At 72.0% G+C, this 54,968-nt stretch carries 54 protein-coding genes and 2 pseudogenes (2 of these 56 only partly in view); 22 read left to right on the top strand and 34 right to left on the bottom strand.

Annotation, left to right across the window (positions count from 1 at the left end):
- Both SROS_RS26675 and SROS_RS26670 read left to right on the top strand, forming a co-directional pair.
- Positions 1-880: the 3' portion of an NADH:flavin oxidoreductase gene (locus tag SROS_RS26675; protein WP_012892027.1), read on the top strand. 296 nt of this gene lie to the left of the window's left edge; the window shows 880 of its 1,176 coding nt (coding positions 297-1,176); the start codon falls outside the window, past its left edge; its stop codon occupies positions 878-880.
- An 80-nt stretch (positions 881-960) separates the two neighbouring features.
- On the top strand, positions 961-1,410 hold the full coding sequence (locus tag SROS_RS26670) for a hypothetical protein (RefSeq protein ID WP_012892026.1): 450 nt from the start codon (positions 961-963) through the stop codon (positions 1,408-1,410).
- Positions 1,411-1,428: 18 nt separating this feature from the next.
- Here the strand turns inward: SROS_RS26670 and SROS_RS26665 are convergent, their stop codons facing one another.
- From SROS_RS26665 to SROS_RS26630, 8 genes are all read right to left on the bottom strand, one after another.
- Entirely contained in the window at positions 1,429-3,459 is a 2,031-nt protein-coding gene (locus SROS_RS26665; protein ID WP_012892025.1) for a family 10 glycosylhydrolase, read from the bottom strand.
- Between the two features lie 119 nt (positions 3,460-3,578).
- On the bottom strand, positions 3,579-4,157 hold the full coding sequence (locus tag SROS_RS26660) for a DsbA family protein (protein WP_012892024.1): 579 nt from the start codon (positions 4,155-4,157) through the stop codon (positions 3,579-3,581).
- 161 nt (positions 4,158-4,318) lie between these two features.
- Entirely contained in the window at positions 4,319-5,161 is an 843-nt protein-coding gene (locus SROS_RS26655) for a PIG-L deacetylase family protein (protein ID WP_012892023.1), read from the bottom strand.
- 123 nt (positions 5,162-5,284) lie between these two features.
- Entirely contained in the window at positions 5,285-6,493 is a 1,209-nt protein-coding gene (locus tag SROS_RS26650; protein ID WP_012892022.1) for an ROK family transcriptional regulator, read from the bottom strand.
- Between the two features lie 35 nt (positions 6,494-6,528).
- Positions 6,529-7,407 (bottom strand): carbohydrate ABC transporter permease, encoded by an 879-nt coding sequence (locus SROS_RS26645; protein WP_012892021.1) that lies wholly within the window; start codon positions 7,405-7,407, stop codon positions 6,529-6,531.
- A 2-nt stretch (positions 7,408-7,409) separates the two neighbouring features.
- Positions 7,410-8,327, bottom strand: coding sequence for a carbohydrate ABC transporter permease (locus SROS_RS26640; protein ID WP_012892020.1), 918 nt, complete (start codon positions 8,325-8,327; stop codon positions 7,410-7,412).
- A gap of 3 nt (positions 8,328-8,330) precedes the next feature.
- On the bottom strand, positions 8,331-9,788 hold the full coding sequence (ngcE, locus tag SROS_RS26635; RefSeq protein ID WP_012892019.1) for an N-acetylglucosamine/diacetylchitobiose ABC transporter substrate-binding protein: 1,458 nt from the start codon (positions 9,786-9,788) through the stop codon (positions 8,331-8,333).
- A gap of 393 nt (positions 9,789-10,181) precedes the next feature.
- Positions 10,182-11,945 carry a PD-(D/E)XK nuclease family protein gene (locus SROS_RS26630; RefSeq protein WP_012892018.1) on the bottom strand — a complete coding sequence of 588 codons (1,764 nt, stop codon included), beginning with the start codon at positions 11,943-11,945 and terminating at the stop codon, positions 10,182-10,184.
- Between the two features lie 193 nt (positions 11,946-12,138).
- Here SROS_RS26630 and SROS_RS26625 point away from each other — a divergent pair, with 193 nt between their 5' ends.
- Positions 12,139-12,357 carry a hypothetical protein gene (locus tag SROS_RS26625; RefSeq protein WP_148269215.1) on the top strand — a complete coding sequence of 73 codons (219 nt, stop codon included), beginning with the start codon at positions 12,139-12,141 and terminating at the stop codon, positions 12,355-12,357.
- Positions 12,358-12,360: 3 nt separating this feature from the next.
- Entirely contained in the window at positions 12,361-12,705 is a 345-nt protein-coding gene (locus tag SROS_RS26620; RefSeq protein ID WP_012892017.1) for a DUF1036 domain-containing protein, read from the top strand.
- A gap of 444 nt (positions 12,706-13,149) precedes the next feature.
- Here SROS_RS26620 and gdhA read toward each other — a convergent pair whose 3' ends face one another.
- A complete protein-coding gene (gene gdhA / locus SROS_RS26615; protein ID WP_012892016.1) occupies positions 13,150-14,493 on the bottom strand; it encodes an NADP-specific glutamate dehydrogenase in 1,344 nt (447 codons plus the stop codon).
- A gap of 114 nt (positions 14,494-14,607) precedes the next feature.
- Entirely contained in the window at positions 14,608-15,381 is a 774-nt protein-coding gene (locus SROS_RS51845) for an NUDIX hydrolase (RefSeq protein ID WP_012892015.1), read from the bottom strand.
- Positions 15,382-15,736: 355 nt separating this feature from the next.
- Between SROS_RS51845 and tnpA the strand changes: the two genes are divergently transcribed.
- Both tnpA and SROS_RS26600 read left to right on the top strand, forming a co-directional pair.
- On the top strand, positions 15,737-16,180 hold the full coding sequence (gene tnpA / locus SROS_RS26605; RefSeq protein WP_012892014.1) for an IS200/IS605 family transposase: 444 nt from the start codon (positions 15,737-15,739) through the stop codon (positions 16,178-16,180).
- Between the two features lie 101 nt (positions 16,181-16,281).
- Positions 16,282-16,806, top strand: a complete 525-nt coding sequence (locus SROS_RS26600; RefSeq protein ID WP_148269214.1) for a hypothetical protein — start codon at positions 16,282-16,284, stop codon at positions 16,804-16,806.
- 129 nt (positions 16,807-16,935) lie between these two features.
- On the opposite strand, the gene SROS_RS26595 is transcribed toward SROS_RS26600, so the two are convergent.
- Entirely contained in the window at positions 16,936-17,877 is a 942-nt protein-coding gene (locus SROS_RS26595; RefSeq protein WP_012892012.1) for a quinone oxidoreductase family protein, read from the bottom strand.
- 128 nt (positions 17,878-18,005) lie between these two features.
- Here SROS_RS26595 and SROS_RS54540 point away from each other — a divergent pair.
- Both SROS_RS54540 and SROS_RS53230 read left to right on the top strand, forming a co-directional pair.
- Positions 18,006-18,191, top strand: a pseudogene (locus SROS_RS54540) (helix-turn-helix domain-containing protein); the annotation flags it as partial.
- Between the two features lie 104 nt (positions 18,192-18,295).
- Complete coding sequence (locus SROS_RS53230) at positions 18,296-18,442, top strand: hypothetical protein (protein WP_245564283.1); 147 nt, start codon at positions 18,296-18,298, stop codon at positions 18,440-18,442.
- A gap of 5 nt (positions 18,443-18,447) precedes the next feature.
- On the opposite strand, the gene SROS_RS26585 is transcribed toward SROS_RS53230, so the two are convergent.
- A complete protein-coding gene (locus tag SROS_RS26585; RefSeq protein WP_245564282.1) occupies positions 18,448-19,161 on the bottom strand; it encodes a DUF3152 domain-containing protein in 714 nt (237 codons plus the stop codon).
- Positions 19,162-19,390: 229 nt separating this feature from the next.
- On the opposite strand from SROS_RS26585, the gene SROS_RS26580 reads away from it, so the two are divergent.
- On the top strand, positions 19,391-20,458 hold the full coding sequence (locus SROS_RS26580) for a class I SAM-dependent methyltransferase (protein WP_012892010.1): 1,068 nt from the start codon (positions 19,391-19,393) through the stop codon (positions 20,456-20,458).
- Positions 20,459-20,561: 103 nt separating this feature from the next.
- Here SROS_RS26580 and bdeA read toward each other — a convergent pair whose 3' ends face one another.
- Both bdeA and SROS_RS26570 read right to left on the bottom strand, forming a co-directional pair.
- The gene (gene bdeA, locus SROS_RS26575; RefSeq protein WP_012892009.1) at positions 20,562-21,533 is read right to left on the bottom strand and encodes a bis(hydroxyethyl) terephthalate hydrolase; all 972 of its coding nucleotides are present in this window, start codon (positions 21,531-21,533) and stop codon (positions 20,562-20,564) included.
- Positions 21,534-21,768: 235 nt separating this feature from the next.
- Entirely contained in the window at positions 21,769-24,519 is a 2,751-nt protein-coding gene (locus tag SROS_RS26570) for a helix-turn-helix transcriptional regulator (RefSeq protein WP_043653006.1), read from the bottom strand.
- Here SROS_RS26570 and SROS_RS26565 point away from each other — a divergent pair.
- Positions 24,518-24,778: a hypothetical protein gene (locus SROS_RS26565; protein ID WP_012892007.1), complete on the top strand. Its 261-nt coding sequence runs from the start codon at positions 24,518-24,520 to the stop codon at positions 24,776-24,778. The two genes, SROS_RS26570 and SROS_RS26565, sit on opposite strands and share 2 nt — an antisense overlap.
- Here SROS_RS26565 and SROS_RS26560 read toward each other — a convergent pair.
- Entirely contained in the window at positions 24,741-25,304 is a 564-nt protein-coding gene (locus SROS_RS26560; protein ID WP_012892006.1) for an RNA 2'-phosphotransferase, read from the bottom strand. The two genes, SROS_RS26565 and SROS_RS26560, sit on opposite strands and share 38 nt — an antisense overlap.
- Positions 25,305-25,511: 207 nt before the next feature.
- Between SROS_RS26560 and SROS_RS26555 the strand changes: the two genes are divergently transcribed.
- Positions 25,512-26,399, top strand: coding sequence for an NAD(P)/FAD-dependent oxidoreductase (locus SROS_RS26555; RefSeq protein WP_012892005.1), 888 nt, complete (start codon positions 25,512-25,514; stop codon positions 26,397-26,399).
- Positions 26,400-26,418: 19 nt separating this feature from the next.
- On the opposite strand, the gene SROS_RS26550 is transcribed toward SROS_RS26555, so the two are convergent.
- The 11 genes from SROS_RS26550 to SROS_RS26500 form a co-directional block, all read right to left on the bottom strand.
- Complete coding sequence (locus SROS_RS26550; protein ID WP_012892004.1) at positions 26,419-26,862, bottom strand: type II toxin-antitoxin system PemK/MazF family toxin; 444 nt, start codon at positions 26,860-26,862, stop codon at positions 26,419-26,421.
- Positions 26,863-27,016: 154 nt separating this feature from the next.
- Entirely contained in the window at positions 27,017-27,676 is a 660-nt protein-coding gene (locus SROS_RS26545; RefSeq protein WP_012892003.1) for an SDR family oxidoreductase, read from the bottom strand.
- 191 nt (positions 27,677-27,867) lie between these two features.
- Complete coding sequence (locus SROS_RS26540; protein WP_012892002.1) at positions 27,868-28,689, bottom strand: isocitrate lyase/PEP mutase family protein; 822 nt, start codon at positions 28,687-28,689, stop codon at positions 27,868-27,870.
- 457 nt (positions 28,690-29,146) lie between these two features.
- Positions 29,147-29,491 carry an RNA polymerase-binding protein RbpA gene (locus SROS_RS26535; protein WP_012892001.1) on the bottom strand — a complete coding sequence of 115 codons (345 nt, stop codon included), beginning with the start codon at positions 29,489-29,491 and terminating at the stop codon, positions 29,147-29,149.
- 147 nt (positions 29,492-29,638) lie between these two features.
- Positions 29,639-30,994: an MFS transporter gene (locus SROS_RS26530; RefSeq protein ID WP_012892000.1), complete on the bottom strand. Its 1,356-nt coding sequence runs from the start codon at positions 30,992-30,994 to the stop codon at positions 29,639-29,641.
- A gap of 43 nt (positions 30,995-31,037) precedes the next feature.
- Positions 31,038-31,835, bottom strand: a complete 798-nt coding sequence (locus tag SROS_RS26525) for a glycerophosphodiester phosphodiesterase family protein (protein WP_012891999.1) — start codon at positions 31,833-31,835, stop codon at positions 31,038-31,040.
- 80 nt (positions 31,836-31,915) lie between these two features.
- On the bottom strand, positions 31,916-32,476 hold the full coding sequence (locus SROS_RS26520; protein WP_012891998.1) for an RNA methyltransferase: 561 nt from the start codon (positions 32,474-32,476) through the stop codon (positions 31,916-31,918).
- Positions 32,477-32,564: 88 nt separating this feature from the next.
- Positions 32,565-33,176: a class I SAM-dependent methyltransferase gene (locus tag SROS_RS26515; protein ID WP_043656746.1), complete on the bottom strand. Its 612-nt coding sequence runs from the start codon at positions 33,174-33,176 to the stop codon at positions 32,565-32,567.
- Positions 33,177-33,208: 32 nt separating this feature from the next.
- Positions 33,209-34,156, bottom strand: a complete 948-nt coding sequence (locus SROS_RS26510; protein WP_012891996.1) for a VWA domain-containing protein — start codon at positions 34,154-34,156, stop codon at positions 33,209-33,211.
- A complete protein-coding gene (locus tag SROS_RS26505; protein ID WP_012891995.1) occupies positions 34,153-35,169 on the bottom strand; it encodes a DUF58 domain-containing protein in 1,017 nt (338 codons plus the stop codon). Before SROS_RS26505 ends, SROS_RS26510 begins: the two co-directional genes overlap by 4 nt.
- Positions 35,166-36,170, bottom strand: a complete 1,005-nt coding sequence (locus tag SROS_RS26500; RefSeq protein ID WP_012891994.1) for an AAA family ATPase — start codon at positions 36,168-36,170, stop codon at positions 35,166-35,168. The genes SROS_RS26505 and SROS_RS26500 overlap by 4 nt, the downstream gene beginning before the upstream one ends.
- Positions 36,171-36,296: 126 nt before the next feature.
- Here SROS_RS26500 and SROS_RS26495 point away from each other — a divergent pair, with 126 nt between their 5' ends.
- A complete protein-coding gene (locus tag SROS_RS26495; RefSeq protein ID WP_012891993.1) occupies positions 36,297-37,061 on the top strand; it encodes a hypothetical protein in 765 nt (254 codons plus the stop codon).
- Between the two features lie 110 nt (positions 37,062-37,171).
- On the opposite strand, the gene SROS_RS26490 is transcribed toward SROS_RS26495, so the two are convergent.
- On the bottom strand, positions 37,172-37,813 hold the full coding sequence (locus SROS_RS26490) for a response regulator transcription factor (RefSeq protein ID WP_012891992.1): 642 nt from the start codon (positions 37,811-37,813) through the stop codon (positions 37,172-37,174).
- Positions 37,814-37,926: 113 nt separating this feature from the next.
- Here SROS_RS26490 and SROS_RS26485 point away from each other — a divergent pair, with 113 nt between their 5' ends.
- The 4 genes from SROS_RS26485 (at position 37,927) to SROS_RS26470 (ending at position 42,354) form a co-directional block, all read left to right on the top strand.
- The gene (locus SROS_RS26485; protein WP_012891991.1) at positions 37,927-38,319 is read left to right on the top strand and encodes a ChaB family protein; all 393 of its coding nucleotides are present in this window, start codon (positions 37,927-37,929) and stop codon (positions 38,317-38,319) included.
- Positions 38,320-38,611: 292 nt separating this feature from the next.
- Positions 38,612-40,270: a catalase gene (locus SROS_RS26480; protein WP_012891990.1), complete on the top strand. Its 1,659-nt coding sequence runs from the start codon at positions 38,612-38,614 to the stop codon at positions 40,268-40,270.
- Positions 40,271-40,527: 257 nt separating this feature from the next.
- Positions 40,528-41,943: a DUF2254 family protein gene (locus SROS_RS26475; protein ID WP_043653001.1), complete on the top strand. Its 1,416-nt coding sequence runs from the start codon at positions 40,528-40,530 to the stop codon at positions 41,941-41,943.
- A 138-nt stretch (positions 41,944-42,081) separates the two neighbouring features.
- A complete protein-coding gene (locus tag SROS_RS26470) occupies positions 42,082-42,354 on the top strand; it encodes a WhiB family transcriptional regulator (RefSeq protein WP_012891987.1) in 273 nt (90 codons plus the stop codon).
- A gap of 148 nt (positions 42,355-42,502) precedes the next feature.
- On the opposite strand, the gene SROS_RS26465 is transcribed toward SROS_RS26470, so the two are convergent.
- The 3 genes from SROS_RS26465 to SROS_RS26455 all read right to left on the bottom strand — a co-directional run bounded on the left by SROS_RS26465 (position 42,503) and on the right by SROS_RS26455 (position 46,898).
- On the bottom strand, positions 42,503-43,468 hold the full coding sequence (locus tag SROS_RS26465; protein ID WP_012891986.1) for a DUF72 domain-containing protein: 966 nt from the start codon (positions 43,466-43,468) through the stop codon (positions 42,503-42,505).
- 171 nt (positions 43,469-43,639) lie between these two features.
- Complete coding sequence (locus SROS_RS26460; protein ID WP_012891985.1) at positions 43,640-45,712, bottom strand: catalase; 2,073 nt, start codon at positions 45,710-45,712, stop codon at positions 43,640-43,642.
- Positions 45,713-45,848: 136 nt separating this feature from the next.
- Positions 45,849-46,898 (bottom strand): NAD-dependent epimerase/dehydratase family protein, encoded by a 1,050-nt coding sequence (locus SROS_RS26455; RefSeq protein ID WP_012891984.1) that lies wholly within the window; start codon positions 46,896-46,898, stop codon positions 45,849-45,851.
- A 536-nt stretch (positions 46,899-47,434) separates the two neighbouring features.
- Here SROS_RS26455 and SROS_RS51195 point away from each other — a divergent pair.
- Positions 47,435-48,283, top strand: a complete 849-nt coding sequence (locus SROS_RS51195; protein WP_169369389.1) for a hypothetical protein — start codon at positions 47,435-47,437, stop codon at positions 48,281-48,283.
- Between the two features lie 254 nt (positions 48,284-48,537).
- On the opposite strand, the pseudogene SROS_RS26440 reads toward SROS_RS51195, so the two are convergent.
- Positions 48,538-49,515: pseudogene (locus SROS_RS26440) on the bottom strand (RNA polymerase sigma factor); the annotation flags it as partial.
- Between the two features lie 259 nt (positions 49,516-49,774).
- Between SROS_RS26440 and SROS_RS46220 the strand changes: the two are divergent.
- On the top strand, positions 49,775-49,984 hold the full coding sequence (locus SROS_RS46220; RefSeq protein ID WP_052317048.1) for a hypothetical protein: 210 nt from the start codon (positions 49,775-49,777) through the stop codon (positions 49,982-49,984).
- A gap of 44 nt (positions 49,985-50,028) precedes the next feature.
- Here the strand turns inward: SROS_RS46220 and SROS_RS26430 are convergent, their stop codons facing one another.
- Positions 50,029-50,538, bottom strand: a complete 510-nt coding sequence (locus SROS_RS26430; protein WP_012891981.1) for a MarR family winged helix-turn-helix transcriptional regulator — start codon at positions 50,536-50,538, stop codon at positions 50,029-50,031.
- Between the two features lie 95 nt (positions 50,539-50,633).
- On the opposite strand from SROS_RS26430, the gene SROS_RS26425 reads away from it, so the two are divergent.
- The 3 genes from SROS_RS26425 to SROS_RS26415 all read left to right on the top strand — a co-directional run bounded on the left by SROS_RS26425 (position 50,634) and on the right by SROS_RS26415 (position 52,963).
- Positions 50,634-51,299 (top strand): FMN-dependent NADH-azoreductase, encoded by a 666-nt coding sequence (locus SROS_RS26425; RefSeq protein ID WP_012891980.1) that lies wholly within the window; start codon positions 50,634-50,636, stop codon positions 51,297-51,299.
- 62 nt (positions 51,300-51,361) lie between these two features.
- Entirely contained in the window at positions 51,362-52,150 is a 789-nt protein-coding gene (locus tag SROS_RS26420) for an SDR family NAD(P)-dependent oxidoreductase (RefSeq protein ID WP_012891979.1), read from the top strand.
- 183 nt (positions 52,151-52,333) lie between these two features.
- Positions 52,334-52,963: a YdeI/OmpD-associated family protein gene (locus SROS_RS26415; protein ID WP_148269210.1), complete on the top strand. Its 630-nt coding sequence runs from the start codon at positions 52,334-52,336 to the stop codon at positions 52,961-52,963.
- Between the two features lie 70 nt (positions 52,964-53,033).
- On the opposite strand, the gene SROS_RS26410 is transcribed toward SROS_RS26415, so the two are convergent.
- Both SROS_RS26410 and SROS_RS26405 read right to left on the bottom strand, forming a co-directional pair.
- The gene (locus SROS_RS26410) at positions 53,034-54,155 is read right to left on the bottom strand and encodes a DUF1648 domain-containing protein (RefSeq protein ID WP_012891977.1); all 1,122 of its coding nucleotides are present in this window, start codon (positions 54,153-54,155) and stop codon (positions 53,034-53,036) included.
- The gene (locus tag SROS_RS26405) at positions 54,152-54,553 is read right to left on the bottom strand and encodes a GntR family transcriptional regulator (protein ID WP_012891976.1); all 402 of its coding nucleotides are present in this window, start codon (positions 54,551-54,553) and stop codon (positions 54,152-54,154) included. The genes SROS_RS26410 and SROS_RS26405 overlap by 4 nt, the downstream gene beginning before the upstream one ends.
- A gap of 41 nt (positions 54,554-54,594) precedes the next feature.
- On the opposite strand from SROS_RS26405, the gene SROS_RS26400 reads away from it, so the two are divergent.
- Positions 54,595-54,968, top strand: the 5' portion of a protein-coding gene (locus SROS_RS26400; protein ID WP_245564281.1) for an ABC transporter ATP-binding protein. 361 nt of this gene lie beyond the right edge of the window; only the first 374 of its 735 coding nucleotides appear in the window; its start codon is at positions 54,595-54,597; its stop codon lies beyond the right edge, outside the window.

Genomic DNA, 54,968 nt, shown 5'->3' with positions numbered 1-54,968 from the left:
CTCCGCGCAGATCGGTCACGCCGGTCCGGTGGCCAACCCGGCCTCCAACCGGCTCCCCGCGCTGGCACCCACCCGCCGGCTCAACCCGATGAGCATGACCATGACCCGCGCGGCGACGATCCCGGACATCGAACGCGTCGTGCGGGCGCACGCCGACGCGGCGCTCGTCGCGGCGGAGTCCGGCTTCGACGCCGTCGAGATCCACATGGGACACAACTACCTGGCCAGCGCCTTCCTCAGCCCCCGGCTCAACCACCGAGCCGACGCGTACGGCGGGAGCCTGGCCAACCGCGCCCGGATGGCCCGCGAGGTGGCCCGCGCCGTCCGCGACGCCGTCGGCGACCGGATCGCGATCCTGGCCAAGCTCAACATGGACGACGGGGTCCGCGGCGGCCTGGTGATCGAGGAGAGCCTCCAGGTCGCGGCCTGGCTGGAGGAGGACGGCGGCCTCGACGCCATCGAGCTGACCGAGGGCAGCTCGCTGCTCAACCCGATGTACCTGTTCAAGGGGGACGTCCCGCTCAAGGAGTTCGCCGGGGTCTTCCCGCAGCCGCAACGGCTGGGCGTGCGGCTGCTGGGCCGCAGCCTCCTGCGGGCCTACCCCTACCGGGACGCCTACCTCCTCGACGACGCCCGCCGGTTCCGGGCCGCCCTGCGCATGCCGCTGGTCCTGCTCGGCGGCATCACCGACCGCCGGACCATGGACCTGGCCATGCGGGAGGGCTTCGAGTTCGCGGCCATGGGCAGGGCGCTGCTCATGGAACCCGATCTGCCGATCCGGATCAGGCGGGACCGGGCCACCGCGTCCCGGTGCGTCCACTGCAACAAGTGCATGCCGACCATCTACACCGGCACGCGGTGCGCGCTCACCGATCCGTAGGGCTGCAAACCGGGTGCCGCCTGGTCGAATAGCATGTGACCGCACTTGTACGGCATGAGCGAGGGGCGGGATGGGTTTCCATGTTCGACGACAGGACACAGGAGACCCTCCGCCGCCTGCTGGACCTCGCGGAGCACCCCTCGACCCCGCAGCCCGAGCGGGCCCTGGCCGTCACGCGGATCCGGGCGCTCATCATGGTGCCCGAGGGTGACGCGCGCCGCGCCCCGGTGACCCCGGCCATGGACGCCGACATCCTCAAGAAGATCAGGCCGCTGACCAGGCGGGTCGACGAGGACCTGGTCAACGAGGTGCACGGCGACCTCTACGCCTTCAGCACCCGCTACCGGGTGATCGGCGAGGTCGCCGACGAGATGGCCCGCCTGCTCGACCGCTGGAGCGGCGTCGTCCCGGAGAAGCGCCACCGGCACGAGGAGACGGTCCGGATCACGGCCTCGAAGCTCGCCTACCTCCTGGAGCGCCGTGACCTGTTCCGCAAGCCGAAGTGGAGCAACCGCCCGAGGCCGAAGTAGGCGTGCGCCGCCGCGGCGTCAGACCCTGGTGATGCGTACGGCGTCGGCGATGACGTAGCCGGCGGTGGAGACCCAGCGGCTCACCCCGACGACGTTGTAGGCGCCGGCGGAGAGGGTGAACGTGCCGAGGCTGCGCCACTGGCCGCCGCTGACGCGCTGGTCGACGTTGATCACCTGGTTGCCTCCGCCGGCCGCCACGATGAACGGCGTCGCGCTGTTGTAGCCGGAGTTCGCCGGATGCCAGATCTCGATCCGGTAGCTGCCGGCGGCGGGGATCTGCGCCTTGAACCACGCCGGGTCGCTCGCCGCGACGGGCTCGGCGAACCGGTAGTCGGTGCCGTGGAGCTGCGAGGAGAAGCTTGAGGTGCCCCAGCCGGAGCCCGCGGTGAAGCCGGCGTCACGGTTGTCGACGACGACGCTGAACGGACCGGTGGCCGCGACCACCCGGCCCGCGCTCGGCGCGCTTTCGTGGTGCAGCCGGTCCATGGCCGTCACGTAGTAGGTGTAGGTGCCCGCGGTGGCGGTGGTGTCGGTGAAGGACGTCCCGCGGGTCGTCTTGAGCAGGTTGCGGGCGTCGGCGAAGAAACACGGGTCCGCCGCCGGGGAGGAGTCGACCCGGTAGATCGCGTACGAGAGCGGGCTGCTCGATCCGTCGCGCTGCCATGACAGGGAGACCCCGCCGGGGAGGCGGGTCGCCGAGGTGATCGAGGGGCTGGCCGGCGCGGCCGCGCCGCCGCGGGCGGGTATCAGGGCGGGCCTGGAGTAGTGGTCGCCCACCAGGCGGGAGACGGCGCCGATCCGGTCGGCCCGGATGTCCTTGGCGCTGAAGAAGACGTCGCCGACCACCTCCGGGTGCCGCCGGTTGTACTGGAGGTGGTCGGCCAGTTCCCCGGGCCGTTGCCAGGCCGCGTCCTGGCCGGCCGCTCCGGCCCGGTAGGCGGCCTGCCCGATGAGGAGCCGCACGCCGGTGCCCTTGACCACGGAGGCCCACCAGGCGGTGAGCGTCTCGTAGTCGGCGGTGGGATGCCCGATGTGCCAGTAGACCTGCGGCGCGATGTAGTCGACCCAGCCCTGCTTCACCCAGAGCCGGGTGTCGGCGTAGACGGCGTCGTACGACTGCATGCCGGAGGTCTGCGAACCGAGCGGGTCGGTGGCGGCGTTGCGCCAGATGCCGAACGGGCTGACCCCGAACTCGACCCACGACTTGGCCGCGTGGATCCGCTGGCCCAGCTCCTTCACCAGCAGGTTGACGTTGTCGCGCCGCCAGTCGTGGACGTTGCCGAAACCGGCGCCGTACTGGGCGTAGGCGGAGGCGTCCGGGATCGTCTCGCCGCTGACCGGATACGGGTAGAAGTAGTCGTCGAGGTGCACGCCGTCGATGTCGTAACGGGTGACGGCGTCCATGACGGCGTCCTCGATGAAGCCGCGGACCGCGGGGATCCCCGGGTTGTAGTAGAGCTTGCCGCCGTGGGCGAACCGCCAGCCGGGATTCCTCCGGGCCGGGTGCGTGGCCACCAGCCGGGTGGGGTCGTCGTGGTTGGCGACCCGGTAGGGGTTGAACCACGCGTGGAACTCGATGTCGCGGGCGTGCGCCTCGCTCACCATGAACGCCAGCGGGTCGTAGCCGGGGTCGCCCCCCTGGGTGCCCGTCAGCCACTGCGACCACGGCTCATGGGGTGACGGCCAGAACGCGTCGGCCGTCGGCCTGACCTGCACGACGACGGCGTTCATGTTCCGCTGCGCCGCGAGGTCCAGCCAGGCACGGAACTCGGCCTGCTGCGCCTGCACGCTCAGGCCGGTCCTGCTCGGCCAGTCGATGTTGGCCACGCTGGCGATCCACATGGCGCGGAGCCGGTGTTTGGGAGTGGCCGGGTCGGTGGGGCAGGCGGCGGCTCCGCCCGCCGCGCCGGTGGTGGCCGGCGCGGGCGCGACGGCACCCGCCGCGGGGGCGGGGGCGAGGGCGCCGGTGAGAACGAGGCTGAGGGCTACCGCGGCGATGCGACCGATGGCGGCGGACCGCCACGGCCGGCCCGCTCGATACGTCGTCACAGAAGGAAAGCTTCAGTGCTTTCCGGCAAAAGTGCAATAGTCTTCATGTCGGTTGGTATCGGACGCCCGCCCCCGCCCCGGCGGCAGGCGGCCGGCCGGGGCGGGGCCGCGCCCGGGGATCAGCGGACGGCGGCCGCCACGGCGGTGACGATCGTCTGGGGGCTCGCCGGCACGGCGATCCCCTCGACGAGGACGGTGGGGGTGCCGCTCACCCCCCGTTCGACGGCCGTGTCCGTCACGTGGGCGGTCCAGTCGAGATAGATGCCGTTGCGCACGCCCGCGCCGAACGCCGGCTCGGTGAGCCCGGCCATGGCGCCGATCTCGGCCAGCTCGTCGTCGGTGAGCCCCGGTCCCCCCTCGGGGGGCTGGTTGGCGAAGAGCGCGTAGGTGTACTCCATGAATCTCCCGCCGTCGGAGGCGCAGCCCGAGGAGGCGGACGCGCGAGAGGAGTAGCGGGTGGTCGACAGCCCGTCCAGGAAGCCCATCGGGTGGTACACGAGGCTGATCGCCCCCTCTCCCACCAGCCTGTCCAGCGTCGGCCCGGACGCCTGCTCGAACATCTTGCAGAACGGGCACAGGAAGTCGACGTAGACGTCGACGGTGACCGGGCCGGCGCCGACGACGATGCCGTCCTTGTCCGCGGAGGCTCCGGCCGGCGCGTGGAGCGGTGACGCTATCGGGTGTGGTCGGGTGCTCATGAGCTCCTCCTCGCGATGCGGATACGGGGGAGAGTCGCGGGCACGTCTGCCCGAAACATCCCTTTTCTACCCAGAGGCGAGGTGTCGCAGCGCAAAAACGGACAAAACCCGGCCCGCCGTGCGGAGTGCCGGGTTGCCCGCTCCGGGGGCCGGGCTCCGGCTCAGGAGACCCGGGCGGCCAGATCGCCGTCGAAGACGTCGAGGAGCAGACGCAACTCCTCCTCCGGTACGGCACGGCCGTAGTCCGCGAGCTGGAAGGTCTCGGCGTGGCGGACCCGCCGTGCGTGCGCGTCGCCGTACCGTCCGGCCAGAGCCGGGCGCATGCCGTCACCGGCGAGCATGAACTCCTCCCAGTGGGTGAGGACGAAAGCGCGGCGTTCCTCGGTCGCGTCCTCCGCCGGCACCAGGTCGGCGAGTCCCCGCGCGGCGGGGGAGTACTCGAAGAACTGCGAGGCGTGTGCCGCGCAGGCATCCAGCTTCCTGTCGATGACGGGGTCGACGTCGACGGCGACATCGTGCCGGTGGAAGCCGGGAGCGGCGTAGTCCACCATGAGCAGGCAGAGCGGCTGGCGCTCCAGCGCGGGACTGCCGGGCACCACGTTGGGCGTCGTGCAGAAGGCCACCGCGTCGGAGACCAGGCGGCCCGCCGCCCGGTTGTCCGGGTGGCCGGGACCCTCGCCGTGCAGGGCGATGACCACGTCCGCCCGCCACCCGCGGATCAGCTCGATCATCTTCCTGCGCATCGCGACGGAGGGCTCCAGCTCGCCGTCGTGCACGTCCAGGATCTCGTACTCAAGCACGCCGAGTGCCTCGGCCGCGCGCACGGCCTCCTTGGCCCGGTGCCGGGCCAGCGGCACGGGCTCCATCGTGAAATGGCCCGCGTCACCGTTGGTCAGCGACACGAACTTCACCGCGTGGCCCGCGCGGGCCAGCAGCGCCGCGGTCCCACCGGCGTACATCTCCGCCTCGTCCGGATGGGCACCGACGACAAGGACCTTCGACATTCCTGTTCTCCTTCGTGGATACGGATTCATTGATCGGGCTCGGTGGATGTGGTCTCGTCGGCGGCTCCGCGGGCGCGGCCTCGCCCGGCGGGAGCGGCCCGGTAGAGGTGGGCGGCCGGTGCGCTACCGGCCCGCCGTACCGGCCTTGAAAACCTGCTCGCGCGCGATGCCCAGGGCGAACTCGACGGCCCCCGCCCGCACGGCGTTGCCGCTGACCGCGCTGAGCACCAGCGGGGTGCGGGCGAGCGCGGTGGTGGCCAGCCGGACGGCGACCATCCGGCGGAGCTCCTCGCCGCCCGCCGCGCAGAGCGAGCCGCCGAGCACCACCAGATGCGGGTCGAGGACGCCGACCAGCGCGATGACGCCGACGGCCATCCTGGCGGCCAGCGCCTCGAGGAAGCCGGTGCTCCCGTCGGCGACGGCCCGGCTGACGGCGTCCGCCGCGCCGCTCACCGCGCTGTCCGCCGCGGGGCCGCCGGATCCGGTGCCCGCCGCGAGGCCGTGGGCGCGGGCGAGCCGCAGTACGGCCTCCGCGCCGAGGATCGAGTCGAGCGACCCGCCCTCCGGGCCCAGCACCCGTCCCCGCTCGGCGGGGTCGGGGACGACGATGGAGCCGATCTCGCCGCCCCGCCCTGTGGCGCCTCTCAGCAGGGCGCCGTTCAGCACGACGCCCGCGCCGATGCCCCGGCCCAGCCAGAACAGCGCGAAGCTCTCCGCGTCGCGTGCCGAGCCCTTGACCATCTCCTCGACCGCGACGAGGTTCACGTCGTTCTCCATGCGCACGCGGTCGTTGCCGAGCCGCGCGCGCAGGGGCGAGAGGTCGTGCACGTGCTCCCAGCTGGGCAGCTGGATCACCGAGTCCAGCCGGTCGCCGACGACGTCGATGACGCCGGGCATCCCCACGACGATCTGGTCGAGGTCGGTGGTCCGCAGCCCCGCGGCGCGCGCCGCCTCGGCCACCGCGACGGCGAGCGAGCCCATCGGGTCGTGGATGCCCGGGGTGGCCATGCGGTGCTCGCCGACCACCTGCCCCGTCAGGTCGGCGACGGCCACGTCCAGGGCGTCCGGCGTGACGTCGACCCCGGCCACATGGCAGCAGGAGCCGTCCAGCGCCCACATGTGCGCGGCCGGTCCCGCGCTGCCCGGCTTCCGCCCGCCCTTCTTCACCAGGCGGGCGCTCTCCAGGCGGCGCAGGACCTCGGCCGCGGAGGCCTTCGACAGGCCGGTCAGGCTCTCCAGCTCCCCCCGGGTGAGCGGTCCGCTCCGGAGCAGCAGCTCCAGGGTGGCGCGCTCGTTCAGGGTGCGCAGGACGCGCGGGCTTCCGGAAGACATGCTCATCCTCGTCGTCTGGGTGGTCTGGATCATCGCTACTTCAGCGCACCCGAGGTTAGCCCGGACTGGATCTGGCGCTGGAAGACGACGTAGACGACCAGTACCGGGATGATCGACATGCTGAGCGCGGCGAACAGGCCGGGCCAGTCGGCCTCGTATCCGGCGATGGTCGAGATGTCGGCGATGCCCTGGGTGATGACCCATTTGTCCTTGGCGCCGGAGAGCAGCACCAGTGGCAGGAGGTACTGGTTCCACTGGCCGAGCACGTTGAAGATCGCGATGCTGATCAGTCCGGGTCTGGCCATGGGGAGCATGACCTGGAAGAACGTGCGGACGTGTGAGGCCCCGTCGATCATCGCGGCCTCCGCGACCGAGGCGGGCAGCGTCTTGAAGAACGCGGCCAGGAAGAAGATCGTGAACGGCAGCGAGTAGGCGATGTAGACCAGGACCAGGCCGGTGTGGGTGTTCAGCAGCCCCACCTGGTCGACCACGAAGAAGAGCGGGACCAGGGCGAGGAAGACGGGAAAGGCCATGCCGGAGACGAACAGGTAGTAGATCAGCCGGTTGCCCGGAAACCTGTAGCGGGCCAGCACGTAGGCGGCCAGCGAGCCGAAGAACATGGTCCCGAACGTGCCCGCGGCGACGACGACGACAGTGTTGAGCATGTACGTGCCGACGTTCGCCCTGCCCCACGCGCGGGTCCAGTTGTCCCAGCGCAGCTCGGCGGGGAGTTGCAGCGCGTCCCCGAAGATCTCGGTGTTGTTCTTGAACGACGCGAGCAGGGTCCACAGCAGGGGAAGGACGACCAGCAGCGCCCACACGACCAGCGCGACGTGGGACAGGCCGGTGAGCAGCCCGGGGCGCGGGCGTTCCGCCGCGCGTGTGGTGGACGGTGGTTCGGTGGTGGGGGTCACGGTCAGAACTCGATCCTCTCGCGACGGGTGACCCGCAGGGTCAGCGCCGCGAACGTGATGGTCATGAAGAACAGCGCCACGCCCATCGCCGAGGCGTAGCCGAACTTCGAGTAGCTGAAGGCCGTCTTCCAGATCTCCAGGGGAAGCACGGTGGTGGCGCCGTCCGGGCCGCCGCGGTCGACCGAGAGCACCTGCACCAGCGCGAAGCCGTCGAAGGCGGCGATGCCGAGGTAGACCCAGCCGACCTGCACGGTGTCCCAGAGCAGAGGCAGGGTGATGGACAGGAACATCCGCACCCGGCCCGCGCCGTCCAGCGCCGCCGCCTCGAAGACGTCCTTGGGGATCGCGGCCATGCCGGCGGAGAACAGCACGACGTAGAAGCCGACCGCCTGCCAGACCATGACCGCGATGATCGACCAGAAGGCGAGCCTGGGCTCGGTGAGCCAGCCGACGGGCTCCAGGCCGAGACCGGCCAGGGCGCTGTTGAGGACGCCGCTCTCGTCGGGCCGGTAGACCGCCTTGAACAGCACGCCGACGACGGCGACGGCGAGGACCTGGGGGAGGAAGAACACCACCCGGTAGAACCCCGCGCCCCGCACCCCGCGCATCTTCCCGCTCGCGCCGCCTCCGCCCAGGTTGAGCAGGTAGGCGAAGAACAGCGCGAGGGCGATCGTGACCAGGGGGAGCGTGACCAGCAGCACGCCGTGATTGCGCAGAGCCTGCCAGAACACCTGGTCGTCCCAGAGACGGGCGAAGTTCTCCAGCCCGACGAACCCGGGGGTGCGCGACACCCCCCGCCAGTCGGTCAGCGCGATCTGGAACGCCTGGACGTACGGATTGATCACGAAGGCCACGTAGAGGACCACCGGTACCGCGAGGGACCCGGCGACGAAGCCGAACGCGCGCAGCCGCGCCGACATGGGCTAGACGCTCCGAGTCTGCTTGGTGACCGACGGGTCCTTCTTGATCTCGTCGGCCTTCTTCTGCATGTTCGCGCAGAACTGCTCGGGCGTCGCCCGGCCTGCCATGACCGCGTTCGTCTGGGTCTGGGAGTAGTCGAACAGCTCCTTGTACCAGCTCTCGAACCGCGCGTCGGTGATGGTGTTCCTGCCCGCCGCGTCCTGAGCCCTGGCGGCGCTCCGTACGGCGGGAGGGAGGTCGAGGCCCTCGGCGACGCCGTTGACCACGGTGAGGTTCTTGGTTCTCTCGGTGTATCCGCGAGCCCCCTCCCTGGAGAGCATGATCCGCAGGTACTCCAGGCCGCCCGCGAGGTTGCCGCCCTTGGCCGAGACGAAGAACGCCTCGCTCACCCCCACCATGATGGCCTCCGCGGGCATCTTGTCCGTGGCGGTCACGCTCGGCACCGGGGCGATGGCGTATTCGAAGGAGTCGGGCTTGTCCTTGGCCATCTCGTTGTCCAGCCAGGAGCCACAGGGGTAGAAGGCCACCTTGTCCTGCAGATGTTTGACCTGCGTCTGGGTGTGGTCCAGGCCGAAGTAGGACTTGTCGCCGTACCTGGCCTGCAGGTCCGCCCACGCGGTCACGGAGGCCAGGACGGCGGGGCTGGTCCAGGCGCCGTCCGCCAGGTTGTCGATGTCGATGACGACCTGGTTGCCGCCGATCTTCGCCGCGGTGTAGACGAGGTTCCAGACCTGGTAGAACGGCCCGACCTGGCCGGGGTAGGCGAACAGCGTGATGCCCGCCCTCCGTGTCTCCTCGCCGAGTGCGAGGAAGGCGTCCCAGGTCCTGGGCACCGTCCAGCCCTTGTCCGCGAAGAGCTTGGCGTTGTACCACAGGGCACGGTGGGCGACGGTGTAGTTGAGGACGTGCGGGACGCCGTCGATCAGCGAGTTCTCGTGGGCGCCGCCGACCAGCGTGTCGCGCACCTTCTTCCCCGGGTCGTCGACCGACGGCGCGTCGAAGAGCATGCTCAGATCGGCGAGGTGACCCTCCGCGGTCAGCGCCGCCATGTCGAGCGCCTCCGGGCCGGAGTTGTTCACCACGTCCGGCACGTCACCGCTGACGAAGCGCGGGCGCAGCTGGGTGCCGATCTTCTGCGTGGGGACGTGCTTGATCTCCGCCCGCGGATACGTCTTGCGGTACAGCGGCTGGTGGAGCCCGGTCGCGTAGCCGTCGCCGTTGCCGCCGTTGAAGATCACCACCTCGAGCGGCTTCCCGGGGTCGACGCCGAACGGGTTGGCCGCCGAGGTCGCGGCGGGCGTGGCCGCGGCCGGAGCCGACCCCGCGCCACTCCCGCTTCCGGCCGTCGCGCAGGCGCTGAGCAGGCCCGCGCCCGGACCTGCGGCCAGGGCGGTCAGGCCGATCCGGCGCAGGAGCTGCCGCCGGTTCATCTCTCCCGGCATACCAGTGGATTGGGACATCAGGCCCTCCAGGGGGGAATTGCGATGGGTAACTGGATGTCGCTCCCCAGATGACGGCCTCTCGGCCGGTGTGCGGCGGCGAACCCGTTCAGCGGTCATTTCCGGGGCCGCACGGGTGACGCGGTCGCCGGGATGACACGTGGAGCTATCCGTCTGGATACTTTCTAGACGGATAGCGGGGATCCTAGGGACCTCCTCGGCCCGGCGTCAATGGCCGGAGGACCGCACGGTGCTCGGAAGGGGCGTTTCACCTCGCTGAATACCGCCTCCGCGGCCGCCCCGCGTCAGTGGCCGGAGGGGCGTACGGTGGCTCGGGAGGGGTGTTTCACCTCGCCGGAGAGCGCCTCCGCGGCCGCCCGGCGTTCTGAGCCGGGCGGCTGGAAGGGCGGGCCGCTAGAAGGGCGGCTCGTCGTCGAGTTCGGGGGCGGCGATCGCCTCGGCCACCGCCTCGGCGTGGCTGCTCGGGCGGCCGGAGGACTCCAGGATCTCGCCGGTGGCGGGGTCGATCACCAGGCCGTCCAGGACGAGCGGCGCGCCGTCGCCGGAACGGGAGGCGTCCGGGCACCAGCGGGTCACCGGGCAGACGCGGCACCACGGACCGGGGGTCGCGCGGAAGGCGACGTCCCGATGCCACGCGCGGGTGCGGCCGGACACGACGGCCCGCGCGGTCGCGACCACCACCGGATCCGCGGCGTCGAACGTGACGACCTCGCCCGAAACGGGGGTGAGCTGCTCCAGCTCGACCGACCCGGAGGGGTCCCCGAACGCGCCGTCCGCGATCAGGCAGACGGCCAGGGCGAGCTGCGGGACCATCTCCAGCGCGTTCTCGGCGGTGATGCCGCGCTCCGCGGCGGAGGTCTTCTGCTCCCGGTAGACCAGGCGCCCGCCCACCCGGCGGAGCAGGTCGGGATTGGCGACGACCAGGACGTCGGCGTCGGGATCGTAGGCGGCCACCCTGGGCTCCGGGACGACGTGGGTGACCTCGCCGCCGAGCAGCGGGCACACCCGCAGGTGCTGGAGCAGGTACGGCCGGGCCCGGCGGTATTCGTCCCGGCTCATCGGCGGCCCGTCCCAGGTGAGGTCGCCGGTCTCGGGATCGGGGAGATCCTCCGGCGCGCACGGCCTCGCGCCGGGGCGGCCGTGGGCGGCCTCCAGCCACTGGTGCACGATCAGCCCGCGCCGAACCGCCGTGCTCTCGGCCTCCTCGGCGGGCAGCCGGAGGTCGCGCATGTGCGCCTGGGCCGGGCAGATCTGGTACTGCCGGGCCGTCGTGATCGACCAGGTGCGCCGGTGGGTCCCCCGGTCGGGCAGGCCCAGCAGCCCCGGTGTCCGCGGGAGGGCGCCGCACGAGGCACGCAGCTTGCAGTCGGCGCAGTCGCCGCCGGGTGTCCTGTGGCCGCCGGCCAGCAGCCCGGCCGCCACGGGTCTCACGGAGGAGAGGTAGGCGTGGCGCACCTGCTGGGGCGCGGTGTCCACGAGCACCGCCGCGGCGCCGTCGGTGAGGCCCACCTCGACCACCCGCACCCGCCGGGGGCTCGCGCCGGGCTCGCGGACCGGGACGGGAACGGTCCGGTAGAGGTCCTGCGTGCCTCCCACGGCCCGGTCGCCGGCCGCGGCGACGTAGGCCATCGCCAGCGTGGCGGGCCCGTCGGCCCGGCCCAGCGGGCGCCGCAGCCGCATCCGGCGGAACTCGACCACGGCGCCGTCCGGCGAGCCGTACCAGCGGCCCCACGCGGTCAGGGCCCGCATCTCCGCCGGAGAGCCGCTCCGCTGGACGATCCGGGGGTGGCGTTCCGGGCGGAGCCCGCCCCCCTCCGCGGCCAGGCTGTCGGCCGTCTCCAGATAGGTGTGGCAGGCATGCCGGATCCAGCGCGCGGCTCCGGGATGCACCGGGTCGCGGTTGTCCTCCAGGGCCTGCGTGACCGCCGCGGCCACGTCGGCGCCGTCGAACTCGACGGCGTCCAGCACCCGCATGACCAGGCCGAGCGGGAAGTCCTCCCAGGGGGCGAAGCGGCGGCGTTCGAAGACCTGCGACCGCACGTCCGGCCGGGCCTTGGCCGCGGCGAAGTCACGGCAGTCGCCCTCGCGGCGGTCGAGCATGCTCGCAGACAGGCGGACGACGGCCGGATTCCCGACGAGCTCGGGCGGGAGGGTCATGCCGTCTCCTGAATGCGTCGCATGAACGCCACCTTAGGTAATGAGACCGACGCTTTTCGCCGGGCCGGCGGCCGGATGCGGACTCGTGACAATGCGGCCGACCTCCATCGCACTGCCTTTACAGCACTCTTTACAGCCTTTGACTATTACTGTAAGTTCTGGGGCAGTCACTCAACGCGTTCAAGGAATGGAGTTGAGCCACATGCCGGACAACGGCACCGAGCGTCTGCCCGATCCACGGGTGGGGTTCGCGGACACGACAGAGGCCGACACGGGGGAGGTGAACGCGCGCGCGGGGACGGCGGACCGGATCGCTGTCGCCGCGGGGGCCGACGATCACCTGCCGCCCCTGGCCGACCAGCCGGTCGACGCCAGACCGCTGGCCCAGCGCTTCACGGAACCGGAGGAGTAGACCATGGAGCTGCACTTCCGTAACCGCTACACCTCCAGGGTGTGGGTCGCGATCATGTTCTACAGTCCCGACGGCTGCCGGGACTACGGCCAGTGGGGCACCCGGGGCTGGTGGGCCATCGACCCGGGAGGGGAGGCGCACGTACTCAACACCAGCAACCGCTACGCCGCCTTCTACGCCGAGGCCGCCAACGGAGCGGTCTGGACCGGCCCCTACGGCCCGATGTACGTCTACCAGAACGCCTTCGACTCCTGCCTCAACATCGGCAGCACCGCCGCCAGGGCCGTCGGCACGCGCCTGGTCGACATGAACGGCTACTCCCGCTACTACGTCAACCTCACCTCCTGACGCCGGCGTCCTCGCGCGCGGTCTCCCTCACCGCCTGACGCGGACGCCTCCGCACCCACTCTCTCGCACCACCTGACGCGGACGTCCCCCACGGGTGATTCCCCCGCCGCCTGGCCGGGATGGTCCGCACGCGGTCGCCCCGCCGCCGTCAGCCGCGCGTCCCCGATCCCCGCCCCCGATCAGGTCCCTCTGCGCAGGCCGACCGCCCAGTATCCGACCACTCACTATCTGACCACTCGGTATCTGACCACTCGGTATCCAACCCCGGTGTGACCGCCCGGCACGTCGCGCGCGGTCCGTCCAGCGCCGGCCCGCGCCCCGGGGCCGGCGCCCGGCGGGGCCGGTGGCCTCCCGGCCGGTGACAGCCGTACGGCGGACCGGAAGGTCGCGCGGACCGGAAGGCTGCGCGGAGGGGCTTTGACGGCCCCTCCACCCGGGGCGTCCTCAGATCAGGCCGAGCGAGAGCATCGCGTCGGCCACCCGCTTGAATCCGTCGATGTTGGCGCCGGCCACGTAGTTGCCCGGCAGGCCGTACTCGTCGGCACTCTGCAGGCAGCGGCCGTGGATGTCGCGCATGATGGTCTGCAGGCGCTGCTCGGAGAATTCGAAGGTCCACGAGTCGCGGCTGGCGTTCTGCTGCATCTCCAGCGCGCTGGTGGCCACGCCGCCCGCGTTGGCCGCCTTGCCCGGCCCGAAGGACACGCCGGCCTCCTGGAACACCCGGATGCCCTCGGGCGTGGTGGGCATGTTGGCGCCCTCGCCGACGGCGACGCAGCCGTTGCGGACGAGGAGTTCGGCGTCGTGACCGGTGATCTCGTTCTGGGTGGCCGAGGGCATCGCCACCTCGCACGGCACCTCCCAGAGGCTCCGGCCGGAGACGAAGGCCGCGCCCGCGCCGCGGCGCTCGGCGTAGACGCCCAGCCGGTGGCGCTCGACCTGCTTGACCTGCTTGAGCAGGTCGAGGTCGATGCCCTTCTCGTCGAGGACATAGCCCGAGGAGTCGGAGCAGGCGACCACCACGCCGCCCAGCTGCTGCACCTTCTCGATGGCGTAGACGGCGACGTTGCCCGACCCGGACACCACGACCCGCCTGCCGTCGAACGACGTGCCGCGGGCCTTCAGCATCTCGTCGACGAAGAACGCGCAGCCGTACCCGGTGGCCTCGGTCCGCACCTGAGCGCCGCCGTAGCTGAGGCCCTTTCCGGTGATCACTCCGGATTCGTAGCGGTTGGTGATGCGCTTGTACTGGCCGAACAGGTAGCCGACCTCGCGCTGCCCGACGCCGATGTCACCGGCCGGAACGTCGGTGTACTCGCCGATGTGACGGTAGAGCTCGGTCATGAAGCTCTGGCAGAAGCGCATGACCTCCCGGTCGGAGCGCCCCTTCGGGTCGAAGTCCGAGCCGCCCTTGCCGCCGCCGATCGGCAGGCCGGTCAGGCCGTTCTTGAAGATCTGCTCGAAGCCGAGGAACTTGACGATGCCGAGATAGACCGAGGGGTGGAAGCGCAGGCCGCCCTTGTAGGGGCCGAGGGCGCTGTTGAACTCCACCCGGAAGCCCCGGTTGATGTGCACCTCACCCAGGTCGTCCTCCCAGGGCACCCGGAAGATGATCTGCCGCTCGGGCTCGCAGATCCGCTCGATAATCTTGAATTCGGCGTATTCCGGATGCTTGCCGAGAACCGGCCCGATGCTTTCGAGCACCTCGCGGACGGCCTGATGGAACTCGATCTCCCCGGGGTTGCGGCGCAGAACGTTGTCATAGATCGACGACAGTCTCTCGTGCAACATCGGATGTCCCCTCGTTCTCGGGATTGGTGCCCTGCCTAACCATAGGGGGTGGGGATATGTGAGCTCTCCAGGTGGGCCGCCCGTGCCGGGACGAGAGGCTGCGCGCGCCGGTGATCAGTCCCACTTGTGCAGGGCGAAGGTCCGGCCTGCCGCGATGGCGCGCAGGGCCGCCGCCGGGTAGCCGACGGTGTCCTCGGGCAGCGCCTCCAGCGGATGCCAGGCGATCTCGCTGCACCTGTCGGGTTCGGCGTTGTACGGCTCGCCGCTCCAGCGCTCGGCGGCGAAGAAGAGCCCGACCCGCTCGGGGGCCCGGTGCATGGCGTGGACGAAGGTGAGGTCGTCCGGCTGGATGACGGCTCCCACCTCCTCGCGGGCCTCGCGGGCCGCGGCGGCGACCACCGACTCGCCCTCCTCCAGGTGGCCGCTGGGCAGGTGCCACAGGCCGTCGGCGTATCCGGTGCCGGCCCGGCGGGCCAGGAGCACGGTGCCGTCGCGGACGAAGACGATGTGGACGTCGACGATGGCGCGGAAGCGCGCCTTCTTCACCTGGTGGGGGAGGGAGGCCCCGCGCCGGTCGAGCGCCTGGGCCCACTTGGCGGCGACGGCCGCCACCTGGACCAGCTCGGTCCGCAGGGCGTCGGGGTCGTCCTCGGCGAAGGCCTCGAGCACCTCCTCCCGCAGGATGTGCCGCCAGGTGAGCCGGCCCTCCCGAGCCGCCTCGGCGACGTCGGTCTTGGCCTTCTCGGCGGCCGCCGCCCGCTCCTGGCCGGTGCCGTCGGGGAGGTCCTGGATGCCCCACATGGCGTCCTGGGCCGCCCGCTCGGCGGAGACGTCGGCGAGCACCTTCGCCAGCGAGCCGGGCACCCCGTAGTCACCGTCGTATGTCATGGGAAAAGTTCCTCTCGTCGGTTCCGCATGCCGTACGTTGACACCCTCGCCGTCCCGGAGGACGGTGGTTCCCGTCCGCCGCGCGTGCGGCTTCGGGCGTCACCGTTTCTTCGCGCGGTGCCAGGACGGGCCCTGCCCGTGCTCCACACCCGCCATGCCCGCTCCAGGCTCTTTTCCCGCCTCGACGGACCGCTCGGGCGACCCGCCGTCCGAGAACCTACGGCCGATCGCTCTCGCGGGCCCCTGCAGCACGCGCCGCCCGCCCCCGAACAGTCTGACCGGCGGTCGGCGCCGGTCCGGCGGGTGGAGGCGGAAGTTGTGACGGGGCCGCTTCCTCTGATTTTATCATTGGTCTATGACCGAAGATGAAGACATCAGGACTGGTAGGCATTGTGTTTTCGTCCTGCATGCCCATTTGGTCTTTCTGACGAAATATCAGCGCGATGTGTTCGCCGACAGGCATCTGGAGCGCATGGAAGAGATCATGCGGGACGTGTGCGCCGACTTCGGAGCCGAGCTTCGCGAGTTCGACGGCGCCGGCAGCCACGTCCACCTGCTGGTGAGCTTCCCGCCGAAGGTCGCCCTGTCCAAGCTCGTCAACAGCCTCAAGGGCGTTTCCTCCCGGCGGATGCGCCAGGAATTCCCCGAGCTCGCCGCGCACTACTACCGGGCCAGCCGTCTCTGGTCGGGCTCCTACTTCGCCGGGAGCCTCGCCGGAGCCCCCGTCGCGGAGCTCCGCGAGTACGTCGAGCGGCAGAACCGGCCCGCTCGGGGCGCGCCCCAGAGGGTGTCCCTGTGAGAGGCCCGCGTCGTGCCCGTATCCGGGGGAGGTCGTAGTCCCGGGTGGCCCGGAGCGCGGGCGGAGGTCATTTGTCGGAGCTGATGGGTAACGTGCCGTTCATGAGCGACGCGCAGCACAGCCCGATCGAGGGCGAGCAGTGGCGGCCGGGCGACATCGTGCTGGACGCCGACGGCGGCCTGTTCACCCGCGCCGGCGTGGAGGACCAGGCCGGGGGCCGGCCGTGGGGCTACCCCGGCGACCGGGCGCGCCTTGTCACCGGGGAGACCAGCCTGCCGAAGGGCGGTCTTCCGGAGACCGCGCCGGCCCGGCCGCTGACGCTCCTCGTCCGCGACGGCCAGCCCGTCCTGCCGGCCGTCCCCGACGACGCCTCCAGCGTGACCGGCACCGGGGCCCTCGACGCGGCGACCTCCACGGGCGTGGGCGGCCTGTTCCTCGCCGCGACCGCCTTCGACCCCGACGGCGCCGGCGACTCGCGGGCGGCCAAGCTCCGCGCCGGCCTGCTCGACAGCGTCGTCATAGTCGACAGCCCCCAGGTTCTGGGGGAGATGTTCGGCGGCGCCGCCGACGGCCTGCTCGTGGAGCTGGCGAACTGGCACGAGCGCAGCATGGGGGAGACCGCCTGAGGCCGCGGCCGCGCGGCGCGGACATCCGCTGTCCGGGACGCCTCCGGCCGGAGGCCCCTGAGGCCGCCCGCCGCGGACCCGGCGGGCCCCACGGGGCCGGCTGGTGCCCGGTGACCCGCAGAACGGAGGCTAGGGGCGCAGGATGATCTTGCCCGTGGTACGGCGGGCGAGCATGTCCTCGTGGGCCCGCCGGGCGTCCGACAGCGCGTACTCGCCGCCGACGAGCGGGCGCAGCCGGCCGGAGGCGGTGAGGCCGAGCAGTTCCTTCAGCGGCACCTTGTAGCCGCCGGGCAGCCGGATGGCGGGCCGCACCCAGAAACCGGCCACGGAGAAGTTGAGCTCCGTGAGCCGGTCCACGTCGATCGGGGACGGGCCCCGGCCGGAGGCGAAACCGTAGCTGACCAGGCGGCCGAACTCGGCCACCGCGCCGAGCGCGGCGTCGAACACCGGGCCGCCGACCGCGTCCAGGACGACGTCGGCGCGGTGGCCCAGGTTGGCCTCGATCACCCGCTCGGCGTAGCCCTCCGCCCGGCCGTCCACGGCCGCGTCCGCGCCCAGGCTCAGTGCCAGGGCCCGCTTGTCCTCACTGGACGCCGTGGCGATCACCCGGCCCGCCCCGGACTCCCTGGCGAGCTGGACGGCGAGGTGCCCCACGCCACCCGCCGCCGAGTTCACCACGACGCTCTCCCCGGGCAGCACGCGCGCCGCCGAACGGATCAGGTGCCACGCGGTCAGGCCCTGGACCAGCAGGGCGAGCGCCACGCCCGCGCCGATCCCCTCCGGCAGCTCCACGGCGTCCTCGCCGTCGACGACCGCCCTGGACGCGTAGCCGCGCTGGGCCAGGCCCATGACGCGGCGGCCGTCGGCCGTGCGCCCGACGACCTCGCCGCCGGGGACGAACGGCAGCTCCGGCGGGAGGTAGGCCCCGGCGACCCGCGCGGTGTCGGCGAAGTTCACCCCCGCCGCCTCGACCTCGACGAGGAGGTGGCCCGGGGCCGGCTCCGGATCGGGCAGCTCCACCTCGGTCAGGACCTCGGGTCCGCCGGTGCGGGTGATCTGGATGGCGCGCATGGGATGTGTCCCCTGTTCTGTCGGTCTGCTGTGCCCGTCAGCCTAGGAAGGCGCGGAACGGGTAATCAGGGGCCGGCGTCGATGGGGATCACATTTTCCATGAACGGTGTTCATATAACGTCTGTCCTGTGACGAAGGAGGATCTGACGGCGAGCGAGCTGCGCGTTCTGGTCGCCGTGGACCGGGACCGCGCCTTCTCGGCCGCCGCGGCTCGGCTCGGCCTCACCCGGTCGGCGGTCTCCCACGCCGTCCGCACCGCCGAGCGCAAGGTCGGCGCGGTGCTGTTCCAGCGCGGGCGCAACGGCGCCCGGCCCACGGCCGCGGGGCTGGCGGCGGTCGGGCACGCCCGGCGGGTCCTGCGCCTCATGGACGTCATGAGGGCCGGGCCGACCTCGGCATCGCCACGCTCCCCTCCCGGGTGGACGGCCTGGTCGGCAGGGACCTGTTCGCCGAGCCGTACGTGCTCGCCTATCCGGCGGGACACCCCGACCCGCGCGGCCTGCCGATGATCGACTGGCACGAGAACTGCTCGGCGGAGACCAAGCGGTTCGCCGCCGTGGGCTGAACCCCTCAGCGCCGGGGCGACGGCCAGGCGTTGGGGCGGCAGCCGTACAGCGACTTGGTCTGCTGGAGCATCACGGGGGCCCGCCTGCCCGGTCCCGGGCAGGGCTCGTGGCCGTGGCCGAGGCCGTGGCCGACCTCGTGGTTGATGACGTACTCCCGGTAGGAGGCGACGTCGCGGCCGTAACCGCGCACGCCCGTGTTCCACCGCACCGCGTTGATGACCGCGCGCCCGTCGTTCCAGCACGAAAGCGTGCCGAAGGTGATCAGTGGATGGCACCGCCGGTCCGTCATCGCGGGGCTGGACAGCGACACCCTGATCTTCACCGGGCCGCGCTCCACCCGCTGGAACCGGAACCCCCAGCTCCGCCGGTCGTTGAGGATCCGGTGCACCTCGTCGGCGAACTCGCGCGCCTCGAACGGCAGGCCGCGCTCGACCTCGACCAGATACCGGATCACCTTGCCCTTGCGGCCCGCGGGGGGCCGGGCGCCGCCGGAGACGACCGTGTAACGGCCACCCGCCGACTTCGGCACCGCCATCTTCTGCGGTTGCCGCCGCCCGTTGGCGAGCAGGAACGACTGCTCGGGGTCGGGCGCCTCCGTCGGTTCCGGCGGCGGGGTGGGGGTCACCGAGACCTCGGGCAGGAGGGCCGTGGGCGGTGCGGGCCTGTCGGGGAGGGATACGGGTCCATCGGGGACCGGTGCGAGGTGACCGCTCAGCAAGGCGCTGCCTCCGACCAGGAGCGAAGCTGAAATACTCAGGGCAAGAACCCACACAACGGATTTAAGGTCACAACGCTTTACGTTCCTGAACATAGGCCGTAAACCTTATTACCTCCATCGCTGTCGTCGATCAGGTCGGGGAGGGCGTGATCGAGCAGTGGCGTGACGGCGGATCGGCAGCCGACCCTCCGTCGCCGGTGCCGGACGGCGGCGACCGAACGGAGACGCCATGACGACGCAGACCACGCAGACGTCACAGACCACGGAGGAGTTCGCCGAGCGGCTGCTCCGGTCCGCGCTGGGCGCATTCGAGGTGCTCTCGGTGCACCTGGGGGACCGGCTGGGCTGGTACCGGGCACTCGCCGGGCACGGACCGGCCACCGCCGCCGAGCTGACCGCCCGCGCCGGCGGCCACGAGCGATACGCCCGGGAGTGGCTGGAGCAGCAGGCCGCCTGCGGCATCCTGACGGCCGGCGAGGACGGCCGCTTCACCCTGCCGGCAGGCGCCGCGGAGGTGCTGACCGACGAGTCCAGCCTCGCCTACCTCGCGCCACTGGCCCGGATGATCGCCGGAGCCGCCACGCAGACGCCCGCCCTGCTGGAGGCCTACCGCGACGGCGGCGGCGTGGGCTGGGCCGCCTTCGGGACGGACGTGCGGGAATCCCAGGCCGAGATGAACCGGCCCTGGTTCGAGCGGGCGCTGCCGGACGCCCTCGCCGGGGTGCCCGACCTCGACGCGCTGCTGCGCCGTCCCGGCGCCCGCGTCGCCGACGTCGGCTGCGGCGGCGGCTGGTCCACCATCGCCCTGGCCAGGGCCTACCCGCAGGCGGTAGTGGAGGGGATCGACATCGACGGCCCCTCGGTCGAGCTGGCCGTGCGCAACGCGGCCCGGGCCGGAGCCGACGTCGCCTTCCGGCACGGCGACGCGCACGCGCTCGCCGGGAACGCCTACGACGCGGTCTTCGCCTTCGAGTGCATCCACGACATGCCCCAGCCGGTGGACACGCTCACCCGGATACGGCGGGCGCTCAGGCCGGGGGGGACGGTCGTCGTCATGGACGAAGCCACCGCCGTCTCCTTCACCGCGCCCGCCGACGACACCGAGCGGCTGCTGTACGGCTTCAGCCTGCTCATCTGCCTGCCCGACGGCATGTCCCACCAGCCCTCCGCCGGCACCGGCACCGTGATGCGCCCCGCCACCCTGCGCCGCTACGCGGTCGAGGCGGGCTTCCGCGCCGTCGAGGTCCTGCCGATCAGCGACTTCGGGTTCTGGCGCTTCTACCGGCTGCTGCCGTGACCGTCCGCGCCGGGGAGCCGTCCCCGGAGCGTGCCGGCGGCGGGGGCGCCAGGCACCCCGCCGCCGGCGTCCCCGCCGTACGGGGATCCGCTGACCAGGCCGGCTACGAGTGGGGACAGGTGTCCTGGTACTCCGAGATGTTCCTGTCGCTCCGGGGAGCCGGGCACAGGAACTGCTCATAGCGGGTGTCGTCGTCGATGAACCTCTTCAGCCAGGAGATGCTGTATTTGGCGATCGTGGTGTTGGAGGTGTTGGGCGCGAAGTGGCCGGCGCCGTCGAGCTCCAGGTAGGCCTTGTCCAGCGAGGACGGCAGGCTGTTGTAGAACGGCTTCGAGTGCGAGGCCACCGGGGCGATCGTGTCGTTCTCGGCGCCGACGACCAGGGTCGGGACCTGCACCCCCGGCCAGCTCTTCGTGAGGTTCCACCCGGTGAGCGGGATCGCCGCCTGCAGCTGCGGCCTGTCGTCCGCCGCCTCCAGCGTGCCGCCGCCGCCCATGGAGTGACCCATCACGCCGAGCCGGCCGGCGTCGATCCGGCGCGCCGCCGAACTTTCCTCGACCAGGTAGTCCAGCGCGGCCAGGAGCTGGCGGCCCCGGCTGGCGGGCTGGTCGCTCCGCGTGATGGTGTCGATGTTGAAGACGACGAAGCCCTGGGAGGCGATCCGGGGCGCGAGCCAGGCCATGCTGGACTTGTCCGCGGTGTAGCCGGGGGCGATGGCGACGGCCCCGAACGTTCCCGCGCTGGTGCTGGTCGGGTAGTAGATCGTTCCTCCGCCGAAGCCGTTCACGCGCAGTGACGAGACGTCGGTCTCCGCGATGGCGAACGGGCCCCGGACGGCCTCGATGCTGGAGACGGTGGGGTTGGGGCCGCGCTCGTACGGGTTCGCCGCGACCTGCGCGGCGGGGGCCGTGAAGGGCGTGGCGTGGGCGGCGGGGGCGAGGGCGCCGCCCGCCAGGACCAGTGCGAGGGTCAGCTTGGCGGCCGTCCCCGCACTGCGGGCCGGCCCGGACGCGGCAGCGCCGCGGCCGGACACGTGCGGTTGCGGACGGAGGGGGGTGGGGTTGTCTGACTGCACGTCGCTGTACTCCCTGTTCGGAGGGGGACCAGGCCGGCGGCGGTCCGCGCCGGAGACCGGCGGGTACGGGAGGCGAGCGGTCACGACCTCCGGGCGGTCCCTGCTTGACTGCCGACAGTCGTAATTGTCAGATCGCCCTGTCATTCGCGCATCGGTGAAATCACCCGTCACCGATCGGCCCGGAGGCGCCCCTTCGGACCGGGGCGGGTGGCGCGGGGGGGAGGCGCGCCGCCGGTCAGGACAGCAGCCGGACCAGCTCCACCCGGGAACGGATGTCGAGCTTGGCGAAGATGTTCCTGAGGTGGTGCTCGACGGTGCGCGGGCTCAGGTAGAGCCGGGCCGCCACCTCCCGGTTGGTGGCGCCGTCGGCGACGATCCGCGCGATCTGGAACTGCTGCGCCGTCAGCTTCTCCGCGGCCTTGTGGCCGCGTGACCGGACGGCCTCCCCTGCCCCGCGCAGCTCCGCGCGCGCCTGCTCGGTCCAGAGCCGCGCCCCGGATCGCTCGAACGTCTCCAGCGCGCTGTGCAGATGCTCCCTGGCCGCGCCGGGACGCCGGTTACGGCGCAGCACGCTGCCGAACAGCAGCTGGGTGCGTGCCGTCTCGAACTCGCACAATCCCTGGTGGTGCAGGTCCAGCGCGTCGCGGAACCGCTCCTCGGCCTCCCCGGGGGCGGCCAGGAGCGCGTGGCAGCGCGCCGCCAGCGCCAGCCGGTCGGGGCTGCGGGTGCTGCCCGCCCAGCGGTCGAGCACCCGCAACGCCGCCCGCGCCTGCTCGTGCTCGCCCGTCCGCACGGCGGCCTCGACGAGATGAGGGGTCGCCATGACGCGCACGACGAGGTGGCCGTTCGTGCCGTCCGGCCGGGCCGTCGCCCGTAGCCGCTTCGCCGCGCCCGCGTGGCGTCCCGCGGCGAGATCCAGGTGGGCCAGCGCCCAGTTGCCGAGCGCTCCGGCGACGCCCAGGCCGTGGGCGCCCGCCAGCTCGATGGCGCCGCCGGCCCTGATCCGGCACGTCTCCTCGTCACCCTCGACCGCCGAGGTGAGGGCGAGCCAGGCCAGGTGCTGGCCCGCGCTGTTGGGCTGGCCGGACTCCTGGGCCAGCCGGAGGCCCTCGACCGCGTTGGCGGTGACCGAGGCGTAGCGGCCCATCCAGATCTCGGTCTGGATCATGAATTCCAGCACCTGCGGCACCGCGGAGACGGCTCCCCGGACGCGTGCGGCCTCCACGGCCCGGGTCGACAGCCTGAGCGCCTGGACGTCGTCGCCGAGCAGCAGGCTGGCGACGCCCGCCCAGACCAGCACCGACGGGTTGCCCACCGAGGGGGCGAGCTCCAGGACCCGGCGGAGCGGATCCGCCGCCTCCCGGTGCCGGCCGCGGAAGGTCGCCGCGATGCCCGCCAGATACTCGAACATCAGCTGGGTGGCCGCCGGATCGTCCGGACGGCGTAGCGCGGCGGCCTGCCGGGCTATGGCCAGGAACCGGGAGCTGTCCCCGGCCAGATAGCTGGCCTCACTCGCGCGCAGGAGCGCGCGGACGGCCCGCCCGCGGTCCCGGTCGAGCAGCCAACCGGCCGCCGAAAGGAGCTCGTCACGGGCGCTGCCCGTCTTCCCGCTGCGCAGCTCCAGGCTGCCCCGGATCAACTCGGCCTGGCCCCGCGTCTCCTCCGACACCGTCAGGGAGCACAGGCGGGTGAGCAGCGACCTGGCGCGCTGCGGGAGCCCCGCGTGCCATGCCCGGTGGGCGGCGGCGGCCAGGCGGGCGGCCTTGACGTCGCCGCGGGCCGTGAGCTCGGCGGCCCGTTCGAAGGCGAGCCAGGGCGCCGGGTAACCTCCGCGGGAGCCCGTGGAGCCCGCGGAGGCCGCCGCGGCCAGCTCGTCGGCCAGCCGGTCACCGGGGCCGTCCAGCGAGACGGCCCGGTGCCATGCCCGCCGCAGCCGCTGGTGATCATGGTCGAGAACGCTCGCGAGCAGGCGGTGCGCCGCCCGCCTGCGGGCGGCTGAGGCCTCGGCGTAGACCACCGACCGCATCGCCGGGTCCCGGAAGTCATGGCGGTCTCCGGCCGCGCTGACGAGGATGCCCGCGCGCTCGGCCGGTTCGAGCAGGGTGAGGGCGCAGGCCGGTTCGGCGGCCCGGACCAGCGCGGCCATGTCCAGGTCCGGGTCGGCCGCCAGCAGCAGGAGCAGGTTCCCGGTCTCCGCGGGCAACCGGGCCAGCCGATCCGCGTACGCACGCCACAGCCGCCCGCCCGGCGGAAGCGTGTCGGGCGGAGCGGCGGCGCCGGCCATCTGGGCCGCGCTGAGCGATCCGACGAGCTCGCCGAGGGCGAGGGGATTGCCCCGGGCGACCTCGATCAGCGACGCCCGCAGCTCCGCGCCGAGCCCCTCCGGCGCCAGATCGTCGGCCAGCAGCCGGCACGCGTCCTCGTCGAGACTTCCCAGCCGGAGCTCCGGGATGCCCTCCGGGGCGGTGCCGCCGGCGCGCGCCCCGAAGAGCAGCACGATCTGCTCCCCGGCCAGGCGCCTGGCCGCGAAGAAGAGCGCCTCGCGGCTGGGCGCGTCAAGATGGTGGACGTCGTCGACGCAGGCCAGCACCGGCCTCCCCACGGCCGCCAGGAGGTTGAGAACCGAGGCGGGCAGCGCCAGCCCGCCGCCGGCCGCCCCCAGTTCCAGCGCCCGCGTGAGCACCTCCGCCTGCGCTCCGGGCAGCGCGGGCAGCCGGTCCATGACCGGGCGGAGCAGGCCGTGCAGTCCGGCGCAGGGCAGCGCGGACTCCGCCTCGACGCCGCGGGTCCTGAGCACGACGAACCCCTCCGCCTGGTCCACCGCGAAGTCGAGCATCGCGCTCTTGCCCGTTCCCGGCGCGCCCAGCAGGACCATGGCGCCCCCCGACCGGCCGCGGGCGTCGTCGACCAGCCGTCGCAGGATGTCCTGTTCCGCGTCACGGCCGCGTAGCGCCGGTGACCGGACGACGGGGGAGACGGAAGGCATGCCTCAGTGTTACGCGGACATGTCGTGGCTGAAAAGGCCGGGCGCGGTGCTCGTCCGCGGCGGCTCCGTGGCCTGCGCCGTCGTCCGCCCGGCCGCCGCGGGACCGGTGATTTCACCGATGCGCACCCCCGGGACCGCCGGGGAGGCGGCCGCCGGGACCGTTGAGGCCGCGGTGGAGGGACTGCCGGTCGGGCCGGAGCCCGCCCCGGTGCCGGAGCCGGTCACCGCCCTGGCGCAGGTGGTCTGTCGCCCGGCGTGATGTAGGCGGGCGGGACGTGGGCGACGAGCCAGACCCCGTTGGCACTGATCCGGAACTCGTGGCCCGCCCGGTGCATGTCCCCCGCGCGCACCACCAGGACGACCGGCCTGCCACGCCGCGCCCCCACACGTGTCGCCGTCTCACGGTCGGGGGACAGATGCACGGCGTGCCGGCTCATCGGCCGCAGCCCCTCCTCCCGGATGGCCGCGACCCGGCTGCCCACGGTGCCGTGGAAGAGGAACGCCGGCGGCTCGGCCACCGGAAGGTCCAGGTCGACGGCGACGGAGTGTCCCTGGTTGGCGCGGATCCGGTCGCCGTCGACGGCGAAGCGCTGCTTGTCGTTGCGGGCGACCACCTGGGCGAGCTCGTCGCGGGTGATCACGACGCCGTGCCGCGCGGCGGCCGCCAGCACGGCGTCGATCTCCGTCCAGCCCTGCGGATCGAGGGTCAGCCCGATGCGTCCGGGCTGGTGGCGCAGGTGCCTGGAGAGAAATTTGGAGACGTGGATGAGCCTTCTTCCGTCCATGGAACTCCAGCATGCTGGCTTGATCGGCTGTTTTCCACCCGGTATCCGGCGAGCGCGGTACGGCTCGCCGCGACTGGCGTGTCCGTCAGCGGGAATCCTCCTGGCATGCCGTGTTGTCTCCGGGATACGGCTTTCCGGATACCCATGGATCGCACTTGCGGCCGGTGATCACCCTGAACGGCCGGTCACCAGCGGAAGGAGGCCGCCATGCAGCATTTCGACGTGGCGATCATCGGTGGCGGGCCGGCCGGGCTGACGGCGGCGATGGCGCTCAGCCGGTCCCTGCGCCGGGTGGTGGTCCTGGACTCCGTGCGGCCGCCCCGCAACGTCTTCTCCAAGGAGGTGCACGGCATCGTCGGCCTCGACGGGGTGAGCCCCGGCGAATACCGCCGCCGCGCCTGGGACGACCTGAAGAAGTACGGCATGGCCGAGCTGCACGAGCTCACCGGCACCGACGTGACCCCCGATCCCGAGGGCGGGTTCACCGTCACCGCCGAGGACGGCCGTCCGAGGTGGGCCCGGCGGGTGCTGCTCACCGCGGGCATGCTCGACGTCCATCCCGGGATCGAGGGGTTCGGCGAGTGCTGGGGCAAGACGGTCATCCACTGCCCGTTCTGCCTGGGCTGGGAGAACCGAGGCCGTACCTGGGGCGTGGTGACCGGCGACCCGGAGTTCGCCGCGACCGTCGTCGCCGGGTTCTCCGCCTGGAGCGACGACGTGATCGTCCTGACAGACGGCGCCGCGGCGGCGGGCGAATGGGGTGGGGAGGTCGTCGAGGGGAAGATCCGCAGGCTGCACCACGCCGGCGGAGACCTGCGCGCGGTCGAACTGGCCGACGGCACGGTCGTCGACCGGCAGACCCTGCTCTGGCAGCTCGACCAGCGGCCCGTGCCGCTGGTCGCCCACCTCGCCGAACGCCTGGGCCTGGGGCTGGACGAGGACGGCCACGTGGAGGTCGACGGCTCCTTCCACACCAGCGTGCCCGGCGTCTACGCCGCCGGAGACCTCATCACCGAGGCGCAGGCCGCGATCGAGTCGGCCGCCGGCGGGTCCGGCGCGGCCTTCCAGATCATCGCCGACACCGGGAAGCCGTAGCGGGGCCGCCCTTGGCCCGCTACCCGTCGGCGGCCCAGCCGTGAACGCCTCTCAGGACGGTGGCGACGCGGGCGAACCGCTCGCGGTCCAGGACCGAGCCCTCACGCCGGATGTCGTCCTCGTCGAGCTCGAAGATCCGGTCCAATCGCAGGTAGGAGACCCGGTTGTCCCGGTCCCAGCGCCCGGGGCCGATCTCCAGCCACTCGCGGGGGTCACCGTCACCGCCGCGGCTGGACAGCATCATCGCCAGCAGCCTCCGCCCGTGACGGCCGACCACCAACAGAGGCCGGTCCTTGCCCCGGTCCGGATCCTCCTCGTAGGGGACCCAGGCCCAGACGATCTCGCCGGGATCGGCGAGCCCGTCCAGGTCGGGGGAGTAGTCGATGGTCGCCGCCCGGGCCACGCCGTAGACCTCCCGGACCGCGCCACGGGCCGGTCGCGGGTCCTCACCAAGATCGCGCATCAGGGTATTTTATTGGACACCCGCCGCGCGGACGGCTGCGCCCCTCTCCCCGCCGGCGCCCGCCCGGGGAGGGGGGCGGCCCCTCACGTCCCGGTCCGCTCCTCGCCGTTCCGGGCGCCGTGACGAGCGGGAGGCATCCGCCTGTGACCCGCGCTCATGAGCCCAGGGACCGGACAGCCGTCTCGATGGGGATGTCGCCGCTGATGAGCTCCAGGGTGCGGTGGTGGCCCGCGGAGGTGTCCAGCAGCGCGGTGATCACCGCGGCGACGTCGTCGCGAGGCACCTGACCCGGAGGCACCGGCGGATCGGAGAGAGTGACCAGAGCCGTTCCGGGAGCGTCGGTCAGAGCTCCGGGGCGGAGTATCGTCCAGTCCAGGTCGCGGCCGCGCAGGTCGTCCTCCGCCTCGGTCTTGGCCGTGATGTAGGCCGCCCAGACCTCGTCGCCGCCCGGCTCCGGCGGCTTGCCTGCACCCATGGACGAGATCTGGACGAACCGGCGGACCCCGGCGCGCTCGGCCGCGTCGGCCAGCAGGACCGAGGCCCCGCGGTCGACGGTGACCTTGCGGGCCGCGCCGCTGTTCGGCCCCGCCCCGGCGGCGAACACCACCGCGTCGGCCCCGTCCAGATGAGCGGCCACCTCCTCCACCGAGGCCTGCTCCAGATCGCACAGGACGGCCCGAGCTCCGGTGACCCGGATGTCCGGCTCGTGCTCGGGCCTGCGGATCAGCCCGACCGGCTCGTCGCCACGTCCGGCGAGCAGCCGCTCCAGCCGCAGAGCGATCTTCCCGTGTCCACCCGCGATGACTATTCGCATGTCAGTCCCCCTCGGATGATCCTCGCACGGGCCTGCGGCCCGCGTCCCGGAGGGACACGGCCCGGCGTCGCCCGGCTCGCACCGGCCGGGAGGCGGGACGCCCTTTCCGGTGCGGGCGTTTCCCTCAGCCGCAGCCGCGCCGCCCCGTCCTTGCGGCCTGGAGGGGGCGGGGAGCGGTGCCGCGGCGCGCCTCAGCGGGTGGGGTCCTCCGGCGGGTACGGGCTCCGACCGGCCCGGATCGCCGCGGCCATCCGGGCCGTGTGGGCCTGGGCGGCCCGGTGCAGGCCGGGGCCGAAGCTCACGCGGGCCACTCCGATCGCGGCCAGTTCCCCGAGTGACGGAGTGCCGGGCCGGAACAGGATGTTGATCGGGCCGTCGATCTCCTCGGCCAGCGCCCGGATCTCGCCGGCCCCGGTGGCGAAGATCGGGTACACGCAGTCGGCGCCGGCCCGCAAGTAGCGGCGGCCGCGCCGGGCGGCCTCGGCGAGCCTCTCGGCGGGGGTCCCCTCGCCGTGCAGGTAGGTGTCGACCCGCGCGTTGATCACCAGGTCGATACCCGCCTCGGCGGTGGCGGCGCGGACCGCCGCCAGGAAGGCGGCCTGCTCGTCGGCGTCGATCATCTCACCCGTACGGGGGTCGGAGTCCTCCAGGTTGCAGCCGACCGCGCCGGTGGCGGCGAGCCGCTCCACCAGCTCCGCCGGCTCCAGCCCGTAGCCGCGCTCCAGGTCGGCGGTGACGGGGACGCCGGCCACCCGGACGATCCGGCCGACCGCGGCCAGCATCTCCTCGACCGGCGCGGCCTGTCCGTCGTCGTAGCCGAGCGCGGCGGCGACCGCGGCGCTGCCGGTGGCGAGCGCGGGGAACCCGGCCGCCTCGATGGTGCGGGCCGAGGCGGCGTCCCAGATGTTGGGCAGCACCAGGGGGGTGCCCGGCACGTGCAGTGCCCGGAGCGCCGCCGCTCGCTGCGCGGCTGTCGGGTCCGTCGTGTCACCGGTGCCGGTCTCCGTCGTCATGGCACGACTCTAGAGGGCCGGTGGACCGGCTTTAAGGTCCAACAAGGGGTTGATCCGCTGGGCCACATTTTCCGGGGTTGCGTCCACGGACGTGGTGTACGGGTTCCGCCGGTGGCGGACGAGGGTAGCGGCGCCCGTTCACCTCCGCTCCGGCTCAGGGAGCGTCCATCTGTGCGGTGCCGTACGGGGTGGAAGGTCAAAGGCGCAGCGAGGGTGACTCCACCCACCCTCGCTGCGCCTTTGACCTTCCACCCCGACGTAGCCGCGCCGTTCGACGGCGATCAACCCCGACGCCACGCCCGGCCCCGGCCTCACCGTCGGCCCCGGCCCCGGCAGCGGAGACTTGTACACCACGCCACTGGACGTGGCCCCTCCCGGGAGTCCGACGGCCCTCACACGCCCTCGAACGGAGGAGACCCCCGGCCCCCTGTCGGGGGCCGGGGGTCTCCCGAGCCGGTCAGGCGCTCTTGCGGCGCTGGGCGCGTAGGATCGCCAAGCGCTCGTTGAGCACTTCCTCCAGGTCTTCGATCGTGCGGCGCTCCAGCAGCATGTCCCAGTGTGTCCGCGGGGGCTTGGCCTTCTTGGCCTCCGGCAGCTCGCCGTCGACCCGGATGGCGGTCGCGCCGCACATACGACACTCCCAGGTCGCCGGGATCTCGGCCTCAGCGGCGAGCGGAACGTCGAATCGATGGCCCTTCGGGCAGGTGTAGGACACCTCCTGGCGCGGGGCCAGATCGGTGTTGCGGTCGTTCTCGTAGCTGGTCGCCCCGAGTCGGGTACCGCGTAGCGCACGCTCGCCCATGTCTGAATGCCTCCTGAGGGCCCCGTCGTGAGGGGTTCGTCTCCCACGGCGTACAACGCTTGATACCGTGTGTGGATTCCCACACATGGGGTGATCCAATCGCGCCTTCTTGACCCGGTCTGCGATAGGGCCCTTTCGGAGACGTTCTCAGACGCGGTCCGGCACCTCGTTTCCGGCGGCCCGGATGGCTCTGGGCAGGTTGACGGCGGCCAGCAGGACGAAGCCGATCACGAAGAAGATCATCAGTGAGATGATGCCGAGGCGGTAGCTGTCGGTCAGCTGGAGCGCCAGGGCGAGGGTGAAGGAGCCGAGGAACGTCGAGCCCTTGTCGCTGATCTCGTACAGGCTGTAATATTCCGCCTCCTTGCCCGCCGGGATCACGTGCGAGTACAGCGAGCGCGACAGGGCCTGGGTGCCGCCCATCACGATCGCGATGGCGAAGCCGAGCGCGAAGAACGCCGGTGCCGAGCCCTTGGGCAGGAAGTAGGCCACCCCCACCACGGCCGTCCAGCCGACCAGCGCGCCCATCACGACGCGTTTGGCCCCGTAGGAGGCGGCGAGGCGGCCCAGCAGCAGGGCGCCGCCGAAGGCGACGAACTGCACCATCAGGATCGCCCCGATCTGCACGCTCTGGTCCAGTTCGAGCTCCTTGTCGGCGTAGGTGGCCGAGAAGGAGATGACGGTCTGCACGCCGTCGTTGTAGATCAGGTAGGCGACCAGGAACCCCAGCGTCAGCGGGTAGCGGCGCAGCTCCACGATCGTACGGCCGAGCTGCCGGAAGGACCCGGCGACGGCCTGCCCGGTGCTCTCGGAGACCGAGGCGAGCGTGCGCCGGTTGCGCAGCCGCAGCAGCGGGATGATCGTGAACCCGGCCCACCACAGACCGGCCGAGGACAGGGCGATGCGCACGGCCTGGCCCTCGGTGACGCCGAAGGACTCGTGGCCCAGGAAGAGAGCCAGGTTGACGGCCAGCAGCAGGCCGCCGCCGAGATAGCCGAAACCCCAGCCCTGGGCGGAGACCTTGTCGCGCTCGTCCGGCGTGGAGATCTCCGGCAGGAACGAGTTGTAGATGACGAACGCGGACGCGAACGCGGTGCTGGCTGTCACGAACAGCGCGCCGCCCAGCAGGTAGCGCCCGTCGGACAGGAACCAGAAGCACATCGTGGCCCCGGCGCCCAGATAGGCGAACAGGCCCATGAGCTCCTTCTTGCGGCCGGTGTGGTCGGCCAGGGCTCCGGCGATGGGCATCAGGATGATCTGCAGGATGGCCGCGGTGCCCACCACGAAGGAGTAGTAGGCGCTGGGCCGTACGTCGAACCAGAGCACGTCCACATACGGGCGGCCCTGGGCGGCGGTCTCGGCGATCGTCGTCAGATACGGGCCGAGGAAGACCGTCAGGACCGTGGTGGGGAAGGCGGAGTTCGCCCAGTCGTAGAAGTACCAGCCGCGCTGCTCGCGCCGGCGGGCCTGGGGGGAGTCCTCGACGACCTGTTCGACGGCCATGGGCGATCCTCGGTTCGCTGGGGGGATTTCTCGGGGGTGGGGCTCACGCGGCGAGCCGGCCGGGGTGCCACTGGCCGCGTGCCTCCAGAACCTCGCGGAGGCCGGAGATGTTGTCGGTCATCACGCCGTCCACGCCGAGGTCGAGCACGCGCTCCATCACCCGGGTGTCGTTGACGGTCCACACGTGGATCTGCATGCCGAGGGCGTGTGCCGTACGGACCAGGGAGGCCGTGGTGACGCGCAGGCCGCGGAAGCCCAGCGGCACCTGCGCGCACGGCACCCCGGCGCGGGCCAGGCGGGTGAGCAGGCGGCCGTAGCCGGAGGTGGCCGCGGCGGCCCGCAGGGCCGCGACGCCGCGCGGCCCGAGCGAGGAGCAGACCTCACGGCCGATCGCGGCGCGGGCGCGGGTCAGCCGCTCGTCGGAGAAGGAGGTGAGGCAGATCCTGTCGTAGGAGTTGGTCCGCCTGACCGCCTCGGCCAGCGGCGCGATGGCCGAGGCCTCCTTGACGTCGATGTTGAAGCGCGCCTGCGGCCAGGAGCCCAGCAGGTCGTCCATGAGCGGGATCTCCTCCACACCGCCGATCCGCGCCTCGCGCACCACCCGGTAGGGCAGGTCGGCGATCCGGCCGCGCCGGTCGGTCACCCGGTCGAGGGTGTGGTCGTGGAAGGCCAGCAGCACCCCGTCGGCGGTGGCGTGCGCATCGGTCTCCAGGTAGGTGTAGCCGAGCTCCACGGCGCGCGCGAACGCGGCATGGGTGTTCTCCCGGCCCTCGGCCGCCCCGCCCCGGTGGGCGAAGGCGAGCGGGCCGGGATGATCGAGGAAGGGATAACGGCGCTGCACGTGCAGGAGTATGCCCGGTATGAGCGCGGCTCGTCATCGCGGGCGGGTGAACGTTTGGGTCACGGGAGCCCGCGAGGCGCTCATTCGCCGTCCGGGGCCTCCTTGCCGGACCATTCCCGGCGGCGGGCCTCGGCCAGCGCTATCGCGGTCGCGACCGCGACGTTGAACGAGCCCACCCGGCCGACCTGCGGGATGTAGCAGACGCCGTCGGCGGCCTCCAGCAGCGCCGGTGAGCAGCCGTGGTCCTCGCTGCCCACGACCAGGCACACGTCGCCGCCGAGCTCCGCCGCGTGCAGCGGCGCCGCGTCTCCGGTCAGCTCCACCGCGACGACGGTGAACCCGTCCGCCTTGGCGGCCCGTACGGCCTCCACCGCGGGGACCGGCTCCTCCCAGGCCACCAGCCGGTCGGTGCCCAGGGCGGTCTTCTGCGCCTTGGGGTTGGTCGGGGGAGTGGCGTTGCCCGCCAGCCAGATCCGCTCCACCCCGAAGGCGGCGGCCGTGCGGAAGATGGAACCGATGTTGAACGGACCGGTCACCGACTCCACGATCAGGGCGAGCCGGCCCTCGGTGTTCCGGCGCCAGGTGCGGTTGAGGCGCTTGACGTCGGTCGGCCGCAGCTGCCTGCGCGGGTTTGCAATCATCGTTCGTTCACCGTTTCTCGTCCGTTCCGCGGGAGGCCCGTGCCTCGCCCGCCGTTCTTCTGGCTGCGCCCGGCCCGCCGGGCAGGGGTCACCGGTCCGGTTCGCCGGGCCGGGCCTGGACCTGGAGGACCCGGTAGGAGGACCGGGAGGCCGTGCGGGTCGTGGGCCAGCCCTGCTCGTTCAGCCAGCGCTGCAGGGAGTCGGACCCCAGGTGCTTCTGCACCACCAGGTAGGCGACGCCGTCCGGGGTGAGCCGGGACAGCCAGCGGGTCAGCATCTCGTGCAGCGCGGCCTTGCCGATGCGGATCGCCGGGTTGGACCAGATGGTCCGGTAGCGGATCTCCGGCGGGACCTCGTCGACGTGCACTGACCTTACTTTGTCAAGGGCGGCGGCCCGCGCGTTCCTGGCGCACAGCTCGACCGAGCGGCGGTTGACGTCGACCGCCCAGACCGTGGCCCCGGGAGCGCGCGAGGCCATCGTCAGCGCGATCGGCCCGTATCCGCAGCCCAGGTCCAGCAGGTCGCCCTCGGCCGGGGGAGGGGGCACCGTCTCCAGCAGGATCCGGGTGCCCTGGTCGACCCGCTCGGGGGAGAAGACCCCGCTGTCGGTCTCCAGTTTCAGGTGAAGGTCGGGGAGCACGAGCGTGACCGAGCCGGGACGGCTGGCGGTCTCGGGACGCTCCTCGAAGTAATGTGCCACGTCGTAGAACGTTACCAATGGGCGGGACCGGCTCAGGGCAGCCGCGACCCCAGCAGCAGGCCGGCCACGGCGACCAGCAGGCCGGTCAGCAGCGCCGCCACCACGAACCACTGGCTGATCTCCTGGTGGACCGTCCGGTAGCCGAGCGAGGTGCCGATCTGCTCGTAGACCTCCCGGAGCTGGCTGCCCGACTCCGCCTCGTAGGCCCGGCCCGAGGTGCCCTCCGACAGGGTCTGCAGGGTGGCCTTGTTCACCGGTACGTTCACGTCGCGGCCGTCGATCGAGACGGTGCCCTCCTGGGTGCCGTAGGCGATCGTGGAGATCGGTACGCGCGCGCTCATCGCCGCGTCGACGGCCTCGGCGACCGACCGGCCGGAGGTGTTGTCCCCGTCGGACAGCAGCACGATCGCGGCGGGCGGCGGATCGGTGACCGCCTGCTGGTCGAAGGAGCGGACGGCGTCGAGGGAGTTGAACACCGCCTCGCCGATGGCGGTGCCCGCCCGGGTGGTCAGGTTGCCCAACGAGGCGGACACCGCCTGGTGGTCGGTGGTCGGGGAGACCACGACCGAGGCGGAGCGGGCGAAGGCGACCACGCCGACGTTGAAGCGTTCCGGCAGGTCCTCGACGAACTTCTGGGCGGCCTCCTTGGCGGCGGTGATCCGGTTGGGCTGGACGTCGGCGGCCTCCATCGACAGCGAGATGTCCAGCGCGATGATGATGGTCGCGCGGTCACGGGGGACCCGGACCGAGTCGGCCGGCCGGGCCGCCCCGATGATCAGCAGGCTCATCATCAGCAGGAACAGGGCCGGGGCCACGTGCCGGCGCCAGCCGGGCCCCGAGGGGGCCACCAGCGCCAGCAGCGGCAGGTTGGTGAAGCGCACCGCGTAGCGCCGCCGGGCGAACTGGGCGGCCACGTAGCCCGCCACGACCAGGGCGAGCGCGGCGAACAGCCACAGCAGGGCCGGAGAGAGGAAGGTCACCGCGTCACTCCTGGGGTCGGGTGCCGGTGCGTCAGGTGTGCCATGCGCCGCTGCCGCAGCACGAACTGGGCGATGTCGAAGATCCAGTCGCGGTCGGTGCGCAGCACCAGGTGCGCCACCCCGCACCGGCGCATCGCCATGGCGGTCGTGGCCCGCTGCGCCGCGGCCGCCTCGGCGTAGGCCGCGCGCACCTTGGAGGTGAGCTGGATCCGGCGGCTCCGCCCGGTCTCCGGGTCGGTCAGGTTGACCAGCCCCACCGGCGGCAGCTCCAGCTCACGCGGGTCGATCACCTCGATGGCCAGCACCTGGTGGCGGGCGGCCAGGCGGCGGATCGGCCGCTCCCAGGGCAGCTCCAGGCCGGGGTCGAGGCTGGGCTCGGCGTCCAGGAAGTCGGAGACGATCACGCGCAGGCCCCGCCGCCGCCTGGCCGAGGCGAGCACCTCGATCGCCTCGGCCAGGTCGGGGGCACCGGCGACGGGACGGCCCCGAGGGGCCTCCATCAGCGAGTGCAGCAGGCCGTACAGGGCCGGACGGCCGCCCCTGGCGGGCATCCGGTGGACGTACTCGTCGTGCAGCACGTACGTGCCGAAGCGGTTGCCGATCCGGCCGGTCAGGAAGCCGACCGCGCCCAGCGCGGCCACCACCAGGTCCCGCTTCTCCATCTGGGCGGTGCCGAAGTCCATGCTGGGCGACAGGTCGGCCAGCGCCCAGGTCTCCAGCTCCCGGTCGGCGATCAGGTCCCGCACGTGCGGGACGGTCGTGCGGGCGGTCACCGCCCAGTCCATCCGGCGGATGTCGTCCTCGCCGGGGACGTAGACCCGGCTGTCGCCGAACTCGCTGCCGGGGCCGGGCAGAAGACCCTGGTACGAGCCGTGCAGCAGCCCGTCCAGCCGGCGGACGATGGTCAGCTCCAGCCGGCGCAGCGCCTGCTCGGCCGTGGCCACCGGCACGCCTCCGCGGCCGGTCGCCGGGGGGCCCGCTCCCACGCCGCCCGGGGCGGCACGGCGGCTCATCGGGGGCCCTGGTTCCACACCACCAGGGGCGGCGGCACGACGGCCAGGATCTGCCGGACCACGTCCTCGGGGTCGATCCCGTCGGCCAGCGCGTCGAAGGTGAGCATCAGCCGATGGGACATCACGTCCACGGCCACGTCGCGGATGTCGTCGGGGAGCAGGTAGTCGCGGCCCCGCAGCAGGGCCAGGCCGCGTCCGGCGGCGACCAGGCCGAGCGTGGCGCGGGGGCTGACCCCGATCTCGATGTTCTCCTCCAGCTCGGTCATGCCGTACTCGCCGGGGGAGCGGGTGGCCATCACCAGCCGGACCACGTAGTCGGCGACGAGCTGGTGGACCGAGACCTGATCGGCCATGGCCTGCAGCGCGGTCAGCCGCGCGGGGTCGAGCACCGTCCTGGGAGCGGGAGGGGTCACGCTCATCCGGTGCAGGATCTCCAGCTCCTCGTGGGCGCTGGGATGGGTGACGCGGATCTTGAAGAGGAACCGGTCGCGCTGGACCTCCGGGAGCGGGTAGACGCCCTCGGACTCGATCGGGTTCTGGGTGGCCAGCACGATGAACGGCCTGGGCAGCGGATGGGTCTTGCCGGCCAGGGAGACCTGCCGCTCGGCCATGACCTCCAGCAGCGCGGACTGCACCTTCGCCGGGGCGCGGTTGATCTCGTCGGCGAGCAGGAAGTTGACGAACACCGGGCCGAGCTCGACGTCGAACGCCTCGCGGGAGGGATGGTAGACCCGGGTGCCCACGATGTCGCTGGGGACCAGGTCGGGGGTGAACTGGATGCGGGCGAAGGCGCCCCCCACCACGGTGGCCAGCGTGGAGGCGGCGAGGGTCTTGGCGACACCCGGCACGCCCTCAAGCAGGCAGTGGCCCCGGGCGAGGAGCGCCACGAGCAGCCGTTCCACCATGTGCTCCTGGCCCACGATGACCCGCCGGACCTCGGCCAGGGCCTCACGCAGCAGTCCGGTGTCGGTCTCGCTCGGCAGTTCTTCGGCGACGGTCATGTTGATATTCCACCAAACGAAATGCGGGGCCGCACAACCGGCCGACTGCGTATTTCCAGTTAGTACCCACCCGCGTTTCGTGTCAGCACCCACACGGACGCCGCGCGATCGTCGCCATGTGCTTTCATGGCAGGCGTGGCCAGTCCGCTCCAGTACGGTGACCCGCCCCATCTGGGGCCCTTCGTTCTGCAGGCCCGCCTGCGGGTGGGGCCCGCGGGGCTGGTCTACCTCGGGCAGGGCTCCGACGGCCGGGCGGTTTCGGTCGCGGTGCTGACCAAGGGCGCCGCGCTCGACCCGGCGGCCCGCGACCGGTTCGTCACCGGGATCCAGGAGGCGGCGGCCAGCCGTTCGGGTGTGCGGGGCTGGATGGCCAGGGCGACGCGCGGCCGGACCGCGGTGGCCGACACGGCACCCCAGGTGCTGGCCATGGACGGCGGGAGCGCGCCGTGGGTGGCCACGCCGTACGAGCCGGACCGGGCGGGGGCCGAGCGCTTCCTGGAGCCGGTGCTGGTGCGCGGCACGCTCATCGGCGAGCAGCACGGCCCGGACTTCGCGCCGCACTGGGTCAGTGACCGCTCGCCCGCCCTGCCCGCCCCGCCCAAAGGGGCGCCGCCGCCCGTCGAGACCCGCCGATCGGTGATCATCGCCGGGGTCGTGCTGACCGTGCTGCTGGTGACGCTGGCCGTGATGGCCTGGCTGCTGCTCCGCCGCGACGAGGAGGTCCAGCCGCCGCCCAAGCCGTTGCCGCCGACGATGTTCGTGCCGACCCCGCCCCCGGTCCCGGCGTCGCCGGAGCCGGGGGAGCCCACCACGTCGCCGTCTCCCGGGCGGAGCGGCACGGGGACTCCCGGTCCGAGGCCGGGCGAGGAGGACGACGGCTCGCCCATCTAGGGCGGGGTCTCGGGGGAGGAGGCCGGGGCAGGGGAGGGCGCTCTCGCCGTGGGGTGGAGGCACCTCGGCGACGCGGTCCCGGGAATCAGGGGCTCCGAGGCGTGCCCGTCTCAGCCCGGGGAGACGAAGCCCGATTCGTAGGCGGTGATGACGGCCCGGGTGCGGTCGCGCGCCTCCAGCTTGGCCAGCACGTTGCCCACGTGGGTCTTCACCGTCTCCATGCTGATGACCAGCTCGCCGGCGATCTCCCCGTTGGACAGGCCGCGGGTCATCAGGCGCAGCACGTCGGCCTCGCGCGAGGTCAGCCGGTCGATGCCGGGGACGGCCCGGACGGCCTCGCGCCGCGCGGCCAGGGCGCGGATGGCGGCGGGGAAGAGCAGGGAGTCGCCGGCGGCCACCGTCCGGATCGCCTGGACCAGCTCGGCGGGGCGGGTGCGCTTGAGCAGGAAGCCGCTCGCCCCGGCCCGGAGCGCCTCGTAGACGTAGTCGTCGTTCTCGAAGGTGGTGACCACCACGACCTTGGGCGGCTCGGGCAGCGAGGCCAGCCGGCGGGTGGCCTGGATGCCGTCCACGGCCGGCATCCGCACATCCATCAGCACCACGTCCGGCCGGTGCTCGCGCACCACCGGCACGACGGCCGCGCCGTCCGCGGCCTCGCCCACCACGGTGAGATCGGGCTCGGAGTCGATGATGATCCTCAGGCCCGCACGGATCAGGTCCTCGTCGTCGGCGATCACCACGCGCAGCGTCATGACCACGACCCTACAGAGGACCGGGGAGGGCCGTGAGCGGTGCCGGAGCGCCGTGACATGAATCGTGACCGCATGGGCATGGGCCTGGGAGAAGCGAGAGAGGTGATCTGAAGATGCCGGCACGACAAGAGCTCCCGTCGACCCTGCAGCGCTCCTCCAAGAAGGCGCGGGACACCTGGATCAAGGCCCATGACTCCGCGGTGAAGACCTACGGCGAGGGGCAGCGGGCCCACCGCACGGCCTTCGCCGCGCTGAAGCACTCCTTCGAGAAGGTCGGCGACCACTGGGAGCCGAAGGCCGGGAAGGGGCCCTCCGACGCTCAGGCGGCCAGGAGCACCCCGAAGCGGGGCAAGACGGCCGAGGGGGTCGACGCCAACGCGTCCAAGCAGCACCTGTACGACGTGGCCAGGCGGCTGGGCGTCGAGGGGCGGTCCACTATGACCAAGGACCAGCTCGTCGAGGCCCTCAAGAAGGCCAACCGGAGGGCCACGGCCAGGGCCCGCTGACCCGTGGTCTGCCAGGTCCCGCCGACCCGCGGCCCCGCGGCCCCGCGGCCCCGCGGTCCCGCTGACCCGTCAGGTCCCGCCGACCCGCGGCCCTGCTGACCCGTGACCCGTCAGGTCCCGCCGACCCGCGGCCCGTCCGGGCGCGGGCAGGAGGCCGTTCATGTGACCTTCCCTCTTGCGGAGATTCTTTTCCTTTAGTGCTATAAGCCGCCTTTTGTCGGATATGGAACCCCCGTGTGCCGACAGGATTCGGTACGCCGGAAATGATCGCCGCAAGGAGGGAAGCGTCATCATGACGGACGTGTCGAGCAGGGGACAGCAGCCGGGTGACGAGCGGCCGGTGCTGACCAACCGGCAGGGGCACCAGGTCTACGACAACCAGAACCAGCGTACGGTCGGCGCGCGAGGCCCGGCCACGCTGGAGAACTACCAGTTCCTGGAGAAGATCAGCCACTTCGACCGGGAGCGGATCCCCGAGCGGGTGGTGCACGCCCGCGGGGCGACGTCCTACGGGTACTTCGAGGCCTACGGCAAGCTGGGTGACGAGCCGATCGCCCGCTACACCAGGGCGAAGCTGTTCCAGGAGGCGGGCAAGCGGACCGACCTGGCCATACGCTTCTCGACCGTGATCGGCGGCAGGGACTCCTCCGAGGCGGCGCGCGACCCCCGCGGGTTCGCGGTGAAGTTCTACACCGAGGACGGCAACTGGGACCTCGTCGGCAACAACCTGGCCGTCTTCTTCATCAGGGACGCCATCAAGTTCCCCGACGTGATCCACGCGCTCAAGCCCGACCCGGTGACCTTCCGGCAGGAGCCCAACCGGATCTTCGACTTCATGTCGCAGACGCCGGAGAGCATGCACATGCTGGTCAACCTGTTCAGCCCGCGCGGCATCCCCGCCGACTACCGCCACATGCAGGGATTCGGCGTCAACACCTACAAGTGGGTGAACCAGGAGGGTGAGACGCACCTGGTGAAATACCACTGGATGCCCAAGCAGGGCGTGCGGAGCATGACCGCCGCCGACGCGGCCGCCGTACAGGGCCAGGAGCTGGGGCACGCCACCAAGGACCTGCGTGAGGCGATCGACCGCGGGGAGTTCCCCGAGTGGGAGCTCCTGGTGCAGATCATGACGGACGAGGAGCACCCCGAGCTGGACTTCGACCCGCTGGACGACACCAAGGTGTGGCCGGAGAACGAGTTCCCCGCGCTGCCGGTCGGCCGGATGGTCCTGGACCGGAACGTGGCCAACAACTTCGCCGAGAACGAGCAGATCTCCTTCGGCACCGGCGTCCTGGTCGACGGGCTCGACTTCTCCGACGACAAGATGCTGGTGGGCCGGACGTTCTCCTACAGCGACACCCAGCGCCACCGGGTGGGGCCCAACTACCTGCAGCTCCCGGTCAACCAGGCCAAGCACGCCGAGGTGCGCACCAACCAGCGCGACGGCCAGATGACCTACCACGTCGACGACCAGGGGGAGAGCCCGCACATCAACTACGAGCCGTCCCTGATCGGGGGGCTGCGCGAGGGGCACTACCCCACCCACGACGAGCAGGGGCCGGTCCTCTCCGGGCGCCTGACCCGCAAGCGCATCCCGAGGACCGACGACTACACCCAGGCCGGCCAGCGCTACCTGCTGATGGAGCAGTGGGAACGCGACGACCTCGTGCTCAACCTCGTCACCCTCCTGTCCCAGGCCGAGCGCCCCGTCCAGGAGCGCATGGTCTGGCACTTCCTGATGGCCGAGGACGAGCTCGGGCTGCGGGTCGGGGAGGGGCTCGGGATCGGCCCGGAGGACGTCGCCCACCTCGAACCGCTGGCGAGCCAGGAGCTGGACGACAAGGAGCGTGAGCGGCTGTCCAACCTGGGGAAGAACGGGCCGCGCGACGTGACCGGCCTGAAGATGACCCACTGCGTCCCCGACGAGCGGGCGCAGCCGGCCGCGTGACGGCTGGCCGCCCTCCAGGAGGGTTCCGGGGACGCGGCGAAGGCGCCGCGTCCCCGTCGCCCGCATCCGCGCCGGCCTCGGGGGCGCCGCGCCGCGGATGATCGGGGAGGCGGGCCTCACGACGGTGGCCGGCGCCGCGCCCGGGCGGCAGGAGGACGGCGGAACGGCGCCGCGCCCCGGCGGCGGGATGATCGTTTGCTCCGCAGACTCCGGGGTAATGGTCTGCGATGTCTGAAATATCCGATCTTCAGCGCCTTGTGCCTGCCCAGCAGGATCTCCGGATCCGCTGGCGGCTGTCCGCGGCGGAGTTCCTGTTCACGCCGTTGCTCATGGTGCTCGGATCCGTGGGGCTGGCGGTGGGCGCCATCTTCGCCGACGTCTCCTCCTCGGAGTGGTCCGACGGCGTCAGGACGGTCTTCCTGCGGCTGTTCCCGCACGACAACCTGATCAAGATGCTGAGCGTGATCGCCACGGGCCTGGTGACGGTGACCACCCTCACCCTGTCGGCGCTGCTGGTGGCGATCTCCCACACCGCGACGTCGGTCGCGCCGGTGGTGTTCGACCAGTTCCTGCGGCGCAGGGCCAACCAGGCCTATTTCGGATACGTCGCCGGCTGTGCCACCTACACCTACCTCGTGATGGCCGTCTCGCGGCCCGAGTGGGCCGGGGTGGGGGCGCTCCTGGCGGTGGCGCTGGCCGCCGGAGCGCTCGTCCTGCTGGTGTTCATGGGATATCTCATGATCGACCAGATGCGCCCCACCTCCGTGGTCCGCTCGATCCAGGAGCTGGCCTACCAGGCCCGGATGCGCCAGATGCCCCTGCTGGCCCGTTGCCGCGCGAGGACGCTGCTGGAGGAGGAGCCGACCTCGGTGACCACCCGCGCCACGGGATACGTGATCGACATCAGCACGGCCCGCCTGGAGTCGCTGCTGGCCGATACCGGGGACAGGGTCGAGGTCGCCTTCCAGGTGCGGATCGGCGACCTGCTCGCCTACGGCGACACCGTCGCCCGGATCCGCGGCGGGAGCCCCGAGGAGCGCGGCAGGATCGCCGGCAAGGTCCTCACCTGCGTCACGATCGACCGGGCCCGCAACGCCGACGTCGACCCCGACCACGCCATCGAGCAGCTCGGCAACGTCGCCTGGGCGGCCACCTCCACCCGGCAGAACCCCGACGTGGCGCTGGCCGCGGTCGGCGCCCTGCGCGACCTGTCCGCCCGCTGGGCCGCCGCGGGCGTCCCCGACGCCGCGGTGTACGGCAGGCCGCTGCCGGTGGTCTACGACGACGCCGTGCAGCGGCGCATCGTGGCCGCGCTGATCGACCTGGTGGTCGTCAGCGCCTCCTCGCGGCAGCACCAGACGTGCGCCGTGGCCCTGTCGACGCTGGCGGACATCCTGCCCCAGCTGCCGGAGCGCGACAAGGACGTCGCGGTGAAGAGCCTGCGGCGGGCGCTGCCCGCGACGCTCTCCCACGTGGCGAGCGTGGAGATGGGGCGCGGCCTGGCCAAGCTGCGCGCCGCGCTCGACGCGATCGGCCACGAGGACATGGCCGGCCAGGTCCGTGACATGGGGCCCCGGCTGGTCAGGGAGAGCGGGCTGAACGAGGAGGACGACCTGATCGACCACCTCGACGAGACCGAGATCACCGGCCCGCGGTCCTTCCGGTTCCGCTGAGGCCGGGAGCACCGTGAAAACCGAGGTCAAGGCCCTGTGATTTTTCATCCGAAAAGGTATGAATGGGTTTTCTGCGGGCACCCGATCCAGAAGTTGAGCCGCCCACCGTCAGCTTCTCCACGTTCATTGGACCCGCCTATGTCTATCCAGGGCACCGTCATTCCCATCATCCACTGGTCCCGCCGCTCCTCCTGCCTCACCGAGGACCCCGAGCTCTTCTTCCCCGTGTCCTCCGAGGGGCCCGGCCGAGAACAGTACGAGCAGGCCAAATCCGTCTGCCGCCGCTGCCCCGTACGGCTGCGCTGCCTGGACTACGCCCTGAACACCCACCAGATGTACGGCGTGTGGGGTGGCACCACCCCCGACGAGCGCAGAGCCGCCATGGCGGCGTCCAGGCGCAGGGCGCGGTGACCGCCGGGCGGGGGGCAGGCGAACACCGGGAGGCGACGTCACCGGCCCGCGACGCGCCCCTGCCGGACGGATCCATCCCGCGGGGCCGTCCCCGCCGGCAGGGGCTCCGCCGCCAGGGGGTCGTCCCGTGGACCGGGCGCCCGTCCCGTCAATCGGGAGGCCGCTCCGCCTCCGGGTCGCCGAGGAGGACGGCGAGCCGTTCGGCGTTGCGCTGCGAGTTGTCCCCGCAGCAGTTGTTCAGGAGCACGTGGGTCGTCGAGGCCCGGCCGGCGAGTTCGCGGATCCTGACCGCCCACCGCCTGAGCTCGGCCTCCGAGTACAGATAGGCGAAGCGTTCCTCGATCTTCTTGCTGGTCCACTTGTCGGAGTGGCCGTGCAGGCGGACCACGGCGAGGTCGGAGGTCGCGGCCAGGATCGGCGGGATCGACGACGGGTGCCCCTGCGGCATGTCGACGCAGACGTAGGGGATGTCGTGCGAGGCGAGGAAGTCGAGGGTCTCGGCGCGGCTCTCCTCCGCCATCCAGGTGTGGTTGCGGAACTCGACGCAGACGCGCATGGGCCTGCAGCGTCGCGCGCATTCGAGGATGTAGCGCCGGTTGGCCCGCCCGATCGGGAACCACGGCGGGAACTGGAAGAGCACCACCCCCAGCTTCCCCGCCTCGTGCAACGGCCTGAGCGCGCCGAGGAACCGCTGCCAGACCTCCTCGGCGATCTCCGTACCGACGTCGCGCAGGTAGACCGTCCGCTTCGGCGTGCCGAGCCTGTCCCGCAGGTCCTTGTAGAGGGACTCCGGCCGGGTGGGGTGGTCGGTCAGCAGGGAGAAGGCCTTGATGTTGAAGGTGAAGTCCCGCGGGGTGCGGTCACGCCAGGCCTCCACGGTGCGCTGCGCCGGCGGGTGGTAGTAGGTGGCGTCCACCTCCACGATCGGGAACCGCGACGCGTAGTAGGCCAGGCGGGCGGCCGGGGTGGACACGTCGTCGGGATACCAGCCCGAGTCCAGCAGGGACCTGTCCGTCCACGAGGCCGTGCCGACGAGGATCCTTTTCGCTCCCGGCCGTTCCTCCGTGCCCCCGGCCGTCCGGGTGACCCCCTCCAGTGAGAGCTGCGTTGTCATGCCCGCCTCCTGCCCTGCCCCGGCGCCTCCTCACCTGGGTGACGGGGCGCCGGGAGCGGCGGTGAGGGGACGCCGGCCGGGATCGGGCCCCACCGGCCGGGTCCACCGCTCACGCCGGCCTGGACCGGCTCCCATCCGCTCGCGTCGACCGTGAGCACCGGCTCCCACCGCTCACGCCGGTATCCGCTTGCTGTCGCGTGCGGGATGGCGGTGCGCGGCGGCCGCCGCGGCGAAGGCCGAGGTGAAGCCCTCCAGGTCCCCCTCCGCGCCGGTGACGACCCCCGGCTCCGGCGGGGATCCGATCCGCGCGGCCTCCAGCAGCTCCGCCCCGGCGCCCAGCGCGCCGATGGCCTTGCCGTGCTTGAACGCCTCGGAGACGAAGTGCACGGCGTCGCCGTCCTCGCTCAGCGCCCGCACGCTCGCCTCCCCGCCGGGCACCACCACGGCGTCGTAGAGCACCGAGGCCACGGTGTTCAGCGCGCGGGTCACCGGGACCTGCTCGCCGCCCGCGCCCCGTACGGCGCCGTCCCGCGCCGCCAGCACCTCGCACACCGCTCCCTCGGTGGTGAGGGCCGTCCGCACGCCCTCCACCTGGGCGGCGTCGACGCCGTCGGCGGCGAGAATGGCGATCTTCCTGGTCGCGACGGTCTGCACCGGGTCGTGGTCCTGGCTGAGGGCCGGGGAGCCGTGGCCGTGGTTGGGGACGGCGGCCCCGGCGGGCGGCTCCACGCCGACGCCCTCGGCGACCATGACGGCCAGGTCGTGGTCGACCTGGTTGAGGTTGCGGACCACCCCCTCGCGGATGTGGAGGTGGACCACCTTGCCGAGTTCGAAGCGGAAGGCCGCGACGATGTGCTCCTTCTCCCAGCCGGCCATGCTGTTCCAGAACAGGGTGGCCTGGCTGTAGTGGTCGCCGAAGCTCTCGCTGCGCTTGCGGATCTTGTTGCCGTCCACCCGCTCCTGGTAGTGCGTGTAGGCGCCCTCACCGCCGACCGCGGGGCAGCCGCCGCCCAGGGAGTTGGGGTGGTAGCTCGCCTGTCCCTGCGGGATGGTCATCTGGTGGTAGCCGTCGCGATGGTGGTTGCGCACCTCGGCCACCGGCCGGTTGATCGGGATCTGCGGGAAGTTGGGCCCGCCGAGCCTGATCAGCTGGGTGTCCAGATAGGAGAACAGCCGGGCCTGCAGCAGCGGGTCGTTGGTGAAGTCGATGCCGGGCACGACGTTGCCGAGATGGAAGGCGATCTGCTCGGTCTCGGCGAAGAAGTTGTCGGGGTTGCGGTCGAGCACCAGGCGCCCGACCGGCCGCACCGGCACCTGCTCCTCCGGGATGATCTTCGTGGCGTCCAGGAGGTCGAAGTCGAAGGCGTGCTCGTCCTCCTCGGGCACGAGCTGGACGCCGAGCTCCCACTCGGGGAAGTCGCCGCTCTCGATCGCCTCCCACAGGTCCCTGCGGTTGAAGTCGGGGTCCTTGCCGGCGATCTTCTGGGTCTCGTCCCAGACGAGCGAGTGGATGCCGAGCTTGGGCCTCCAGTGGAACTTCACGAAGGTGCCCCGGCCCTCGGCGTTGACGAGGCGGAAGGTGTGCACCCCGAAGCCCTGCATCATCCGGTAGCTGCGGGGCAGTGCCCGGTCCGACATCAGCCACATCATCATGTGGGTGGTCTCGGGCTGGAGCTGCACGAAGTCCCACAGCGTGTCGTGCGCCGAGGAGGCCTGCGGGATCTCGTTGTGCGGCTCGGGCTTCACCGCGTGCACGAAGTCGGGGAACTTGATGCCGTCCTGGATGAAGAAGACCGGCATGTTGTTGCCCACCAGGTCGAAGTTGCCCTCCGGGGTGTAGAACTTGACGGCGAAGCCGCGCACGTCGCGCACGGTGTCGGCGGAGCCGCGCGATCCGGCCACCGTGGAGAAGCGGGTGAAGACCGGCGTCCGCAGCCCCGGCGTGGTGAGGAACCGCGCCGCCGTGAAGGCCGCCAGCGAGTCGTCGTGGACCTCGAAGTAGCCGTGGGCTCCCGCGCCGCGGGCGTGCACCACCCGTTCGGGGATCCGCTCGTGATCGAAGTGGGTGATCTTCTCCCGGAAGTGGAAGTCCTCCATCAGCGTCGGACCCCGCTCGCCCACCTTGAGCGAGTTGTCGGTGTCGTCCACCCGGATGCCCTGATCGGTGGTCAGGGCGGTGTCCTGGAAGCCGACCCGGGCCTCGTCGAGCTGCCGGTCCTTGTCCGTGCGGTTGTCGGCGGTCATGGGTCCTCCTGTTGGTCGTCGGGCCGGAGATGCCTCGACGCAGGACGGCTATACCCGGCCCGTATCGGCACAACGGGATGGCGGAGATGTCTTCCCCGCTCTTTACGGTCGTTTTCCCTGCCGCGTCTTCCGGTTCCTACGGCCGGCCTCCGACCCCGCTCGCCAGCTCACCGGCCCGCGCGGGACCGCCGGCGCCGGGCGACAGGGGCGGGGTGTCCATGCCCGCGGAGGTGCGCAGGCCCTCCAGCAGCTCCTTCAGGGCGTCGACCGCCGTACGGCGCGGCTGCCAGCCGAGCTCGGTACGGGCACGGGTGACATCCATGATCGGCAGCTTGAGCACCAGGTCGACCAGGCCGGGCGCGGCGGGGATCAGACGCATGTGCCAGGCCAGGGCGGCGGCACTCCTGAGCATCCAGCCGGAGACGGGCACCAGGCGGGCGCCGAGCAGCTCGGCCAGTACGGACGGTTCGATCACGGGATCGGCGGCGATGTTGAAGGCGCCCGACACCGGCCGGGTGACCGCCAGGCGGTAGGCCTCGCCGACGTCCTCGGCGTGGACCGCCTGGAACTTGAGCCCGGGGGTGTCGGGGACGATGGGGATCATGCTCGGCCGTACCAGCCGCTGGGGCACGAACGGGCCCCCGAACAGCCGGCGCTGCTCGGTCGCCGCCTCCCGCTTGAAGATGAAGCCCGGCCGCAGCCGCACGACCCGGGTGTCGGGGTGGTCCCGCTCGAACACGTCGAGCACGCGTTCCACGTACGCCTTCTCCCGGCCGTAGGCGGCCCCCGGCCAGCCGTGGGTGGGCCAGTCCTCGGTGACCGGCCGGTCCTTCGGGCCGGGGGAGTAGGCGCCCACCGACGAGGCGTGGACCACCACGGGGACGTTGTGCCGCGCGGCGGCCTCGAAGACCCGCGTGCTGCCCAGGACGTTGGTCCGCCAGGTCGTCACCGGGTCGCGCGTGGGCTGGAACAGCCACGCCAGGTGCACCACCGCGTCGGCGCCGGCGAGATACGGCTCCAGGTCGCCGGTGCCGACGTCCACGGCGTGCCAGGTGGTCCTGTCCGGCCGCCAGTCCGGCAGCCGCCGGGCCAGGCCCACGACGGAGGTGATGTTCTGGTCGGACACGAGGGCGGACACCACGCTCGTGCCCACGTTCCCGGTCGCCCCGACGACTACTACGCGCATGTGTACCGCCTGCCCGCGGGGAGAGGGCCGAACCGCCGTCGGCCATGGCTTTGCCGTACGGTGCCGGAGATCTGCTGCTGTCCTGAGCTTTCGGGCGATGACCGGCGGTCTGCGCGGCAGGCGGAGAGGGCGGCGATGCGGGCCCTCGCGGGGCGGGCCTCCGCCGTGGCGGCCCCCGCTGCCCGCTCCGGCCGGCGGCCGGCGGTCGCCGCCCGACGTCCGGATGCCCGGATGCCGGCCTCCGGGCGGCTGGCGGTGGGCTCCGTCCCGGCCTCCCGGCCGGGACCGTACCGCCCGCACCGGATTTTCTCCCGGCGTGGATCACCGGGGTGAGCTGGTGGAAGGCGGCGGCACGCAAGGGCGGGCCGCCGGGCGGCCGCATGGGCCGTGCGGAAGGGGGCAGGCTTCGGATGCCCGTTGGAAGATCGTTGCGACGGAGCCGTCGTGATCATCATCCGCGGCGGGGCGGGTGAGCGACAAGCTCGTACCGTCTCAGGCCGGCGGGCGTTCAATCGGGACACCTCAGACGGGAGGACATGGTGACACCAACCAACCGTGACAAGCCGAACGAACAGGAGCCGATCGGAGCGGGCGGACCACGCCGGGGCGTTCAGCGGCCGCTGACCGTCGCCGCGGCCGTGGTGCTGCTGACGTCGGGTGGCATCGGGATGGCCGCGGCGTCGGCGGCGACGCCCGCGCCACCACCGGCGGCGACGCCCACCCCGACGCAGACGATCAGCGAGACGCCCACGGTGACCCCTACGGCGACCCCCACCGAGACACCGACCGAGACCCCCACCCCGACCGAGACCCCCGCCCCGACCCCCACGGCGCTGCCCACCGTGCATCCCCTGGAGCTCACCGGCGCGGTGCACGGCGAGTTCCTGGCGGGGACGGAGGACCCGTGCGTGTTCGTCACGGTGTTCGCCCAGACGGGTGAGGCGACCGCCGTGACCGAAGGAACGATCACCGTGCGGAGTCGCGACGGCTTCGAGCAGGCGTACACGATCACCGACGACACCCGCGTCGTCGCGGGCAAGCGCGGCAACAGCGAGGTCAGGCAGGGGGACTGGGTGGCCCTGACCTCGACGCGCGAGGGAACGACGGCCACGGCCGCCTATGTCTACGACCTGTCGCGGCAGGGCAAGAAGAACCGGCGCGGCAACGACTGGTGGCACCACCGGCAGTGGTGGCCCGGCACGGTCAAGTGGCGGCCCCCCACGCCCTGCCCCACACCGCCGCAGACCCCGACCCCGACCCCGACGGTGACCGAGACGCCCACCGTGCCACCCACCCCGACCCCGACGGAGACGCCGGCCCCGACCCCGTCCGTGACGGAAACCGTCACCCCGACCCCGACCCCAACTCCGACTCCGACCCCCTGAGCCTCTGGGCCTTTCCTCTGATCGAGGGTCGGTGCGGAACGGCCCGGCACGGCATCCCCGTGTCCGGGCCGTTTCGCGCCCCCCGGCGTGCTCCGGGTCGCTGAATCGCCCGGGCCACCGGTCATCCGCAGGAGAGCGGGCCGCCGGCCACCGGCCGGCCGGTCGTCAGAGCCCGGAGGAGACGGTCGTCGCGTCGGCGGGCAGGACCGGGACCGGCCAGGAGTCGTCTGCCCGCCGGCCGGCCCAGGAGGCTGTCATCCCAGGTAGTCGCGTAGCGCCCGGGCGCGGGCCGGGTGGCGCAGCTTGGACATGGTCTTGGACTCGATCTGGCGGATCCGCTCCCGGGTGACGCCGAACACCTTGCCGATCTCGTCCAGGGTCTTGGGCTGTCCGTCGGCCAGCCCGAACCGCAGGCGCATCACCCCGGCCTCGCGCTCGGACAACGCCTCCAGCACCGCGTGCAACTGCCGCTGCAGCAGGATGAAGGTCACCGCCTCCTCCGGCAGGATCGCCTCGGAGTCCTCGATCACGTCACCGAACTCGGCATCGCCCTCGGCGCCCAGGGGGGTGTGCAGGGAGATCGGCTCACGCCCGTACTTCTGGACCTCGGTGATCTTCTCCACCGTCATGTCCAGCTCGACGGCGAGCTCCTGCGGGCTGGGCTCGCGGCCGAGGGTGACCATCATCTGCCGCTGCACCCGGGCCACCTTGTTGATCACCTCGACCATGTGCACCGGAATCCGGATGGTGCGCCCCTGGTCGGCCAGCGCGCGGGTGACGGCCTGCTTGATCCACCAGGTGGCGTAGGTGGAGAACTTGAACCCCTTGGTGTAGTCGAACTTCTCGGCCGCGCGGATCAGGCCGAGGTTGCCCTCCTGGATCAGGTCGGCGAAGGCCATGCCGCGGCCGGTGTGGCGCTTGGCGATCGAGACGACCAGCCGGAGGTTGGCCTCCAGCAGGTGGTTCTTGGCGCGCAGGCCGTCCTCGGCCAGCCACTCCAGCTCCGCCCGCACGACCGTGGACGGCGCCTGGGCCTGCGTGCCGAGGCATTCGGCGGCGAACAGCCCGGCCTCGATGCGCCGGGCGAGCTCCACTTCCTGCTCGGCGGAGAGCAGCGCGACCTTGCCGATCCGCCGGAGGTAGTCCTTGACCGCATCGGAGCTGGCGGCCGCGGCCGCGGCACCGGAGGAGCGGTCGTCCTCGTCGTGGTCGGACAGGATCAGCACGTCGTCATCGATGGTGGTCGTCACAGTGGCGGCACCTTTCCCGGGGCGAAACCTGTGCCGATCACGGTACGTCCCCGGGGGGCGTGCTATGGTCGCCGCCGCCTTCGGGGCGCTCCCCGCCCTGGCGGAGCGGTTTCCCGAACTGCGCCCCACGCTCCAGGAGCTGGAGCGCGATCAACCACATCGTGGCCGGGATCCTGCAGCGGCTGGGAGAGCTGCTCGGCGGCCTCGGGGCCGGAACGGATCCGGCCCCGAGGCGCGGCGTGTGCGAGCCGAGCTGGACGGCCTGGCCGCCCTGCTGGAATCGCACTCCGTCTACGAGGAGAAGCAGATCGTCGCGGCCCTCAACGCGCTGAGCGTCCCGGGCTGGGACGCTTCGAGGCCCGACTCCCTGCTGACCGGCGCCGACGCCGTACCCGACCCGGGCGTCCCCGCCGGCGGAAGGCGCCGGCCCATGCCCCCGGGCCGCGGCTGAGGGCCTCCGGCGCGGCCGTGCCGAGACTGGAGGCGTCGCCGCCCTCAGGCTTGGTGCGGGGGGCAGGCGGTTCCGGGTGACTGCCCGTCCTCGACCCTCAGGATGGGAGCGCCGGCGAGATGCCGTAGCGCGTCCCTCAGCGCGGTCCGTGCCGGGACGTCGAGGTCGGCCAGCAGCCGCTCCTCGACCGCCTCGATGTCACCGCGTGCGGCCTTGAGCGCGCGGCTCCCCCGGGGGGTGACCTCGATGATGCGGGCTCTGCGGTCGGCGGGGTCCGGCCGGCGGAGAACCAGGCCGGCGCCCTCCAGCTCGTCGAGGATGAGGACCAGTTTGCTCTTGTCGACCGACACGGCCTGGGCGAGGGCGAGCTGGGTGCGGGCGGGCGCCTCGACGATCGCCATCAGCACCGTGTAGCCCCAGAGGTTCATGCCGTGCTCCCGCACCACCGCGGCCTCCGCCGTGGAGAGGCCCTGCTTCAGCCGGGCGAACAGCCAGTGCAGGTCCTCGTGCAACCAGCTGCCAGGCGGGTCGGCGGACGCGGGAGAGGTGGCCATGGCCGCATGATAGCAAGCAAAAATCTTCTTGATTTAAAACCATCTTGGTCTATATTGATTTCGAAATCAGATCATCTGGAATGAGAGGTGGTTCCGTGACGCATCTGCTGCATCTGGACGCCAGTGCGCGGAGCGGCTCGTTCTCCCGCAAGCTCGGCGAGAGCTTCGCCGCCGAGTGGAGAGCGGCCAATCCCGAAGGGACCTACACCTACCGCGACCTGGTCGCGGAACCCGTGCCGCCCGTCGACGAAGCCCGTGTCCGGCTCGCCACCCAGTCCTCCCTGAAGGGGGTGCGCGGCATCGAGGCCATGGACGAGGCGGCCGCCGCCACCTCCGAACTGGCCGCGGCCTGGGCGGCCACCCGCCCGCTGGTGGAGCAACTGCTCGCGGCGGACGTCCTGCTCGTCGGCGCCCCCATGTACAACTTCTCGGTGCCCGCCGCCCTCAAGGCATGGATCGACCGCGTGGCCCTGCCGTGGTTGCCGCTCGGGGGAAAGTCGGCCGTGATATTGAGCGCGCGCGGCGGCGCCTACGGACCGGGCACCCCCCGGGAGCCCTTCGACTTCCAGGAGCCTTACCTGCGCGCCTTCTTCTCCTCGCTCGGATTGGACGACGTGGAGTTCGTCCACACCGAGCTCACCCACGCCGGGGTCATGCCCTTCCTCGTCCAGTTCCGCGAGACGCACGAGGCGTCCCAGGCCGCGGCGCTCGACGCGGTGCACACCCTGGCCACCCGTGTGCGTGCCAGGACGCCTTCTTGAGCCCGGCCTTCATCCCGCACCGGCCGTACCCGATCAGCGAAGTCGAGAGGACAACCCGCACAATGGACACCGAACTCAGAGACCGTGTGGTCCTGGTCACCGGCGCGTCGACCGGGATCGGAGCCGCGACCGCCCGCGCCTACGGGCGGGAGGGCGCCCGGGTGGCGATCACCTACCGGAACAATCCGGACAAGGCGGAGAAGGTCGCCGCGGACGTCGAAGCCGCAGGCGGGCAGGCGCACGTCGTCCGGCTCGACCTCGAAGACCTGCCGACCATCGGCCGGGCCGCCGCGACCGTCGTCGAACGCTGGGGCGGCATCGACGTCCTCGTCGCCAACGCCGTCCGCTGGGGCGGTGACGGCCCGCCGGATCCCGGCGTCCGGTTCGAGGACGTACCGCTGCGGGAATGGGAGGCGATGATCAACGCCAACCTGGTCGGAACCGCGGCGTCGGTCCGCGCGGTCCTGCCCGGCATGCGCGCCAGGGGCTGGGGCCGCATCGTGCTGGTCTCCTCAAGTGTCGCGGAGGAGGGCCTGCCCGGGCCGGGCCCCTACGGGACCGCCAAATCGGGCCTGTACGGGCTCGCCCGCAGCCTCGCCTGGAACGGTGGCCGGGACGGGATCCTGGTCAACGTCGTGGCCCCCGGCCTCACCCTGACCGACAGCCGCCCCGGCATTCCGAGGCCCGTCACCGACGCCCTCGCCGCCGCCACGCCCAGCCGCAGGCTCTCGAACTCCGACGATGTGGCCAGGATCATCGTCTTCCTGGGCTCGGGGGCCAACGGCAACCTCACCGGTGAGGTGATCCGGGACGGTTCCGCCGCCGCACGCGCCCCGCACCTCGCCGGGTAGCGGGTCGTGGGACGCGACCACCTGAACCGGGTGGGGCGCCTCTGAGCTCGGTCGCCCCGGCGGCTACGCCGTGGGCGGCGTGCTCCGCCGGGGCGGCCGTTCTCCGAGAACGCCGGGCATTTCTCCGAGAACACCGGGCATTGAGGAACCGTACCTTCCACAAGGGCCCGTAATGTTCTCTCCATGACAGGCGAACCCTCATCGATGCACGGCGGGCCGGACTCGGCGATCCGCGTGGAAGCGGCCGACGGCATGGAGATCATCACCTTCGACGACGCCGATCAGTGGGAGTCCTGGCTGGACGGCCATCACGAGGTGTGTGCCGGGGCGTGGTTGAAGATCGCCAAGAAGAACTCGGGCAGGACGTCGGTGACATGCCCGGAAGCGCTCGATGTCGCACTGTGCTACGGCTGGATCGACAGCCAGCGCAGATCCTGCGACGAGACGCACTTCCTGCAGAAGTATTCGCGCCGCCGGCCGGGGAGCTTGTGGTCGAAGGTGAACGTCGACAAGGTCGAGGCGCTCGTCGCCGCCGGGCGCATGCGGGAGCCCGGTCTGGCGGAGGTCCTGTCCGCCAAGGCGGACGGAAGATGGGACGCGGCGTACGAATCGCAGAAGAACGCCACCGTCCCGCCCGATCTCGCGGACGCACTGGAGCGGAACGGGCAGGCGAAGGGCTCCTTCGAGCTGCTCAACAGAACGGACCGCTACATCGTGATCTTGCGTCTTGCGCAGACGCGGACCCCCGATGGCCGGGCCGCCCGCCTCCAGAAAATGATCGCCATGCTGGAGGCGGGCGAGAGGATCCGCTGACAGCGCGCTTGCGGCGGATCGCGCGCCCCGCGGACGACCGGCACGGGGCCGGCTCCAGGGCCGGCGGATCTCAGCGGGCGGGCAGCGGGATGGCCCCGGCGGCGGCGAGCAGGGCGACGACGAGCACGACCGCCAGGACCGCCCAGGTGAGGGGATGGCCGAGGTTCATCGTCCAGCTGGCGCCGCCTGCCCGCTGGTGCACGTAGAGGGCGGGATCGGCGCGGTTGGCGTAGACGAACCCGCCGAGGTGCCAGTGCCGGTCGTCGTCGCGTTGCACGAGCTCGGAGTCTTCGGCCTCCTCGCCGGGCTCCAGGGGGAGCCGGTGCCCGGCCTGGCCCACGCGGAGCTCGAAGGCGACCCAGGCCACCAGGGCGGCGCCCAGGGGCAGGTAGGCGACGGCGGTCACGGTCATCGAAGGCCGCAGGATCTCCCAGACCTGCAGGGCGATGAGGAACACGCTCAGGTTCGCGCACGCGGCGGTCGCGAAGGCGAGCCTGATCACTCCCTTCAGGTAAGCGCGGTAACGGCGGGCGGACCCGGCGGGTCGGGCGGCGTCGAGCTCCGGGCGGGCACGCGTCAGCCCGGCGGCCAGCAGCGGCATGAGCAAGGTGAGGACGGCCTGGACCAGGACGGGGGCGAAGGCGGCCGCCGGGGTGGTGCTCACGCGCTGTGCGATGTCCACGCCCATCCCGCGCTGGGTGGGCAGGGTCGCCGGCAGCCCGCCGTACCGTGTGATCCCCGTGACCGCGCCGGCGACCAGGACGAGGGCGGCGGGAGCGAGCCAGAGCCACGGCACGCGCACGGGATCGGTGCGTAGAGAGGTGTCCGTGGTGACGCCCTGCCGGCTTCCGGCGTACCAGTTCCCACGGCTCTTGGCCGTCCGCACCGCGCGGTGTGCCAGGTAGTAGGCGACCGCGTCGGCCAGTACCAGAACCGCCGGGACGAGGGCCGGCGTCCGTTCGGGCCCGCCGAGCATGAGCAGCGGAGGCGAGACGAGCGCGGCGAGCGCGCCCAGGCCCAGGACGCGGCGCGTGTAGGCGCGACGCTGCTCGGTGACGGCCCGGTCGGTGACGCGGCCGGGGGGGACGCGCACGCCGAACGGCAGGCTTGGGCGCGCCAGTGCGGGCATCGCCCATGCCGCCGTCGTGACCAGCGCGACGATCAGCAGGCCGGTGACGAGCAGCATGGTCATGTCGTTGATCCTTTCGGTGCGGCGAACGACTCCAGTACGTTACCGGCGCGTTGCTGCACTTCCTGCGGGGAGAGCCCCTGGGCGACGGCCTCGGCGAGCAGCGTGCGCAGCCTGCTCTGCCATTCGTCGGAGAAGCCGGCTTCGGGCGGGCCGGACAGCCGGTCGCGCCGCACCACGGCACCGCTCTTGCGGTTGATCCGGATGAATCCCTGCTGGCGTAGCAGGTCGTAGGCCTTGTTCACGGTGTGGAAGTTGATCGCCAGATCCACGCCCAGCTGCCGGGTGGAGGGCAGGGCCGCGCCGGCCGTCAGGTCGCCGTCGGCGATGGCTTCCACGATCCGGTCCCGGATCTGCTGGTAGATCGGGACCTCGCTGTCGAGATCGAGCGTCAGTTGCACGGCGCTAACTATAGCTGTTATACAAATAATAGAACAGATACATGAGATGGGACATTCTGATGACGATGTCGAACCAGGTGAAGGTTCAGGGCCTGACCAGGCACTTCGGCCAAGTGCCCGCCGTCACCGATCTGAGTTTCACGGTGGAGCCCGGGGTGGTGACCGGCTTTCTGGGCCCGAACGGCTCTGGCAAGACCACGACCCTGCGCATGCTCCTGGGGCTGGTCCGGCCCACGTCGGGCACCGCGACGATCGGCGGCAGGCGGTACGCCGACCTCCCTCACCCCGCCCGCACCGTCGGCGCGGTTCTCGACGCGTCGAGCTTCCATCCGGGCCGTAGCGCACGGAATCATCTGCGCGTCTACGGCGACATGATCGGCTGCTCCGGGCGCCGGATCGACGAGGTCGTGGACCT

It is taken from the genome of Streptosporangium roseum DSM 43021 (genome assembly GCF_000024865.1).
In the GTDB taxonomy this organism is placed as follows: domain Bacteria; phylum Actinomycetota; class Actinomycetes; order Streptosporangiales; family Streptosporangiaceae; genus Streptosporangium; species Streptosporangium roseum.
This window is presented reverse-complemented; position numbering and strand designations above follow the sequence as displayed.

Bases quoted from the DNA above. Each gene is read 5' to 3' on its own strand.
- SROS_RS26455 (WP_012891984.1), bottom strand. From the start codon at position 46,898: ATGCGCGTAGTAGTCGTCGGGGCGACCGGGAACGTGGGCACGAGCGTG.
- SROS_RS26550 (WP_012892004.1), bottom strand. From the start codon at position 26,862: ATGCGCGATCTTGGTGAGGACCCGCGACCGGCCCGTGGCGCGGTCCGG.
- SROS_RS26530 (WP_012892000.1), bottom strand. From the start codon at position 30,994: ATGGCCGTCGAACAGGTCGTCGAGGACTCCCCCCAGGCCCGCCGGCGC.
- SROS_RS26540 (WP_012892002.1), bottom strand. From the start codon at position 28,689: ATGACGACGGAGACCGGCACCGGTGACACGACGGACCCGACAGCCGCG.
- SROS_RS26410 (WP_012891977.1), bottom strand. From the start codon at position 54,155: ATGACCATGCTGCTCGTCACCGGCCTGCTGATCGTCGCGCTGGTCACG.
- SROS_RS51195 (WP_169369389.1), top strand. From the start codon at position 47,435: ATGGTGACACCAACCAACCGTGACAAGCCGAACGAACAGGAGCCGATC.
- SROS_RS26470 (WP_012891987.1), top strand. From the start codon at position 42,082: ATGTCTATCCAGGGCACCGTCATTCCCATCATCCACTGGTCCCGCCGC.
- SROS_RS26560 (WP_012892006.1), bottom strand. From the start codon at position 25,304: ATGGACGGAAGAAGGCTCATCCACGTCTCCAAATTTCTCTCCAGGCAC.
- SROS_RS26415 (WP_148269210.1), top strand. From the start codon at position 52,334: ATGACAGGCGAACCCTCATCGATGCACGGCGGGCCGGACTCGGCGATC.
- SROS_RS26555 (WP_012892005.1), top strand. From the start codon at position 25,512: ATGCAGCATTTCGACGTGGCGATCATCGGTGGCGGGCCGGCCGGGCTG.
- SROS_RS26495 (WP_012891993.1), top strand. From the start codon at position 36,297: ATGGCAGGCGTGGCCAGTCCGCTCCAGTACGGTGACCCGCCCCATCTG.
- SROS_RS26595 (WP_012892012.1), bottom strand. From the start codon at position 17,877: ATGCGCGCCATCCAGATCACCCGCACCGGCGGACCCGAGGTCCTGACC.
- SROS_RS26430 (WP_012891981.1), bottom strand. From the start codon at position 50,538: ATGGCCACCTCTCCCGCGTCCGCCGACCCGCCTGGCAGCTGGTTGCAC.
- SROS_RS26505 (WP_012891995.1), bottom strand. From the start codon at position 35,169: ATGAGCCGCCGTGCCGCCCCGGGCGGCGTGGGAGCGGGCCCCCCGGCG.
- SROS_RS26535 (WP_012892001.1), bottom strand. From the start codon at position 29,491: ATGGGCGAGCGTGCGCTACGCGGTACCCGACTCGGGGCGACCAGCTAC.
- SROS_RS26420 (WP_012891979.1), top strand. From the start codon at position 51,362: ATGGACACCGAACTCAGAGACCGTGTGGTCCTGGTCACCGGCGCGTCG.
- SROS_RS26460 (WP_012891985.1), bottom strand. From the start codon at position 45,712: ATGACCGCCGACAACCGCACGGACAAGGACCGGCAGCTCGACGAGGCC.
- gdhA (WP_012892016.1), bottom strand. From the start codon at position 14,493: ATGTTGCACGAGAGACTGTCGTCGATCTATGACAACGTTCTGCGCCGC.
- SROS_RS26630 (WP_012892018.1), bottom strand. From the start codon at position 11,945: ATGACCCTCCCGCCCGAGCTCGTCGGGAATCCGGCCGTCGTCCGCCTG.
- SROS_RS26565 (WP_012892007.1), top strand. From the start codon at position 24,518: ATGCCTCAGTGTTACGCGGACATGTCGTGGCTGAAAAGGCCGGGCGCG.
- ngcE (WP_012892019.1), bottom strand. From the start codon at position 9,788: ATGTCCCAATCCACTGGTATGCCGGGAGAGATGAACCGGCGGCAGCTC.
- SROS_RS26670 (WP_012892026.1), top strand. From the start codon at position 961: ATGTTCGACGACAGGACACAGGAGACCCTCCGCCGCCTGCTGGACCTC.
- SROS_RS51845 (WP_012892015.1), bottom strand. From the start codon at position 15,381: ATGACATACGACGGTGACTACGGGGTGCCCGGCTCGCTGGCGAAGGTG.
- SROS_RS26485 (WP_012891991.1), top strand. From the start codon at position 37,927: ATGCCGGCACGACAAGAGCTCCCGTCGACCCTGCAGCGCTCCTCCAAG.
- SROS_RS26570 (WP_043653006.1), bottom strand. From the start codon at position 24,519: ATGCCTTCCGTCTCCCCCGTCGTCCGGTCACCGGCGCTACGCGGCCGT.
- SROS_RS26650 (WP_012892022.1), bottom strand. From the start codon at position 6,493: ATGTCTTCCGGAAGCCCGCGCGTCCTGCGCACCCTGAACGAGCGCGCC.
- SROS_RS26660 (WP_012892024.1), bottom strand. From the start codon at position 4,157: ATGAGCACCCGACCACACCCGATAGCGTCACCGCTCCACGCGCCGGCC.
- SROS_RS26480 (WP_012891990.1), top strand. From the start codon at position 38,612: ATGACGGACGTGTCGAGCAGGGGACAGCAGCCGGGTGACGAGCGGCCG.
- SROS_RS26640 (WP_012892020.1), bottom strand. From the start codon at position 8,327: ATGTCGGCGCGGCTGCGCGCGTTCGGCTTCGTCGCCGGGTCCCTCGCG.
- SROS_RS26520 (WP_012891998.1), bottom strand. From the start codon at position 32,476: ATGATTGCAAACCCGCGCAGGCAGCTGCGGCCGACCGACGTCAAGCGC.
- SROS_RS26600 (WP_148269214.1), top strand. From the start codon at position 16,282: ATGAGCGACGCGCAGCACAGCCCGATCGAGGGCGAGCAGTGGCGGCCG.
- SROS_RS26580 (WP_012892010.1), top strand. From the start codon at position 19,391: ATGACGACGCAGACCACGCAGACGTCACAGACCACGGAGGAGTTCGCC.
- SROS_RS26465 (WP_012891986.1), bottom strand. From the start codon at position 43,468: ATGACAACGCAGCTCTCACTGGAGGGGGTCACCCGGACGGCCGGGGGC.
- SROS_RS26655 (WP_012892023.1), bottom strand. From the start codon at position 5,161: ATGTCGAAGGTCCTTGTCGTCGGTGCCCATCCGGACGAGGCGGAGATG.
- tnpA (WP_012892014.1), top strand. From the start codon at position 15,737: ATGACCGAAGATGAAGACATCAGGACTGGTAGGCATTGTGTTTTCGTC.
- SROS_RS26545 (WP_012892003.1), bottom strand. From the start codon at position 27,676: ATGCGAATAGTCATCGCGGGTGGACACGGGAAGATCGCTCTGCGGCTG.
- SROS_RS26620 (WP_012892017.1), top strand. From the start codon at position 12,361: ATGGAGCTGCACTTCCGTAACCGCTACACCTCCAGGGTGTGGGTCGCG.
- SROS_RS26490 (WP_012891992.1), bottom strand. From the start codon at position 37,813: ATGACGCTGCGCGTGGTGATCGCCGACGACGAGGACCTGATCCGTGCG.
- SROS_RS26500 (WP_012891994.1), bottom strand. From the start codon at position 36,170: ATGACCGTCGCCGAAGAACTGCCGAGCGAGACCGACACCGGACTGCTG.